At 70.5% G+C, this 56,187-nt stretch carries 49 protein-coding genes (2 of these 49 only partly in view); 25 read left to right on the top strand and 24 right to left on the bottom strand.

Going from position 1 to position 56,187, the window contains the following annotated elements:
• The 9 genes from ACEN9J_RS30675 to ACEN9J_RS30635 all read left to right on the top strand — a co-directional run.
• Positions 1–769, top strand: partial view of an SDR family oxidoreductase gene (locus ACEN9J_RS30675; protein ID WP_261212518.1) — the 3' portion only. Its footprint begins 23 nt before the window's first position; 769 of the gene's 792 nt are visible here — the last part of the coding sequence; the start codon falls outside the window, past its left edge; it ends in the stop codon at positions 767–769.
• A gap of 49 nt (positions 770–818) precedes the next feature.
• Positions 819–2,084 (top strand): branched-chain amino acid ABC transporter substrate-binding protein, encoded by a 1,266-nt coding sequence (locus ACEN9J_RS30670; protein WP_413762896.1) that lies wholly within the window; start codon positions 819–821, stop codon positions 2,082–2,084.
• 115 nt (positions 2,085–2,199) lie between these two features.
• Positions 2,200–3,141 carry a branched-chain amino acid ABC transporter permease gene (locus ACEN9J_RS30665; protein WP_208509039.1) on the top strand — a complete coding sequence of 314 codons (942 nt, stop codon included), beginning with the start codon at positions 2,200–2,202 and terminating at the stop codon, positions 3,139–3,141.
• A 17-nt stretch (positions 3,142–3,158) separates the two neighbouring features.
• On the top strand, positions 3,159–4,451 hold the full coding sequence (locus ACEN9J_RS30660) for a branched-chain amino acid ABC transporter permease (RefSeq protein ID WP_413762895.1): 1,293 nt from the start codon (positions 3,159–3,161) through the stop codon (positions 4,449–4,451).
• On the top strand, positions 4,448–5,203 hold the full coding sequence (locus ACEN9J_RS30655; protein ID WP_413762894.1) for an ABC transporter ATP-binding protein: 756 nt from the start codon (positions 4,448–4,450) through the stop codon (positions 5,201–5,203). The genes ACEN9J_RS30660 and ACEN9J_RS30655 overlap by 4 nt, the downstream gene beginning before the upstream one ends.
• Positions 5,200–5,919 carry an ABC transporter ATP-binding protein gene (locus ACEN9J_RS30650; protein ID WP_057594876.1) on the top strand — a complete coding sequence of 240 codons (720 nt, stop codon included), beginning with the start codon at positions 5,200–5,202 and terminating at the stop codon, positions 5,917–5,919. The genes ACEN9J_RS30655 and ACEN9J_RS30650 overlap by 4 nt, the downstream gene beginning before the upstream one ends.
• Before the next feature lie 38 nt (positions 5,920–5,957).
• Entirely contained in the window at positions 5,958–6,899 is a 942-nt protein-coding gene (locus ACEN9J_RS30645) for a 3-keto-5-aminohexanoate cleavage protein (protein WP_208509043.1), read from the top strand.
• A 40-nt stretch (positions 6,900–6,939) separates the two neighbouring features.
• A complete protein-coding gene (locus ACEN9J_RS30640; protein ID WP_057594878.1) occupies positions 6,940–7,842 on the top strand; it encodes an SDR family NAD(P)-dependent oxidoreductase in 903 nt (300 codons plus the stop codon).
• Between the two features lie 137 nt (positions 7,843–7,979).
• On the top strand, positions 7,980–9,758 hold the full coding sequence (locus ACEN9J_RS30635) for a tannase/feruloyl esterase family alpha/beta hydrolase (RefSeq protein WP_413762893.1): 1,779 nt from the start codon (positions 7,980–7,982) through the stop codon (positions 9,756–9,758).
• Between the two features lie 19 nt (positions 9,759–9,777).
• On the opposite strand, the gene ACEN9J_RS30630 is transcribed toward ACEN9J_RS30635, so the two are convergent.
• The 5 genes from ACEN9J_RS30630 to ACEN9J_RS30610 all read right to left on the bottom strand — a co-directional run bounded on the left by ACEN9J_RS30630 (position 9,778) and on the right by ACEN9J_RS30610 (position 14,203).
• On the bottom strand, positions 9,778–10,428 hold the full coding sequence (locus ACEN9J_RS30630; RefSeq protein ID WP_413762892.1) for a DNA-3-methyladenine glycosylase I: 651 nt from the start codon (positions 10,426–10,428) through the stop codon (positions 9,778–9,780).
• A gap of 55 nt (positions 10,429–10,483) precedes the next feature.
• Positions 10,484–11,620: an acetylornithine deacetylase gene (gene argE / locus ACEN9J_RS30625; protein WP_057592809.1), complete on the bottom strand. Its 1,137-nt coding sequence runs from the start codon at positions 11,618–11,620 to the stop codon at positions 10,484–10,486.
• A 7-nt stretch (positions 11,621–11,627) separates the two neighbouring features.
• Positions 11,628–12,353 carry an alanyl-tRNA editing protein gene (locus ACEN9J_RS30620; RefSeq protein ID WP_057592810.1) on the bottom strand — a complete coding sequence of 242 codons (726 nt, stop codon included), beginning with the start codon at positions 12,351–12,353 and terminating at the stop codon, positions 11,628–11,630.
• Positions 12,354–12,377: 24 nt separating this feature from the next.
• The gene (locus ACEN9J_RS30615; protein WP_057592811.1) at positions 12,378–13,274 is read right to left on the bottom strand and encodes a DMT family transporter; all 897 of its coding nucleotides are present in this window, start codon (positions 13,272–13,274) and stop codon (positions 12,378–12,380) included.
• An 89-nt stretch (positions 13,275–13,363) separates the two neighbouring features.
• Positions 13,364–14,203 carry a helix-turn-helix domain-containing protein gene (locus ACEN9J_RS30610; RefSeq protein WP_413762891.1) on the bottom strand — a complete coding sequence of 280 codons (840 nt, stop codon included), beginning with the start codon at positions 14,201–14,203 and terminating at the stop codon, positions 13,364–13,366.
• An 86-nt stretch (positions 14,204–14,289) separates the two neighbouring features.
• Between ACEN9J_RS30610 and ACEN9J_RS30605 the strand changes: the two genes are divergently transcribed.
• Positions 14,290–14,652 (top strand): VOC family protein, encoded by a 363-nt coding sequence (locus tag ACEN9J_RS30605; protein WP_413762890.1) that lies wholly within the window; start codon positions 14,290–14,292, stop codon positions 14,650–14,652.
• Positions 14,653–14,716: 64 nt separating this feature from the next.
• On the opposite strand, the gene acpA is transcribed toward ACEN9J_RS30605, so the two are convergent.
• Complete coding sequence (acpA, locus tag ACEN9J_RS30600; RefSeq protein WP_413762889.1) at positions 14,717–16,939, bottom strand: acid phosphatase; 2,223 nt, start codon at positions 16,937–16,939, stop codon at positions 14,717–14,719.
• A 227-nt stretch (positions 16,940–17,166) separates the two neighbouring features.
• Here acpA and ACEN9J_RS30595 point away from each other — a divergent pair, with 227 nt between their 5' ends.
• The 3 genes from ACEN9J_RS30595 to ACEN9J_RS30585 all read left to right on the top strand — a co-directional run bounded on the left by ACEN9J_RS30595 (position 17,167) and on the right by ACEN9J_RS30585 (position 20,247).
• Entirely contained in the window at positions 17,167–18,516 is a 1,350-nt protein-coding gene (locus ACEN9J_RS30595) for a cytochrome-c peroxidase (protein ID WP_413762888.1), read from the top strand.
• 163 nt (positions 18,517–18,679) lie between these two features.
• Positions 18,680–19,390, top strand: coding sequence for a hypothetical protein (locus ACEN9J_RS30590; RefSeq protein WP_413762887.1), 711 nt, complete (start codon positions 18,680–18,682; stop codon positions 19,388–19,390).
• The gene (locus ACEN9J_RS30585) at positions 19,387–20,247 is read left to right on the top strand and encodes a hypothetical protein (RefSeq protein WP_413762886.1); all 861 of its coding nucleotides are present in this window, start codon (positions 19,387–19,389) and stop codon (positions 20,245–20,247) included. Before ACEN9J_RS30590 ends, ACEN9J_RS30585 begins: the two co-directional genes overlap by 4 nt.
• On the opposite strand, the gene ACEN9J_RS30580 is transcribed toward ACEN9J_RS30585, so the two are convergent.
• From ACEN9J_RS30580 to ACEN9J_RS30555, 6 genes are all read right to left on the bottom strand, one after another.
• Positions 20,244–22,445 (bottom strand): TonB-dependent receptor, encoded by a 2,202-nt coding sequence (locus ACEN9J_RS30580; RefSeq protein WP_413762885.1) that lies wholly within the window; start codon positions 22,443–22,445, stop codon positions 20,244–20,246. The two genes, ACEN9J_RS30585 and ACEN9J_RS30580, sit on opposite strands and share 4 nt — an antisense overlap.
• Positions 22,446–22,489: 44 nt before the next feature.
• Entirely contained in the window at positions 22,490–23,980 is a 1,491-nt protein-coding gene (locus ACEN9J_RS30575) for an ABC transporter permease subunit (protein ID WP_413762884.1), read from the bottom strand.
• A 16-nt stretch (positions 23,981–23,996) separates the two neighbouring features.
• On the bottom strand, positions 23,997–25,397 hold the full coding sequence (locus ACEN9J_RS30570) for an ABC transporter permease subunit (RefSeq protein ID WP_413762883.1): 1,401 nt from the start codon (positions 25,395–25,397) through the stop codon (positions 23,997–23,999).
• Positions 25,398–25,399: 2 nt separating this feature from the next.
• Positions 25,400–26,107 carry an ABC transporter ATP-binding protein gene (locus tag ACEN9J_RS30565; protein WP_261212490.1) on the bottom strand — a complete coding sequence of 236 codons (708 nt, stop codon included), beginning with the start codon at positions 26,105–26,107 and terminating at the stop codon, positions 25,400–25,402.
• Positions 26,108–26,274: 167 nt separating this feature from the next.
• Positions 26,275–26,424, bottom strand: a complete 150-nt coding sequence (gene ykgO, locus ACEN9J_RS30560) for a type B 50S ribosomal protein L36 (protein WP_057592821.1) — start codon at positions 26,422–26,424, stop codon at positions 26,275–26,277.
• 99 nt (positions 26,425–26,523) lie between these two features.
• Entirely contained in the window at positions 26,524–26,985 is a 462-nt protein-coding gene (locus ACEN9J_RS30555; RefSeq protein WP_057592822.1) for a Fur family transcriptional regulator, read from the bottom strand.
• Between the two features lie 181 nt (positions 26,986–27,166).
• Between ACEN9J_RS30555 and ACEN9J_RS30550 the strand changes: the two genes are divergently transcribed.
• Entirely contained in the window at positions 27,167–27,742 is a 576-nt protein-coding gene (locus ACEN9J_RS30550; RefSeq protein WP_203202007.1) for a PadR family transcriptional regulator, read from the top strand.
• Positions 27,743–27,755: 13 nt separating this feature from the next.
• Entirely contained in the window at positions 27,756–28,583 is an 828-nt protein-coding gene (locus ACEN9J_RS30545) for a siderophore-interacting protein (protein WP_413762882.1), read from the top strand.
• Positions 28,584–28,605: 22 nt separating this feature from the next.
• On the opposite strand, the gene ACEN9J_RS30540 is transcribed toward ACEN9J_RS30545, so the two are convergent.
• From ACEN9J_RS30540 to corA, 3 genes are read right to left on the bottom strand one after another with little or no spacing between them, the layout of a single operon-like run.
• Positions 28,606–30,135: a DHA2 family efflux MFS transporter permease subunit gene (locus ACEN9J_RS30540; protein WP_413762881.1), complete on the bottom strand. Its 1,530-nt coding sequence runs from the start codon at positions 30,133–30,135 to the stop codon at positions 28,606–28,608.
• Positions 30,132–30,608: a MarR family winged helix-turn-helix transcriptional regulator gene (locus ACEN9J_RS30535; protein WP_413762880.1), complete on the bottom strand. Its 477-nt coding sequence runs from the start codon at positions 30,606–30,608 to the stop codon at positions 30,132–30,134. Before ACEN9J_RS30535 ends, ACEN9J_RS30540 begins: the two co-directional genes overlap by 4 nt.
• 51 nt (positions 30,609–30,659) lie before the next feature.
• Positions 30,660–31,637 carry a magnesium/cobalt transporter CorA gene (gene corA / locus ACEN9J_RS30530; RefSeq protein WP_413762879.1) on the bottom strand — a complete coding sequence of 326 codons (978 nt, stop codon included), beginning with the start codon at positions 31,635–31,637 and terminating at the stop codon, positions 30,660–30,662.
• A gap of 541 nt (positions 31,638–32,178) precedes the next feature.
• Between corA and mutS the strand changes: the two genes are divergently transcribed.
• Genes mutS through ACEN9J_RS30515 form a run of 3 tightly spaced genes read left to right on the top strand, consistent with a single transcriptional unit; the run spans position 32,179 to position 36,453 of the window.
• Positions 32,179–34,776, top strand: coding sequence for a DNA mismatch repair protein MutS (gene mutS / locus ACEN9J_RS30525; protein WP_057592828.1), 2,598 nt, complete (start codon positions 32,179–32,181; stop codon positions 34,774–34,776).
• Positions 34,777–34,804: 28 nt separating this feature from the next.
• Positions 34,805–35,644 carry a proteasome-type protease gene (locus ACEN9J_RS30520; protein WP_057592829.1) on the top strand — a complete coding sequence of 280 codons (840 nt, stop codon included), beginning with the start codon at positions 34,805–34,807 and terminating at the stop codon, positions 35,642–35,644.
• A 5-nt stretch (positions 35,645–35,649) separates the two neighbouring features.
• Positions 35,650–36,453: an alpha/beta fold hydrolase gene (locus tag ACEN9J_RS30515; protein WP_057592830.1), complete on the top strand. Its 804-nt coding sequence runs from the start codon at positions 35,650–35,652 to the stop codon at positions 36,451–36,453.
• 7 nt (positions 36,454–36,460) lie between these two features.
• Here the strand turns inward: ACEN9J_RS30515 and ACEN9J_RS30510 are convergent, their stop codons facing one another.
• The gene (locus tag ACEN9J_RS30510; protein WP_413762878.1) at positions 36,461–37,456 is read right to left on the bottom strand and encodes a GlxA family transcriptional regulator; all 996 of its coding nucleotides are present in this window, start codon (positions 37,454–37,456) and stop codon (positions 36,461–36,463) included.
• 156 nt (positions 37,457–37,612) lie between these two features.
• Here ACEN9J_RS30510 and ACEN9J_RS30505 point away from each other — a divergent pair, with 156 nt between their 5' ends.
• Together ACEN9J_RS30505 and ACEN9J_RS30500 are read left to right on the top strand one after the other, a co-directional pair.
• Positions 37,613–38,296, top strand: a complete 684-nt coding sequence (locus ACEN9J_RS30505; protein WP_413762877.1) for a DJ-1/PfpI family protein — start codon at positions 37,613–37,615, stop codon at positions 38,294–38,296.
• Between the two features lie 16 nt (positions 38,297–38,312).
• A complete protein-coding gene (locus tag ACEN9J_RS30500) occupies positions 38,313–39,281 on the top strand; it encodes a tripartite tricarboxylate transporter substrate-binding protein (RefSeq protein WP_413762876.1) in 969 nt (322 codons plus the stop codon).
• A gap of 1 nt (position 39,282) precedes the next feature.
• On the opposite strand, the gene ACEN9J_RS30495 is transcribed toward ACEN9J_RS30500, so the two are convergent.
• Positions 39,283–39,798 carry an MOSC domain-containing protein gene (locus ACEN9J_RS30495; protein ID WP_057592834.1) on the bottom strand — a complete coding sequence of 172 codons (516 nt, stop codon included), beginning with the start codon at positions 39,796–39,798 and terminating at the stop codon, positions 39,283–39,285.
• Between the two features lie 99 nt (positions 39,799–39,897).
• On the opposite strand from ACEN9J_RS30495, the gene ACEN9J_RS30490 reads away from it, so the two are divergent.
• Positions 39,898–40,635, top strand: a complete 738-nt coding sequence (locus ACEN9J_RS30490; RefSeq protein ID WP_413762875.1) for a response regulator transcription factor — start codon at positions 39,898–39,900, stop codon at positions 40,633–40,635.
• Positions 40,545–42,467 carry an ATP-binding protein gene (locus ACEN9J_RS30485; RefSeq protein ID WP_413762874.1) on the top strand — a complete coding sequence of 641 codons (1,923 nt, stop codon included), beginning with the start codon at positions 40,545–40,547 and terminating at the stop codon, positions 42,465–42,467. The genes ACEN9J_RS30490 and ACEN9J_RS30485 overlap by 91 nt, the downstream gene beginning before the upstream one ends.
• A 17-nt stretch (positions 42,468–42,484) precedes the next feature.
• Here the strand turns inward: ACEN9J_RS30485 and ACEN9J_RS30480 are convergent, their stop codons facing one another.
• Entirely contained in the window at positions 42,485–43,312 is an 828-nt protein-coding gene (locus ACEN9J_RS30480) for an undecaprenyl-diphosphate phosphatase (protein WP_057592836.1), read from the bottom strand.
• 205 nt (positions 43,313–43,517) lie between these two features.
• On the opposite strand from ACEN9J_RS30480, the gene ACEN9J_RS30475 reads away from it, so the two are divergent.
• The gene (locus ACEN9J_RS30475) at positions 43,518–44,426 is read left to right on the top strand and encodes a hypothetical protein (RefSeq protein WP_057592837.1); all 909 of its coding nucleotides are present in this window, start codon (positions 43,518–43,520) and stop codon (positions 44,424–44,426) included.
• Here ACEN9J_RS30475 and ACEN9J_RS30470 read toward each other — a convergent pair.
• The 3 genes from ACEN9J_RS30470 to ACEN9J_RS30460 are packed head-to-tail and all read right to left on the bottom strand — an operon-like array spanning position 44,418 to position 47,386.
• Positions 44,418–45,080, bottom strand: a complete 663-nt coding sequence (locus ACEN9J_RS30470) for an aspartate/glutamate racemase family protein (RefSeq protein ID WP_413762873.1) — start codon at positions 45,078–45,080, stop codon at positions 44,418–44,420. The two genes, ACEN9J_RS30475 and ACEN9J_RS30470, sit on opposite strands and share 9 nt — an antisense overlap.
• A 16-nt stretch (positions 45,081–45,096) precedes the next feature.
• Entirely contained in the window at positions 45,097–45,996 is a 900-nt protein-coding gene (locus ACEN9J_RS30465; protein WP_413762872.1) for an amino acid ABC transporter substrate-binding protein, read from the bottom strand.
• Between the two features lie 55 nt (positions 45,997–46,051).
• Entirely contained in the window at positions 46,052–47,386 is a 1,335-nt protein-coding gene (locus ACEN9J_RS30460; RefSeq protein WP_413762871.1) for an aspartate aminotransferase family protein, read from the bottom strand.
• A 173-nt stretch (positions 47,387–47,559) separates the two neighbouring features.
• On the opposite strand from ACEN9J_RS30460, the gene ACEN9J_RS30455 reads away from it, so the two are divergent.
• The gene (locus tag ACEN9J_RS30455; RefSeq protein ID WP_057592841.1) at positions 47,560–48,426 is read left to right on the top strand and encodes a MurR/RpiR family transcriptional regulator; all 867 of its coding nucleotides are present in this window, start codon (positions 47,560–47,562) and stop codon (positions 48,424–48,426) included.
• Positions 48,427–48,512: 86 nt separating this feature from the next.
• Positions 48,513–48,878 (top strand): SPW repeat protein, encoded by a 366-nt coding sequence (locus tag ACEN9J_RS30450; RefSeq protein WP_057592842.1) that lies wholly within the window; start codon positions 48,513–48,515, stop codon positions 48,876–48,878.
• A 128-nt stretch (positions 48,879–49,006) separates the two neighbouring features.
• On the opposite strand, the gene ACEN9J_RS30445 is transcribed toward ACEN9J_RS30450, so the two are convergent.
• From ACEN9J_RS30445 to ACEN9J_RS30435, 3 genes are all read right to left on the bottom strand, one after another.
• A complete protein-coding gene (locus ACEN9J_RS30445; protein WP_413762870.1) occupies positions 49,007–50,467 on the bottom strand; it encodes an efflux transporter outer membrane subunit in 1,461 nt (486 codons plus the stop codon).
• 44 nt (positions 50,468–50,511) lie between these two features.
• Positions 50,512–53,826, bottom strand: a complete 3,315-nt coding sequence (locus tag ACEN9J_RS30440) for an efflux RND transporter permease subunit (protein WP_261212460.1) — start codon at positions 53,824–53,826, stop codon at positions 50,512–50,514.
• A gap of 685 nt (positions 53,827–54,511) precedes the next feature.
• Positions 54,512–56,187, bottom strand: partial view of an efflux RND transporter permease subunit gene (locus tag ACEN9J_RS30435; RefSeq protein ID WP_413762869.1) — the 3' portion only. 1,453 nt of this gene lie beyond the right edge of the window; the window shows 1,676 of its 3,129 coding nt (coding positions 1,454–3,129); the start codon falls outside the window, past its right edge — the gene reads right to left on this strand; it ends in the stop codon at positions 54,512–54,514.

Genomic DNA, 56,187 nt, shown 5'->3' with positions numbered 1-56,187 from the left:
GCCCGCGCCTGGCCTGCGGGTGCTGATCAGCGCGGGCGCGTCCGGCATCGGCGCGGCCATCGCGCTGGCCTTTCGCGAGACCGGCGCGCGCGTGCATGTCTGCGACATCGACCGCCTCGCGCTCGACCGCATGGCGCGCGAGGCGCCCGAGATCACCTCGAGCATGGCCGACGCCTCGGTGCCCGAGGACGTGGCGCGCGTGTTCGACGACGTGGAGGGCGCGCTCGGCGGGCTCGACGTGCTGATCAACAACGTCGGCATCGCGGGCCCCACCGGCGCGCTGCAGGACCTGCAGCGCGGCGACTGGGAGCGCACGGTGGCGGTCAACCTCAACAGCCAGTTCTATTTCGCGCAGCGCGCGATCCCGCTGCTCAGGCGCTCGCAGGCCAACCCCTGCCTGATCGCGATGAGCTCGGTCGCGGGCCGGCTCGGCTATCCATTCCGCACGCCCTACGCATCGACCAAGTGGGCCATCGTCGGCCTCATGAAGTCGCTGGCCATCGAGCTCGGCCCGCACGGCGTGCGCGTCAACGCGATCCTGCCCGGCACGGTCGAGGGCGAGCGCATGAACAGCGTGATCGGCGCGCGCGCCGCCACCGCGGGCGTGTCGGTCGAGGCCATGCGCGCCGAGTACCTGCAGAAGATCTCGCTGCGCCGCATGGTGACGCTCGACGACGTGGCGGCGATGGCGCTGTTCCTCTGCTCGCCCGCGGCCCGCAACCTCACGGGCCAGGCGATCAGCGTCGACGGGAACATGGAATACCTCTGAACGCCGACGAGCGGCCCACCCCTTTTTTTCAAGAAGCATGGAGACATCAATGCGCAGATCCGCCCCCTTCCCCTTCTCGTTCAACGCCGCCGCGTCGGCCCTGGCCTGTTCGCTGGCGCTGCTGTCGGCCGGTGCCTCGGCCGCGCCCGTGAAGATCGGCGTGCTCGAGACGCTGTCGGGCCCGCAGGCCTCCTCGGGCCAGGCCTACCGCACGGCCGTGCGCTTCGCCATCGACCAAATCAACGCGGCCGGCGGCTGGAACGGCGAACCGGTGCAGCTGCTCGAGTACGACAACCAGGGCGGCCCTGCGGGCGCGGCCGACAAGCTCAAGGCGGCCGCGGCCGACGGCGTGCAGTTGATCGTGCAGGGCGCCTCCTCGGCCATCGGCGGCCAGATCACCGAGGACATCCGCAAGTACAACCTGCGCAATCCCGGCAAGGAGATGATCTACATCAACGTGGGCGCCGAGGCGCTGGAGCTCACGGGCGAGAAGTGCAACTTCCACCACTTCCGTTTCAGCGGCGACGCGCAGATCCGCACCAAGGCGCTGGTCAGCGCGATGAAGCAGGCCAACGCGCTCGGCACCCGCGTCTATTCGATCAACCAGAACTACTCCTGGGGCCAGGACATGGAGCGCGCCATCGTCGACAACGCATCGGCCGGCGGCTACCAGGTGGTGGAGAAAACCCTGCACGACGTCAACAAGGTGCAGGACTTCGCGCCCTACGTGGCGAAGATCAGCGCCGCCAAGGCCGACTCGGTGCTCACCGGCAACTGGTCGAACGACCTGCTGCTGCTGATGAAGGCCTCGAAGTCGGCCGGCCTCAAGGTGCGCTTCGGCACGGTGTTCCTCGACCAGCCCGGCAACATCGCGAACGCGGGCGATCTCGCGGTCGGCCATTTCGTGGCCCACACCTTCAACGCCGAGGCCGCCGGTGCCGAGGGCGAGCGCTTCGTGGCCGACTACAAGGCCAGGACCGGCCACGCGCCGGCCTTCATCGAGCCGCAGACCGTGTTCGGCATGGCGATGGTGGCCGATGCGCTCAAGCGCACCAAGCCCGAGAACGGCGCGCTCAACGTCAACGCGCTGGCCCGCGCGATCGAGACCGCGAAGATCAAGACCCCGATGGGCGAGATGAGCATGCGCGCCGCAGACCACCAGGCGCTGCTGCCGATGGTGGTGTCGACCGTGACCAAGGACGCGCGCTACAAGGCCGACGACACCGACATGGGCTTCAAGCCGGTGAAGCGCTTCACGGCCGAGGAAGCCTCGACGCCCGCGCAGTCGAGCTGCGCGATGAAGCGCCCGGGCTGAGCGCCCGCGCGCTCCTCTCCCGGGGCCGCGCCGCGCGGCCCCGTTCCCCGAATCCCCTCCCCGGCGGGACGCGCGCGTCCCGCCGGCGCAGCCTCGGCTGCTCGCAAGGACACCCATGGACCAGCTCATCGTCTCGCTCATGAACGGCATCGTCTACGGACTGCTGCTGTTCATGGTGTCGGCCGGCCTCACGCTCATCTTCGGAATGATGGGCGTGCTCAATTTCGCGCATGCCTCGTTCTACATGCTCGGCGCCTACTTCGCCTACACGCTGCAGGGCACCATCGGCTTCTGGGCCGCGGTCATCGCCGCGCCGATCCTGGTCGGCCTCATCGGCGTGGTGGTCGAGCGCTTCTTCCTGCGCCGCGTGCACCACCACGGCCATGCGCACGAACTGCTGCTGACCTTCGGCCTGTCGTTCATCATCGCCGAGACCATCAAGCTGTTCTTCGGCAACTTCCCGGTCGACTACCGCATCCCGCCCACGCTCGACGTGCCGGCCTTCGCCATCGGCGGCGCGCAGTACCCGGCCTACCGCCTGCTGATGGGCGGCATCGCGATCGCGATGTTCGTGGCCATCTACCTGCTGCTCACGCGCACCCGCGTCGGCATCGTGGTGCGCTCGGCGATCTACAAGCCGCGCATGGCCGAGGCGCTGGGCCACAACGTGCCGCTGGTGTTCATGGGCGTGTTCGGCGTCGGTGCCGGCCTCGCGGGCCTGGCGGGTGCGGTGGCCGGTGCCTTCTACACCACCAACCCCAACATGGCGCTCGAGCTCGGCGTGATGGTGTTCGTGGTGGTGGTGGTCGGCGGCCTGGGCTCGCTGGGCGGCGCGATGCTGGCCTCGCTGCTGATCGGCGTCATCACCTCGCTGGCCGTGGGCATCGACCGCAGCCTGGCCGACCTGTTCGCGCTGGTCGGCGCGGGCGACTGGGCGCGCGGCGTCGGCGGGCTGATGACGCTCAAGCTCTCGAGCCTGTCGGCCACCATTCCGTTCGCGCTGATGCTCTTGATCCTGCTGGTGCGGCCGAGCGGGCTGATGGGCGAGAAGAACTGAGCGGGAGGGCCGAGACGATGAAGACCACCCTCTCCCTGCTCGCCGCCGGCGTCGCGCTGCTGCTGGCCCTGCCCTTCCTGCTGTCGCAGGGGCTGCTCAACGCGGCCATCCAGATGCTGATCGCCGCGCTGTTCGCGAGCGCCTACAACCTGCTGTGCGGCCAGGCCGGCATGCTGTCCTTCGGCCATGCGGCCTACTTCGGCGTCGGCGCCTTCGGCACCGTGCATGCGATGAACGCGCTCGGCGGCGCCGGCCTGCTGCCCACGCCGCTGATGCCGCTGGCCGGCGCGGTCTGCGGCCTGGCCATCGGCGGCATCGCGGGCTGGTTCGCCACCCAGCGCAGCGGCACCTACTTCGCGATGATCACGCTGGCCATCGCCGAGCTGATCCATTCGCTGGCGCCGCACCTCAAGGGCCTGTTCGGCGGCGAGGCCGGCGTGTCGACCATGCGCATGCCGGCCTGGGGCTTCGGCTTCGGCACGACCACCGAGGTCTACTACCTCACGCTGGGCTGGGTGCTGCTGTCGCTGGCGCTGCTGTACCTCTACACCCGCACGCCGCTGGGCCGGCTGACCTGCGGCCTGCGCGAGAACAGCCACCGGCTGCGCTTCCTGGGCTACAACGTGCACGGCCTCGGCGTGCTGGTGTTCGCGGTCTCGGCCATGTTCTCGGGCATCGCGGGCGGGCTGCAGGTGGTGTCGAACGAATCGGCCAACTACGTGGTGTTCGATCCCGCACTGTCGGCCGCGGTGGTGCTCAACACCTACATCGGCGGCGTGCAGGTGTTCCTGGGCCCGGCGCTGGGCGCCGCGCTCATGACCTTCTTCGGCTACGCCGTGTCGGACCTCACGCGCTCGTGGCTGCTCTACCAGGGCATCCTGTTCGTGCTGGTGATGATGTTCATGCCCGCCGGCCTCGCGGGGCTGGTGGGCACCACCGCGCGGCTGCGCCAGCGCTTCGGCCTGGCCCGGTTGCTGCCGGTGGCGGCGTTGGCTATCGGCGCGGCGCTGCTGCTGAGCTTCGGTGGCGCCTTCGCGATCGAGATGCTGCAGCGCGCCTTCTCGCAGGACTACCGCTCGCTCGCCAACCTGCAACCGGGTGGCGGCTGGCCGCCGATCCAGTTCCTGGGCCGCGCCTGGCTGCCGCTGTCGTTCGCGACCTGGGCCGTGCCGCTCGCGCTGCTCGCGGTCGGCGGGCTGCTCGCGCGCTTCGCACGGCAACGGCTGCGAACCCTGGCCCAGCGCGAAGCCGACGCTCCCCTCGCGGCGCAGGCCGCGCCCCTCGCCGAGCGCACCGGAGGCGCCGCATGAACGACCCGATCCTGAGCATCCGCGGCCTGCGCAAGTCCTTCGGCCCCACCGAGATCATGCGCGGCGTCGACCTCGACCTGCTGGGCGCCGAGCGCCATGCGCTGATCGGCCCCAACGGCGCGGGCAAGTCCACGCTGTTCCACCTGATCTCGGGCCAGCTCGCGCCGACGGCCGGCAGCATCCAGTTCGACGGCCAGTCGATCGCCGGGCGCACGCCGCAGGCCATCAACCGGCTCGGGCTCGCGCGCTCCTTCCAGATCACCAACATCTTTCCCAGGCTCACCGTGTTCGAGAACATCCGCCTCGCGGTCATGCGCCGCCATGGGCTGCAGTACGTCTTCTGGCGCTTCATCGACCGCGACCGCGCCATCCGCGAGGAGACCGAACGGCTGCTCGAACTCGTGCGCCTGAACGCGCGCGCCGCGACGATCGCGGGCGAGATGGCCTATTCGGAACAGCGCTCGCTCGAGATCGCGATGACGCTGGCGTCCGACCCGAAGGTGATCCTGCTCGACGAGCCGATGGCCGGCATGTCGACCGAGGAAACCCACTACACGGCCGAACTGATCCGCGAGGTCACGAAGGGCCGCGCGCTGATGATCGTGGAGCACGACATGGACGTGGTGTTCTCGCTGAGCGACCGCATCAGCGTGCTGGTCTACGGCCAGGTGATCGCCACCGGCACGCCGCAGGAGATCCGCGCCAATGCCAGCGTGAAAGAGGCCTATCTCGGCGAGGAGGTGGCGGCATGAGCACGACCGATACGCTGCTGAGCGTCGAGGACCTCCACGTCCATTACGGCAAGAGCCACGTGCTGCACGGCGTCGACCTGCGCGTGGGGCGCAACGAGGTCATCAGCCTGCTCGGGCGCAACGGCTCGGGCCGCTCCACCACCATGAAGGCCATCATGGGCCTGGTGCCGCCTTCCGCGGGCAGCATCCGGCTGCGCGAGCGCGAGCTGGCCGGCGCGCGGCCCTATGCCGTGTGCCGCGCCGGCATCGGCTACGTGCCCGAGGAGCGCGAGGTGTTCGCCAACCTCACGGTCGACGAGAACCTGCGCATGGGCGAGCAGCGCGCCGTGCCCGGCGCGCACCGCTGGACCGTCGAGCAGATGTTCGACTACTTCCCGCGCCTCAAGGAGCGCCGCAACACCAAGGCCGGCAGCATGTCGGGCGGCGAGCAGCAGATGCTGACCATGTGCCGCTCGCTGCTGGGCAATCCGCTGCTGATGCTGATCGACGAGCCCACCGAGGGCCTGGCGCCCAGGATCGTGGCGCAGGTCGGCGAATGCATCGTCGACATGCACCGCAAGGGGCTGTCGGTGGTGCTGGTCGAGCAGAAGCTCGCCATTGCGCTCAAGGTCTCGACCCGGGTCTGCGTGATGGGCCACGGCCGCATCGTGTTCGAGGGCACGCCGCAGGCGCTCAAGGCCGACCAGCAACTCGTCTCGGAGTGGCTCGCGGTCTGACGCGGCGCCACCCCTCCTTCATCCCTTCCACACATCCCATGGCAAGCACCCAAGACAAGGTCATCATCTCCTGCGCGGTCACCGGCTCGGTCCATACGCCGAGCATGTCCGAGCACCTGCCGCTCACGCCCGACCAGATCGCCGAGCAGGCGATAGAGGCCGCCGAGGCCGGCGCGGCGATCCTCCACCTGCATGCGCGCGATCCCGTCGATGGCCGGCCTTCGGCCGACCCGAAGGTCTTCGACCAGTTCGTGCCGCGCATCAAGGCCGCCACCGATGCGGTCATCAACATCACCACCGGCGGCAGCACGCGCATGACGCTGGCCGAGCGGCTGGCCTATCCGCTGCAGGCCAAGCCCGAGATGTGCTCGCTCAACATGGGCTCGATGAACTTCTCGATCCACACGGCGGCGCGGCGCATCGCCGAATGGAAGCACGACTGGGAGCAGCCCTACGTCGAAGGCATGGAGGACCTGATCTTTCGCAACACCTTCCGCGACATCAAGCACATCCTGCAGGTGCTCGGCGAGGACTGCGGCACGCGCTTCGAGTTCGAGTGCTACGACGTCGGCCATCTCTACAACCTCGCGCACTTCGTCGACGAGGGCCTCGTCAAGGGTCCGCTGTTCATCCAGAGCATCTACGGCATCCTCGGCGGCCTCGGGCCCGATCCCGAGAACCTCGTGACCATGCGCGCCACGGCCGACCGTCTGTTCGGCCGCGACGGCTACCGCTTCTCGATCCTCGGCGCGGGCCGCCACCAGATGCCGCTGCTCACCATGGGCGCCGTGATGGGCGGCAACGTGCGCGTGGGCCTCGAGGACAGCCTCTACCTCGCCCGGGGCCAGCTCGCGAAGTCCTGCGCCGAGCAGGTGCGCAAGATCCGCCGGATCCTCGAGGAGCTCTCGCTCGAGATCGCGAGCCCCGACGAGGCGCGCGCGATGCTGGGCCTGAAGGGCCGGGACGCGGTCGCGTTCTGAGCCCCGCTCCCCCTTTTTTCTTCATTCATCGGGAACAGCAATGAACAAGACACTGGAAGGCCGCGTGGCCATCGTCACCGGCGCGGGCAGCGGCCTGGGCCGCGCCCATGCGCTGGCGCTCGCGCGCCATGGCGCGCGCGTGGTGGTCAACGACGTGGCCGGCGCGCACGAAGGATCGCCGGGCCGCGCCGTGGCCGACGAGATCGTGCGCGCGGGCGGCAGCGCCATCGCGGACGGCGGCGACGTCACCGACTTCGCGGCCATGGAAGCGATGGCCGCGCGCGCCGTGGCCGAATGGGGCCGCATCGACATCCTCGTCAACAACGCCGGCGTGCTGCGCGACAGGAGCTTCTCGAAGATGACGCTCGAGGACTTCCGCCGCGTGATGGACGTGCACCTGATGGGCAGCGTGCATGCGGTGAAAGCCGTGTGGGAGACCATGCGCGCGCAGCGCTATGGCCGCATCGTGATGACCACCTCCTCCTCGGGCCTGTACGGCAACTTCGGCCAGTCGAACTACAGCGCGGCCAAGATGGCGCTGGTCGGCCTGATGCAGACCCTCGCGCTCGAGGGCGAGCGGCAGGACATCCGCGTGAACTGCCTCGCGCCCACCGCCGCCACCGCCATGACCGAGGGCGTGCTGCCGCCCGAGGCGCTGGCCCGGCTGCAGCCCGACTACGTGAGCCCCGGGCTGGTCGCGCTGGTGGGCGAGGACGCGCCCACGCGCACCATCCTGCTCGCGGGCGCGGGCAGCTTCGAGAGCGCCCACCTCACGATGACGCGCGGCATCTTCATCGACGGCAGCGACTACACCGCGGCCGAGGTCGCGGCGCGCATGGACGAGATCCGCGACCGCGCCGACGAGCGCGTGCCGGGCACGGGCTTCGAGCAGTACCAGTGGGAGCTCTCGAAGGCCGGCTTCGAGGTGCCGCTGCCGCACTGAGGGCGCCTGCTCAGGGTTTACGCGGCATGGGCCGCGCACACAGGAACGCGGCCTGCTGTGTCCGGCCCGCACATTGGATTCGGGACCCGCGCGCGCGAGACTGTGCCGCGTCCCAACACCAACGACATCGGAGACCCATGACATCCAGCCATCGCGACATCGTCCTGGCCGTCGCCGCCTGCATCGCCGTCAGCGCCACGCTCGTGGGCTGCGGCGGAGGCGGTGGCGGCAACGGCTTTCTGCTGCCCATCTCGGGCAGCCAGCCGCCCGCGCCCCCACCACCGCCGCCCCCGCCACCCGCTCCGCCACCATCGAGCGCCGCGCTGAGCTGCGAGCAGTTGCCGGGCTTGAGCGTGCCGGCCGCGGCCATCGGCCTGCCGACCTCGGGCGCCACCGTCACGGCCACCAAGACCGTGCCGGCCGCCGGCGCCGGCGTGGCCGCGCTGCCCGAGTACTGCGAGGTGTCGGGCAAGATCTCGCCGGTCGACGCCAGCGCGCCCGACATCCGCTTCACCGTGGCCCTGCCCACGAGCTGGAACCGCAAGGTCGTGATGTTCGGTGGCGGCGGCTTCAACGGCAGCATTCCCAGCGTCAAGGGCAACGTGCCCAACGGTCCGGTCGACCAGCCCGTGCCGCTGGCCCGCGGCTATGCCACCTTCGCGAGCGACTCGGGCCACCAGGCCAATGCGCTCGGCTCGCAGGACGGCCGCTTCGGCCTCAACGACGAGGCCGTGCGCAACTTCGGCGGCGATGCGCTCAAGAAGACGCACGATGCCGCGCTCGCGATCGTCCAGGCACGCTACGCGGCCAGCCCCTCGAAGTCGTACTTCGCGGGCGGCTCCACCGGCGGGCGCGAGGCCGTCACCGCCATCCAGCGCTGGCCGGCCGACTGGGACGGCGCCATCGCCTGGTACCCGGCCTGGAACGATGCCGCCGCGCTGCTCGGCGGCCACCGCATGAGCCGCGCGCTGGCGCAGCCCGGCGCCTATCCCAATGCCGCCAAGCGCGAGCTGCTCTACAACGCCGCCATGGAGGCCTGCGACGCGCTCGACGGCGTGGCCGACGGCCTGATCAGCAACCAGACGCTGTGCAACGCGCGCTTCGATCCTGCCACCGCCATGCTCAAGGGCGCGCCCGTGCGCTGCGCGGGCGGCGCCGACACCGGCAACAGCTGCCTGTCGGATGCGCAGATCGCGGCCATGAAGAGCATCAACACCGCGACCAACTTCCGCTTCGCGCTCGCCAGCGGCGAGACCCAGTACCCGGGCTACAACATCTGGGGCGCCGATCCCGGCATCAGCACCTGGACCTCGCCACTCGAGCCCACCGTGACCTTCCTGGCCTTCGGCAGCGCGCAGCCCACGCGGCCGATGCCGGCCAACGCGCCCTACATCAGCGTGCTGACCGACCAGTGGATCAAGTACTCGGTGACGCGCGACGCGAATTTCGATTCGCTCTCGCTCGACCCCGAGGACCCGGGCCCGTGGGCCAGCCGCATCAGCGCGCTGAGCACCCAGCTCGACGCCAGCACCGACATCTCGGCCTTCAAGGCGCGCGGCGGCAAGCTGCTGCTCGCGCACGGCCTGGCCGACGTGCTGGTGAGCACGCGCGCCACCGAGCAGTACTACCAGCGCCTGCAGTCGCGCTGGGGCCCGTCGGAGGTCGACGGCTTCGTGCGCTACTACGAGGTCGCGGGCCTGGGCCATGCGGTCAGCAGCGTGTTCAACGCCACCTGGGATTCGCTGACCGCGCTCGAGGGCTGGGTCGAGAAGGGCACGGCACCAAGCAACCAGGTCACGACCGATACCGCCGGCGTGCCGGGGCGCACGCGGCCGCTGTGCGACTACCCGAAGTGGCCACAGTACAAAGGGTCGGGGGATGTGAATCTGGCGGGGTCGTTCCAGTGCGTGAATTGAGGCGCTGACAGGCGGCGGCTCAGCGCGGGCGCACGAAGCGCTCGCGCGCCGCCTCCACCGCCGCGCGGCAGGTACAGCCCTCGATGTGGTCGTTGACCAGCCCCATCGCCTGCATGAGCGCATAGAGCGTGGTCGGACCGACATAGGTCCAGCCGCGCTGCTTCAATTCCTTCGACATGCGCTGCGACGCCGGCGTGGTCGGGTTGGCGCGGTAGTAGGCGATATCGACCACGGCCGGCCGGTCCTTCGGCCCGGGCTCGAAGCGCCAGAACCAGGCCCCCAGCGAGCCCGCCTCGGCGATCAGTTCCTGCGCGCGCTTCGCGTTGTTGATCGCCGAGACGATCTTCGCGCGGTTGCGCACGATGCCTGCATCGGCCATCAGCCGCTCGATGTCCTTCTCGCCGAAGGCCGCCACCTTGTCGATCTCGAAGTTGGCGAAGGCGGCGCGGAAGGCCTCGCGCTTGCGCAGGATGGTGATCCAGGCCATGCCCGACTGGAAGCCCTCGAGGCAGATCTTCTCGAACAGCGCGCGGTCGTCGCCCACCGGGCGGCCCCACTCGTTGGCGTGGTAGTCGGGCATCTGCGGGTGCCAGGCGCAGTGGCGCCGGCCGTCGGCGGACTGGATCAGGCCGTCGTCGTCGGCGGGAGAGGCATCGGGTGCAAGGTCCATGGGGGTGGCATTGTCGCGAAGTGCGCTCGCGCGTGCCTCGCCGGTTCCGGTCTTTCTATTCGCGCCGGCTCGCGCGCAACCGCTCGGCCACATCGCGCATCGCCCACGCCCCCACCGAGGCCATGAAGCCATCGGCCGCGCGCAACTGATCCGCCGCGATCCACTCGTCGGGCTGATGCGCCTGCGCGATGAAACCCGGCCCGCACACCACCGTCGGGATGCCGGCCTGCTGGAAGAAGCCCGCCTCGGTGCCGAAGGGCAATTCGGCCTCGGGCCACAGCGCGCCGAGCGCGCGCGCGATCGCGACCGCCGGCTCGCTGCCCCGGGCCGACAGCGCGGGCACGCCCGCGACCTGCTCGGCCTCGACCTTCACGCCCGCGGGCAGGGCCGCGAGGATGCGGCGCACCGCGGCGCGCACGCGCTCGGCCGCGGCTTCGTCCTCGGGGCGGAATTCCCACAGCACCTCGCAGCAACCGGGCACGATGTTGATCGCGCTGCCACCGTCGATGCGCCCGACATTGAGCGTGGCCACCTGCCCTTGCCGATCGAGGCTGCGGCGCAGCCGCGCGAGGCGCGTGACCAGATGCGCCGCGGGTTCGATCGCGCTGGCGCCGAGCGAGGGATCGCTCGAATGCGCGGCCAGCCCGCTGAACAGCGCGCGATGGCCGAAGAAGCCGCGGTGCCGCACGCCGATGCGCATGCCGGTGGGCTCTCCGACGATCGCGAGCGCGGGCGCCTGCACGCGCGCCTCGAGGCTGTCGACGAGGCGCGGCACGCCGAGGCAGCCGATCTCCTCGTCGTACGAGAACGCGAGATGGATCGGGCGCTGCAGCCTGCCGCGTTGCCATGCGGGCACGGCCGACAGGCAGGCCGCGATGAAGCCCTTCATGTCCGCCGCGCCACGGCCATGGAAGCGGCCCTCGCGCTCGACCAGTGCGAAGGGCTCGGAGCGCCACGACTGCCCCGCCACCGGCACCACGTCGCTGTGCCCCGAGAGCACCATGCCGCCCGCCGCATCGGGGCCGACGCGCGCGAGCAGGTTGGCCTTGCACCCGTCGTCGCTGCGCACGAGGTGCACATCCGCGCCGTGCGCCGCGAGGTAGTCGGCCACCCAGTCGATCAGGTCGAGGTTGGAGCGCTGCGAGGTGGTGTCGAAGGCGACCAGCGCGCGCAGGATCTCGACCGTGGTCATGCCGGCCCTATGCGGCCAGGCCGATGCGGATGCGGCGGTTGTGCTGCCCCTTGTTCTCGATCTTGAGGATGCGCAGCGGCGCCGACTGCGAGGTCTTCGTCAGGTGCGTGCCACCGCAGGCCTGCCGGTCGAGGCCCGCGATCTCGACGATGCGCGTCATGCCGTCGTCCTGGCGCGGCGGCGCGACCGAGCGGCTGCGCAGCAGGCCGGGCTCGCGTGCGAGCTCGTTCGCATCGAGGTAGAGGACGTTGACCGGCAGGCCGTCGCCGATCAGCGTGTTGAGTTCGGGTTCGAGCGCGCGCAACGCGTTGTTGTCGGCCGCGGGCAGGTCGAAGTCGATGCGCGCCGTGCCGTCGGCGGCCATCTGCACGCCGGTCACCAGCGAGCCCTCGAAGCGCTGGTAGACCAGCGCGTTGAGGATGTGCAGGCCCGTGTGCAACTGGCTCATCAGGAAGCGGAAGTCGGGGTCGACGTTCGCGAGGACGCGCTCCCCGGATTCGGGCGCGGCCTCGCCTTCGGCCAGGCAATGCCAGGCATTGGCGCCTTCGGTCTCGATGCGGTCGACGCGCAACGCGCGCCCCTTCCACTGCAGCGTGCCGCGGTCGCTCAACTGACCGCCACCGCCGGGATAGAAATACGAGCGATCGAGCAGCACGGCGTCGGGACGACGCGCGATGACGCCGGCTTCGAAGCGCAGGCAATCGGGTTCGAGGTGGCAGAGATAGGGTGACATCGGATCTTCGGTTCGACAGAGGGACTAGGAAAATCGCCGCGCGGTCACGATGCCGATCAGGATGATCGCGCCGCCCGCGAATTCGGTGAGGCTCAGGTACTCGTGGAACAGCCAGCCACCGAGCACCGTCGCGATCACGGGCTGCACCAGCAGCGTGATCGAGGACAGCGCAGCCGGCAGCTTGGCCAGCGCATAGGCAATCAGGCCCTGCCCGCCCACGTGCGACACCAGCGCCAGCGCGAGCAGCATCAGCACGCCGTGCATCGTGTGCGGCACCAGCGATTCGCCGCGCAGCAGCGCCACCGGCAGCAGCACGACCAGCGTGCCGAGGCTGCTCCAGGCCATCACGCTCATGGTGCGGTAGTTGGAGCGCACGAGGCTGACCGCGAGCAGGTAGCTGCCGTAGAACACGGCCGACAGCAGGCCCAGCAGGTTGCCCGCCATGCGGCCCGAGCCGAAGTCGAGCCGGTGGCCGATCAGGAGAAAGGCGCCGGCCAGCGCGCACAGCATGCCGGCGAGGAAGCCGCGCTTGAACTTCTTGCCGAGGAAGAGCCGCGCCCCGAGCACCACGAAGATCGGCGCCAGGTTCGCGAGCAGGTTGGCATTGGCCAGCGTGGTCAGGGTCATCGACCAGTGGTAGAGCGCGAGGTTGCCCGAGAAGATGAAGCCGACCAGCACCAGCCGGACCGGAAACGCCGGTGCGGTCCGGGGCGCGGGTTCGGCGCGCGCGGCCAGTGCGTCGAGCAGGAAGAAGACCGGAATCGCGAGCGCCACGCGATAGACCGCGCTGGCCGTGGGCTGCAGCTCGCTGTGGCGCAGGAACACGCCGCCCAGCGCCAGCGCGGCCGCGCCGAGCAGCAGCGCCGCGAAGGAGAGGAACTGGCCGCGGGCGGCGGCGGGAAGCGCGAGGGTCGTGGTCATGGTGCGTACGGTGGCGAAAAAGCCGAAGCCGTGGCACGCATCCTGGCCGGCGAACGCGCCGGCGTATTGGCGAAAATTGCGGGAAGCGCTCAGCCCTTGCGGGCGCGCACGTACTGCAGCGGCGTCATGCCGAAGGTGCGCTTGAAGTGCCGCGTGAGCGCGCTCTGGTCGTAGAAGCCGCTCGCGACCGCCGCGTCGGTCAGCGGCCGGCCCGCCGCGAGGTGGTGGATGGCGGCCCGGATCCGCAGCTGCGTGAGGTAGGCATGGGGCGTGAGACCGATGGTGCGGTTGAAGGCGCCGATCAGCTGGAACGGCGTGAGGTCGGCAACGGCGGCCATCCGCTCGAGGTTCAGGTTCTCCGCATAGGCGTCGTGCAGCAGCTCCAGCACTGGCGCGAGCACGCACGCGCCTGCGGGCGCCGGCAACGCGCACCGCCCCGCCTGGGCATGGCGCTCGAACAGCGTTCCGAAGCTCTGCACGAACAGTTCCTGCCGGCGCAGCGAATCGACGGACCGAAGGTCGCCATCGAAGGCCTGGTGCAGCGCGAGAAAGCTGTCGACGAGCTGCGGGTCGTCGATGGCGTTCGACGCGAAATAACGGGCCTGGACCTGACCCAGCGATGTCATCAGGTGCCGGATACCCGCATCGGCCAGATAGAAGGAGCGATAGCGCCAGCGCTCGCTGCCGGCCATGCGCCCCGAATGCGGCTCGGCCGGATTGAAGACCAGCAGCGAGCGCGGCTGCGCGATGCCGGTGCGGCCGCGGCTCGTGAACTCCGAGCCGCCGGCCTCGGTGACGGCGATCACGAAGGAGTAGTGCACATGCGGCGCGTACTCGTGGGTCCTGAAGTCCGCGTGCAGCAGGTCCATGCCCGGCAGATCGGGGGCATGCCAGTAGCGCGAGGTGTTCAGGGGATCGAGCTTGGCCATCTGCGTGGGATTCGATCACCTCCGGCGAAGAAAGTCGATACGCCGCCCTTCAGCATCTCCTCAGCCCGGTCTTCTAGCATCGGGCGATGCTCTCCCCCATCGCTCCCCGCATCGGCGCCGTCTTCATCCCCGTCAGCGACATCCACGCCGCGCGCGACTGGTACTGCCGGCTGCTGGGCCTGCAGCCCGATGGCGAGGTGCTGTTCGGCCACATCTACGTGCTGCCGATGAACGGAGGAAGCGGCCTGGTGCTCGACAGCAAGGACTACGCGGGCCCGAACGACCGCAAGCCGCTGTTCCACTTCGCGACGCGCGACATCGTCGCGGCGCGAGACTTTCTCGCGCGCATCGGGGCGGCGCACGAGCAGATCGCCGACGGCGTGTTCGTGCGCTTCGAGGACCCCGATGGCAACCTGCTGATGGTGGCCGACGTGCCGCTGGCCGGCTGAAACCCCGATCCACCGGCTCGAGGCTTCAAGCCGGACGACGCGATGGCGCGTCGTCTCGCGCCGCTCAGGACTTCTTCGAGAAGTCCAGCGCGCTCGTCAGGTCGCCCATCGCCGGCAGGCCGTTCTTCACCAGCGCCTTGTCGCGCTCGACCAGCCCCGGCAGCACCGGCAGCGACCAGCGGTGCGTGATGAAGCGCAGGGTCGAAGCCGTGTCGTACTGCGTCTTGTCGACGAAGCCCTTCTTCGCGAAGTCCGACACGATGAGCGCGGGGATGCGGGTGCCCGGCCCCCAGCGGTCGGCCTTGGGCACGCGCGCATGGTCGTAGAAGCCGCCGTTCTCGTCGTAGGTCACGACCACCAGCATGTGCTTCCACTGCGGGCTGGCCTTGAGCTTGGCGATGACGTCGGCGATGTGGGCGTCGCCGTCGGCCACGCTGGCGTAGCCGGCGTGCTGGTTCAGGTTGCCCTGCGGCTTGTAGAAGCTCACGGCCGGCAGCGTGCCGTTGGCGGCGTCCTTCAGGAAATCGGCGTCGAAGTCCTTGAGGTGGGCGGCGCGTGCCTCGGGATGCTGCACCGGATCGAAGGCGGCGTAGTAGTTGAAGGGCTGGTGGTGGAACTGGAAGTTCGGCGTCTGCGCGGCCGGCGGCACGGCGGCCGGGAACTTGCGGTCGCCCTCGGCGATGGCGGTGGTGCTGGCCCACGCGCCGCCGTACCAGGCCCAGCTCAGGCCCTTGGCCGTGAGCAGGTCGCCGATGGTGGCCTGCGTCTGCGGCGGCAGGGTGTTGGCCTTGGTCGGGTCGGCGTAGTGATGGGTCGCGTCGTTCGCCGCCGGTGCGTTGCTGCTCGGCTGGTACGGCGGCTGCATGGTGTTGACCGCGTAGAAGTTGCCGGCGGCGTCCTTCGGCGTCAGCGTGTTGTCGTTCTTGTAGGTGGGCGCACCGTTGAGCACCGAGCTCGGCGCATTGTCGGCCGGCGTGAGACGCACGAAGTTGCCGTTGGCGTCGGTGTCGATGGCCGAGATGGTGGCCTTGGCCGGCGAGCTGTCGGCATCGGCATTCGGGTACAGCGGCGCGCAGGCGCACACCAGGTACTGGTGGTTCAGGAACGAGCCGCCGAAGGCGCCCATGAAGAAGTTGTCGGCCAGCGTGTACTGCTTCGCCACCTGCCAGAGCTGCATCCTGCTGCCGTCGTAGTAGCCCATGCTGAGGCCGCCGGCATCCGAGTAGGCGGTGAACTTGTCGTTCTTGCCGCCGTTGATCTGCATCTGGTTGTTGTAGAAGCGGTGCACCAGGTCGCGCGTGATGATGGTCTGAGGCACCACCGTTCCGGTGTTGTAGAAGCCCTTCGGGTCGTCGATCTGGAACATGCGGTTGGGCATGCCCACGGTCAGCGCCTGCGCGATCACGGTGGTCTGGCCGCTCGCGGTCACGCCGCCCCACACCGGCGGCAGGTTCGGCAGCGTCGCGCCGTCGAAGTCCTTCTGCGGCTCGGCCGTGCTGGCCGACGACGTCGGGTTCACGCCCGGAATGCCGTTGGCGCCCGGGAACAGGCCATAGAGGTTGTCGAAGCCGCGGTTCTCGGCATAGATCACGACCACGTTGGTGATGTCGTCGAGCGCGAAGCGGTTGCGCAGTGCCGCGACGAGGTCACCGCCGCTGCCGGCCTCGGCCACGGCCTCTGCGATGCGCTCGATCGACTGGTCGATCTCGGTCTGCAGCGCGGTCTTGACCTTGGCGTCGCCGACCTTGTTGTGGTCGGCCAGCAGCTGGCTCTCGCTCACGCCCAGGCGCGTGGCCAGCGCGGTGCGCGCGGCGCCGAGGTTGCCACCGTTGGCATCCATCAGCGCGGCGAGCTCGGTGCTGATCGCGTTGATCACGCCGTTGGCGCCGGCCGGCGCGCGGAACACCAGCGCCCGGGTCACGGCGCTCTCGACGCCGGTGTCGGGATCGAAGCGCTTGCTGCCGGTGCCGATCTCGGCCACCACGGCGCCCTGCCCCGCGAGCGTGAAGGCGCCGTTGGCATCGGTGGTGGCGCTGGCTTCGCCCGCGTCGCAACGGCCGTTGTTGTTGGCGTCGATGCAGACCTTGGCGTTGCGGTAGTAGCTGCCCGTGACCACGCCCGCGGTGGTGGCGCCGCCGAAGAAGGGCAGGAAGCCACCGCCGTCCGACCCGCCGCCGCAGGCAACGACCAGCGCCGCCGCCGCGATGGCCGTGGGCCAGGGTTTGAAGTGGCTGGCGAAGGTGCGCGCCGAGGCGAGCGCACCGCTGCTGCGAGTGGAGGCGGTCATCATGTGTGCTGTTATGAGGTGTGGATGAACCGGGGCGGAAGCCCGGCCGCGCGATGCTCTCGGGGGCAGATGACAGCGGCGTTGCAAGCAAAGCTTTCGTTTGGCTTCCTAATTCAGGGCTAAGAAATCTCCATCCGGCATGTCATGGTTCTGACATGGGGCGCTCCTAGCCTCGTTCCACGGCCTGGCCCGGCTCTCTCCCCCGCCCCCGTTTCCACCTGTTCCCGATGCCCCGTCTTCCTCGCCGTCCGGCGCTGCATGCCGCGGCCGCCCTGCTTTTTGCGCTGCTCGGCGGTTGCGAGCGGGCGCCCACGGCGAGCACATTGCCTCCCGCCGCGCCGGCGCCCACGGCCGCCACCGAGCCCGCGCACCCGGCCTACCTCGGCGCCACCTACGCGGTGGTGCCGGGCCGCGCACAACCCACGCCCGCGCAGCTCGGCGAACTGGGCCGGCGCATCTTCTTCGACGGCAGCCTCTCGGCCTCGGGCCAGGCCTCGTGCGCGAGCTGCCACGACCCGAAGCACGCCTGGGGACCACCCAATGCCCTGTCGGTGCAACTGGCCGGCCCCGACGGCCGCACCGAAGGTCCGCGCGCCGTGCCTTCGCTGCGCTACCTGCAGACGCTGATCGCCTTCACCGAGCACCACCACGACAACGACGGCGACGACAGCATCGACGCCGGCCCCACCGGTGGCCACATGTGGGACGGCCGCGCGGGCTCGGCCCACGAGCAGGCCGCGCTGCCGCTGCTGTCGCCGGCCGAGATGGCCAATGCCTCGGTCGAGGAAGTGGCGCGCAAGCTCGAACGCGCGCCCTATGCGGGCGAGCTGCGCGCGGCCTTCGGCGACGCGCTGTTCGGCGATCCGCAGGCGACACTGCGCGCGGCCGGCCTCGCGCTCGAGGTGTTCCAGCAATCGCCCCAAGACTTCTATCCCTTCACCAGCAAATACGACGCCGTGCTGCGCGGCGAGACGAAGCTCGACGCGGCCGAGGCGCGCGGCCTCGCCCTCTTCAACGCCGAGGACAAGGGCAACTGCGCCTCCTGCCACATCAGCGAGCGCACGCCCGACGGCGCCTTCCCGCTGTTCAGCGACTTCGGCCAGATCGCGCTGGGCGTGCCGCGCAACCGCAAGCTCGCGGCCAATGCCGACCCCGACTATCACGACATGGGCGTGTGCGGCCCGATCCGCACCGACATGAAGGACCATCCCGAGTACTGCGGCCTGTTCCGCACGCCCTCGCTGCGCAACGTGGCGGTGCGCCAGAGCTTCTTCCACAACGGCGTGTTCCATTCGCTCGAGGAAGTGATCCGCTTCTATGCGCAGCGCGACACGGCGCCGCGGCGCTGGTATGCGCGCGGCAAGGACGGCCAGGTGCACCCCTTCGACGACCTGCCCGCGCAGTACCACGCCAACGTCAACACCGACCCGCCCTTCGGCCAGAAGCCCGGCGGCAAGCCGGCGCTGAGCGAGGCCGAGATCCGCGACGTGGCGGCCTTCCTGCGCACGCTGACCGACGCCGACCAGCACAACGCGCCCGATCCCGCTGCGCTGCGCACGGCCGCGCGCCAGCCCTGAACGTCGGCATCCGCCTACACGCGCTGCCGCTTCGCCCGACAACGGGCCGCGATGCGGCGGCGCATCATTCCGGGGGTCGGATCGCCCGCCGCACGCGCGCCGACATCGCGAGCGCGCCAGGCCGGCCGCCCGGATTCCTCCCGACGGCGCCTTGCGTGACGACATGCCCGATCTCCTTTCGAACGGCGATGCGCAGCTGGCATCGCCCATGCCACCGCCCGTCGCGGGCTGCGACGAACAGGCCGCAGCCCCCTCGATGGACCGGCTCATGGACGCCGCCATGCATGGCGTGCGCAACTCGCTGTCCGCGATCCGCCTCGGCGTGGACCTGCTCGCGCGGCGCGGCGACCTGAACGAAGCCGACGCGGTGCTCGAGCACATCGACAGCGCCGCCGTGCGCGCCCACGAGCAGGCCGAGGAGCTCGCGGACTTCTGCCGGCTCGCGGCCGGGCGGAGCATCGCCACGGTCGCGAAGCGCTTCCCGCTGCATCACGTGGTCCGGCAGGCGCTCGAGGCGCGGCATTCGGCGCAGCCCGGCGGGGTCGAGCACGACCGCCTCGGCCATGGGGACTGCCTCGGCGACCCGGTGCGCGTCGCGCAGTTCGTGCGTCTCGCGCTGGAGGAGCTCGCGCCGCGCGCCGCGTCGCGTTGCATCGTGATCAGCGAGATCGACGGCCCGCGCTTTCGCATCGCCGTGCATGCGGGCGACCCGAAGGCGCACGAGGCCGCCGACACGCCAGGCCAGCGACTGGCGCGCGCGCACCGCCAGGCGCTGCTGCGTGCCATCGCGCATGCGCACGGGGGCGAGCTGCGCTTGGCATCCGGCCCGCCGCACGGATGGTCGGTCGAAGGACGCTTCGCCGGCGCGGGATGAGCGGCGCCAGCATCTGGATCGTCACGCCGCCGGGCTATGTCCACAGCGGCGCCTTCGAGGAGTTCGCGCTCGCGCTGAGCGAAGGCCTGCGCGAGCTCGGCGTGGCCGCGCCGATCGTGCACCGCCGCCCCGAGGGCGAGACGCTCGTGCTCGGCGCCAACCTGCTGCCCTCGGTGCCCGACAGCCCGCCGCGCGGCGCGATCCTGTTCAACCTCGAGCAGCTGTCGCCCGGCTCGCCCTGGTGGTCCGAGCGCTACCTCGACCTGCTGCGCCGCCACCCGGTGTGGGACTACAGCGCGCGCAACGTGGCGCTGCTGCGCTCGATGGGCATCGCGGCCACGCTGTGCGAGGTGGGCCACGCCGACGCGCTGCGGCGCATCGTGCCGCGCGAGACGCGGGACATCGACGTGCTGTTCTACGGCTCGGTCAACGACCGGCGGCGCGCGGCGCTGCTGGCCCTCGAGGACGCGGGGCTGCGCGTGGTCGCGCTGTTCGGCGTCTACGGCGCCGCGCGCGACGACTACATCGCGCGCAGCCGCATCGTGCTGAACCTGCACTACTACGAGGGCCGGCTGTTCGAGGTGGTGCGCGTGTCCTACCTGCTGGCCAACGGCTGCTGCGTGGTGTCGGAGACGGGCGACGATCCCGAGGCGGAACGCGCGTACGAGGGCGCCGTGGCCTTCACCTCGTACGACGGCATCGTGCCCACCTGCCTCGCGCTGCTGCGCGACGATGCGCGGCGGCGCGCGCTCGGCGCCAACGGGCTGGTGCTGATGCAATCGCGGCGGCAGGCCGATGCCCTGCGGGCCGCGATCGGCCGGATGCCGGGCGGCTTCGCTGGCCTGGGCGCGGGCTAGAAATCGAAGCGCGCCGACACCTCGAAACTGCGCCCCGGCGCCAGCAGCACCTGGCTCACCGCGCGCCCGCCCCAGGTGGCGTAGAGCCGGTCGGTGAGGTTGCGCACGCGGAAGGTCAGCAGGGCGGGCTTCAGGCGGTAGCTGACGGCCGCGTCGACGGTGGTGTAGCCCTCGATGCGGATCTGGTTCGCGGTGTCGGTGAAGACGTGGCCGGCGCGGTTGAGCGAGAGGAACCACTCGAAGTTCGAGTCGTCGGGCCGCCAGGTGGCGAACAGGTTGGCCACGTGGCGCGGCACGTTGGGCGGGGTGTTGCCCACGCGCGAGACGCCGCCGGCCTCCACCAGGGTGTCGAAGCGCGCGTCGAGCGCGGCGAGGTTGCCCGCCAGCGTGAGCTGGCGCGTGGGCCGCCACACGGCCGAGAGCTCGACGCCGCGCGAGGACTGGCGTCCGTTGTTGACGGTGTCGCCGGGCTTGTTGGGATCGCGCGAGAGCACGTTGTCGAGCTCGATCTTGTAGAGCGCGGCGGTCCACTCGAGCCGCGCCTCGGGCAGGCTCTGCTTGAAGCCGACCTCGGCCTGCTTGCCGCGCGACATCGGGAAGTTGGCATTCGACTGCGACAGCAGGAAGAACGAGCCCACGGGCACGGTGGCGTTGGTGTACTGCGCATAGACGCTGGATTGCGGCGACAGGTCGTAGACCGCGCCGAGCCGGCCCGAGTCGGTGCGGTAGCTGGTGTCGAAGCGGCTGTAGCCGCCGGCGTTGAGGTCGGCGATGCCGCGCTGCACCTTGGTGCGGTCATGGCGCCAGCCGCCCACCAGCGTGAGGCCGGGCAGCGGCTTGAGCGCATCCTCGACGAACACCGAACTCACGTCGACGCGCGAGGTGGTGTCGGTGCGGTTGCCGGCGCCGGTGGCGCTCAGGCGCGGATCGTCGCTGTAGAAGCCGGTGAAGGGCGCGAGCGCCGGCACGCGCAGCGCGGCGGCGGTCGAGGCCTGGCCGTCGGAGAAGCGGCGCTGGCTGTCGAAGCGGGTGCCGCTGAGTTCGCCGCCGACCACGAAGCGGTTATCCATGCCGCCGAAGGTGCCGTGGTGGGTGGCATCGAAGCGCTCGAGCCAGAAGTCCTGGTCGTGCGTGATCCGGGTCTGGTCGCGCGCGATGCTCGCGGGCGCGACGAACACGGCGCTCTCGGAGTTGCGGAACAGGCGCTGCGACTTGTTGGCCGCCACCGTGTTGCGCCACGACCAGTTGTCGCCGAGGCGGCCGCTCAGGCGCGCGCTGAGCCAGTAGGTCTCGGAGGTGTTCTCGTTGTCGAGCACGTTGTAGTTGATGCGCGCGATGCGCCGGTCGATCACGCGGCCGTCGGGCGTGCGCACCACGCCCGTGGGCTCGGTCGCGAACCAGGCCGGCACCAGCGGCGTGCCCCAGTAGGCCTTGTTGTCGTCCTTCAGGTAGTCGAAGCTCAGGTCGAGCTTGACCGAGCCGCCGAGGTCGAAGGCCAGGCCGCTGGTGAAGTGGTCCATGCGCTCGCCGCTGCCCGGCACATTGCCGGCGCGGCTGTCGTTGTGGCTGTAGTCGAGCCGATAGGCACCCGACTCGCCGACCGGCCCGCCGAAGCCCACGCCCAGGCGGGTCGACCCGAAGCTGCCGTAGCCGACCGAGAGCTCGCGGTTCGGGTTGTTGCGGTCGGGCCGCTTGGTCACGAAGTTGACGACGCCGCCGATCGCGCCCTCGCCGTCGAGCACCGAGGCCGGGCCCTTGAGCACTTCGATGCGGTCGTAGTTCCAGGTGTCCTGCACGCGGTTGGTGACGCCCGCGCCCGAGGTGCGCACGCCGTCGTACAGGTAGAGCAGGCTGGTGAAGCCGCGCGTCGACAGCGTGGTGGGCGACGACGGCGGCCCGCCGCCCGCGAGGCCGGTGACGCCGCGCAGCGCCTCGCTGAAGGTGCGCGCGCCGCGCTGCTGGATCAGCTCCTGCGACAGCACCTCGACCGAGGCCGGCGTCTCGCGCACCGTGAGGCCCAGGCGCGAGGCGGTGCCGCTGCTGCCCTCGAGGTGCAGGCCTTCGGCGTCGCGGTTGCCCTCGACCGTGATCGCGCCCAGTTCCTGTTGCGCTTGTTGCGTCGGTTGTTCCTGTGCCTGCGCGCCCGCCATGGACAGCGCGGCGATGGCCGCGGCCACGCCCGACATCGTGTGTTTCATCTGAAATTCCCTCCGGAGATTGATCGTTCTTTTTGCGTGCGTGCTCAGGCCACCGAGAAGCGGCGCAGCCGCCAGCCCGCGAGGCCGAACAGCAGCAGGCTCGGCAGCAGCAGTTGCAGCACGGCCGCGAGCGCGCGGTCGCGCAGCGCGCGCGGCGACTCCTCGCGCCATGCAAAAGCGGGGATACGGTCGAAGTCGGCCGGCATCAGCGCGCTGCGTTCCTCGATGCGCGGAAAGAAGAAGTGCTTCCACGCCAGGTGGAAGCCCACCGTCTGCGCCACGAACTGCGCATGGCGCCGCGCGCCGGTGCCGGCCAGCCCGGTCATGCCCTCGTAGGCCACGGCCGCGGGCGACAGCGCGCCGAAGCGCTCGAGCAGCCGCTGCTGGCCCGCGTGCTGGCGCTCGAAGCGTTCGAGCTCGGGCGCGATCGCCTCGTCGATCTCGCGCTCGATGCGGTAGTTGGCGAGGCCGCGCGCGCTGATCTCGATCTTGCCGTCGCGCGGCAGCAGCAGCGCGCCCTGGCCGACGTGCTTGTAGTCCGTGCTCAGCAGCTCGGCATGGCGCTTCATGGCCGCGGCCGTGAGCGTGCGCGTCTGGGTCGCGAGCTCGGTGCGCGAGGGCGCGGGGCTGGCCTGCGTGACCGCGAGGTTGAGCAGCACCGGCGCCACCAGCACCAGCAGCACCCACGCGATCATCAGCACCATGGCGTTGGTGGCCGAGGGCGCGCCGAAGGCATTGACCGCCACCACCAGCGCGAACCAGAACAGCGCATAGGCGCCCACCAGCAGCGCCCACCAGAAGGTGACCGTGCCCGCGCCCGGCGCGGAGGGCGCGAAGCCCGCCTGCCGCGCCAGCAACAGCACGCCCACGGGCAGCAGCACCGCCGGCACCAGCAGCGCGGCCGCGCGCACCGCGAGCTTGCCGGCCAGCAGCGTGCGCAGGCGCAGCGGTTGCGACAGCAGCAGGCGCAGGGTGCCGTTCTCGCGCTCGGCCGACAGCAGGTTGTAGCCCAGCACGAAGATCAGGAGCGGCAGCAGGTAGACCAGCACGAAGGCCAGATCGAACTGGCCGCTCAGCAGGTACCAGGGGTTCTCGATGTCGCTCGGGTTCATGAAGGCCACGCGGCTCTGGTGCGTGACGCGGAACTGGCTCGGGAACAGGTCGCTGCGCCCGAGCGCGACCGGCCCGAGCGGCGCGCTCGGCAGGATCGCGTGCTGCGCGCCGTAGCTGCTGGCCATGCGCGAGGGATCGGCCGGGTTCTCGAACGGCGTGGGCTGGGCCCGGCCAGCGAGGATGGCCTCGAGCTGCGCGCGCTGCGCCGCGCGGGTGTCGCGGTCGGCCTGGGCCACGGCCGCCTGCGCGCGGTCGCGCTGCGCGGTCTGCGCGAGGCCGTTGCCGAGCGCGTAGCCGACCAGCAGCAGGAACAGCAGGGCCACGGCCCAGACGCTGCGGTCGGCCAGCAGCAGGCGCAGCTCCTGGCGCATGACGGCACGCAGCCTGAAACCCTGGAACGGTTGGACGATGAAGGCGGACATGACGGGTTTCCTCGATTCAGGCCAGCGCGCGCTGGCGGCGTACCGCGACGGCCGCGAAGGCCGCGGCCAGCAGCAGGCCGGCGCACAGCACGGCCAGGCTGCGCAGCTGGTGGCGCAGCGCCCAGCCCACGCGCGGCGTGCGGTGCACGAACGGCGGCACCTTGGCCCACAGCTCGGGGCCCGACTGGTAGGCGAAGTGACGGTCGCCGAGCGGATCGGCATGCGCGACCAGGTCCTCGCTCATCAGGTCCTGCAGCCGCCGGCGATGCAGCTCGGCCGCGGTGGTGAAGCTGCGGTGGTGCGCGAAGTCGGTGCCGGCCATGCCCATCGAGTAGCTGCGCATCGCGAGCAGGGGCAGCAGCAGGCCGCTCCATTCCTGCAACCGCTGCTGGCGCTCCCAGGTGTCCCAGAGGCGGCCGTAGTGGCGGTCGTAGACGGGGTACGAGGCCTGGTCGTCGAGCCGCAGCGCGATGCCCCACTGGCGCAGCGGCACGTCGCGGCCCCAGCGCTCGGTGGTGCCGAAGGCCTGCAGCCAGGTGCGGTCGGAGACCTGCTTGAGCTCGGCCTGCAGCGCCTGGTTGAACTCGAGCCGGGTCGGGCTCGGATAGGCCGCGCGCGCCGCCTCGGACAGCACGCGCGGCGCCATCACGGCCTGCGCCACCCACAGCGCGAGCAGCACGGTGATGGCCGCGCGCGAGGTGGCGCACAGCGCCGACACGCCGAGCACCACGAACACGAAGGCGCCGAGGTAGACCGCATAGCCCAGGCTCCAGGCCGAAAGGCGCAGCAGCGCATCGGCGCGTTCGCCGGGCGCGGCGCCCAGGCCCACCGCGAGCGCGGCGACCAGGGCGGCCGGCACCAGCAGCACCGCGAGCGAGGCCGCGAGCGCGAGCGCCTTGCCCGCCAGCAGCCTGAGCGGCGAGACGCCCAGGCTCAGGGTCTGGCGCAGGATGCCCTGCTCGCGCTCGCCCGCGAAGGCGTTGAAGCCCAGCACGATCACCAGCAGCGGCCCGAGCACCTGCAGGATCCAGCCGACCGAGAGGTTGCCGAAGCGCTGCAGGCCGGTGGCGTCCTGCGCGGGATTGAACTTGACCTCGCTCTGGCGGTGCGCCTGCAGCCACACGGTGCTGCCGATGTAGGGGTTGATGCCCGCGTCGACCATGGCCAGCGGCGCCTCGGGCTTGAAGGCATGCATGCCCTGGTGCGCGGCGTCGTGCGGATGGCGCCGGTCCTGCGCCAGCCAGTCGCGGTAGTCGAGCGCCTGCGCGGCCTGCTGCTCGGCGCGCGCCTCGCGCTGGTGCGCCCAGCCCACGCCGAGCGCGGTGAACAGCAGCACCAGCACCAGGCCGCCGGCCCACAGCAGGCGGCCGTCGCGCAGCCGTTCGGTGAATTCGCGGTTCGCGATCCAGCGCCACATGCTCAGGCCCTCATGTGCTGCAGGTACAGCGACTGCAGGTCGATGCGCGCGATCTGCTGCGCGCCCTCGAGGCTGTCGACGAGGCGGCCGCTCTTCATGATGCCGACGCGCGTGGCGGTCTGCTGCGCATGGAACAGGTCGTGCGTGGTGGTCAGCACGGCCACGCCCTGGTCGGCGGCGCGCCGCAGCAGCGCGGAGAACTCGCTGGCCGCATGCGGATCGAGGCCCGAGGTGGGCTCGTCGAGCAGCAGCGCCTTGGCCTCCTTGGCCAGCGCGACGGCGATCCAGACCTTCTGCCGCATGCCCTTGGAATAGGCCGACACGCGCTTGTCGGCCGCCGCGTGGTCGAGGCCCACCGCCGTCATGAGCTCGAGCAGCCGTTCGCGCGGCAGCGCGCGGCCCAGCGCGAGGCCGGCGAAGAAGCGCAGGTTCTCCAGTCCCGAGAGCGTGCCGTAGAGCGTGACGTGCTCGGGGATGTACGCCACGTCCTGCTTGGTCGCGAGCGGATGGCGCGTGACGTCGACGCCGTTGATCTCCACCGTGCCCGCGCTGGGCGCGATGAAGTGGAGGAACAGGTTGATGGTGGTGGTCTTGCCCGCGCCGTTGGCGCCGAGCAGGCAGTAGATGTCGCCCGCGCGGATGTCGAGGTCGAGGCGGTCGAGCGCGACATGGCTGCCGTATTGCTTGGTGAGGCCCTGTGCTTTGAGCATGGGAGGGGTCCGGTCGAAGAGAAGGAGCGGGAAAACGGCGCGCGCACGCCCGCATGCATCCGCGGTGGACGCGCGCAGGCTCACGCGCATGCGGGTGCATGCCGTGGCGTTCGAGGGAAAGGGAGTTGGCGGGGCGCCGGCGCGGCCGGTGCCGTGGCTTCAGGCGATCAGCGGGCGCGCTTGTTCTTCGCACCGCCCTGCCGCGCCTTGAAGCGCGGGTTGGACTTGCAGATCACGTAGGTGCGTCCGCGCCGGGTGACCACCTGGCAATCGCGGTGCCGCTTCTTGGCTTCTTTGAGGGAGGACAGGACTTGCATGGCGTCGCGCCGTTGGATGGAAAGCCGCAGTCTAAGTTATTGCGAATTCATTCGCAATAACTTTGTAAAGAAGAATGAGCACCCGCGCGGGCGCCCTGTTCAGTGCGATCGGCCGGCCGGCGCCGCCTTCGCCACGCAGGCCGCGCAGCTGCCGTGCAGGGTCACCTCGTGGCTCGCGACCTGGAAGCCCGGCGGCGCGAGGTCGTCCATCGGGCCCGGGCAGGCGTGCAGCAGGAACACCTGGCCGCACGACAGGCAATGGAAGTAGTGATGGTGGTGGTCGCCCGCGCGGCCCTGCCCCTTCTCGTGTTCGTGGGCGTGGTCGCCGTGCGCGTGTTCCTCCCGGCACGCGACCTCGTAGCGCGCGGGCTCGCCGGGCAGCTCGACCTTGGCGATCTCGCCGTCCGCGAGCAGCGCCGACACCTGGCGGTAGACGGTCGACAGGCTGATCTCGGGCACGAGCTCGCGCGCATGCGCATGGATTTCAGGGGCGGTGAGCACGCGGCTGGCATCGCTGAAGGCCGAGAACACGGCGGCGCGCTGGCGGGTAAGACGTTCCATGGCCTCGATGGTACGGCGCGTCGGAAAGCGCCTCGCGGCACCCGGGGACTGCGTCGGGGGCTATCTAAATTGGCCCCGACGGCGCCCCGGTCTTGCCTCCTGCCTCTCTTGACGCGTCTATTTAGATATATCTAAAATAATTTAGACACAAACAGATATCGATTCAGAAAGAGAGGCTCCCATGCGCCATTTCCACTTCGACCATTGCCACCGCACCCCGCGCGGCGAGCACGAGGACGGCCTCTCGGGTGGCCGGGGCCGCGGCGGGCGCCACGGCTTCGGCGCCGGCCGGGTGTTCGGCCATGGCGGCCTGCGCTTCGTGCTGCTGCAGCTCATCGCCGACAAGCCCTCGCACGGCTACGAACTCATCAAGCTGATCGAGGAACGCCTGGGCGGCAGCTATGCGCCGAGCCCCGGCGTGGTCTATCCCACGCTGACGCTGCTCGAGGAGCTGGGCCACCTCAGCGTCGAGAGCGGCGCCGAGGGCGGCGGCCGCAAGCGCTACACCCTCACCGACAGCGGGCGCGAGTACCTGGCGGCCAACCGCGAGACCGCCGAATCGATGATGGAACGCCTCAACGGCGGCGTCGACGGCGCCGGCGCGCGCGGCGGCCGGCCGCCGCAGGTCACGCGCGCCATCGAGAACCTCAAGCTCGCGATGCGCCTGCGCCTCTCGGGCACGCCCCTCACCGAACAACAAGCCCACGAATTCGCCGCGGTGCTCGACAGCGCCGCACAACAGATCGAACGTCTTTGAAAGTCAACCGCACATGACCGACTTCTCCACCGCCCCCCAACCCGACCGCCTGCCGCGCCGCGTGCGCCACGACCTGCGCTTTCGCCAGCTCACGGTGAAGAGCGTGCAGCGCGTCACACCGCACCTTCTGCGCGTGGTGCTCACCGGCGACGAGCTCGAGGGCTTCCACAGCCCGGGCTTCGACGACCACGCCAAGCTGTTCTTCCCCGACCCGGCCACCGGCCGCCTGACCCTGCCGACCATGGGCCCCGAAGGCCCGGTCTGGCCCGAGGGCCGGCCCACCATGCGCGACTACACGCCGCGCCGCCACGACGCGGCCGCGAAGACGCTGGAGATCGACTTCGCGCTGCACGAGGCCGGCCCCGCCACGCAATGGGCCGAGAACGCCAGGCCCGGCGACCGCATCGGCGTGGGCGGCCCGCGCGGCTCGTTCATCGTGCCGACCGAGTTCGACTGGCACCTGCTGATCGGCGACGACACCGCGCTGCCCGCGATCTCGCGCCGCCTGGCCGAGCTGCCCGCGGGCGCGCGCGTGGTGGTGCTGGCCGAGGTCGACGGCCCCGAGGACGAGATCCCGTTCGAGACCCGGGCCGCGCTCACGCTGGTGTGGGTGCATCGCCGCGGCGTGTCGGCGGGCCTGAGCCCGATGCTGCTCGAGACGCTCAAGAAGCAGGCGCTGCCCGAGGGCGACTACCACGCCTGGGTCGGCTGCGAGACCGGCGTGGCGAAGGCCGTGCGCGCGCACCTGGTGGGCGAGCGCGGCGCCAATCCGAAGTGGATCCGGGCCTCGGGCTACTGGCGCCGCGGCACGGCCGCGACGCACGACGCGATCGAGGACTGATCGGCCTCGCGCGCGGTGCCGCTCAGTGCGGCACTTCCGCCGGCCCCGAGGCCGCCGCGCGCTTCGGGCTGCGGATCAGCAGCAGCAGCGGGATCGCCACCAGCGTGATCACCATCATGATCGCGAAGTCGTCGAGGTAGCCGACCAGCGCGCCCTGCCGCGTGACCTCGGCGTTGAGCATCGCCAGGCCCAGGGGGTTGTCGGGCGACATCATCGAAGGCAGCGTGGCCAGCGCCGGATTGCCGGGCGCCACGGTGGTCGCGATCTGCGCATGGGCGGCGCTCGAGCCCTCGGTGAGCAGCGCCTGCACGATCGAGATGCCCACGCTGCTGCCGATGTTGCGCAGCAGGCTGAAGATCGGCGTGCCCTGGTTGCGCAGCCGCGGCGCCAGGGTGGCGAAGGTGGCGGTCGACAGCGGCACGAAGGTGAAGCCGATGCCCAGGCCCTGGACGAAGCCCGAGACGATGATCAAGGTGCTGTCCATCTGCAGCGTGATGCGCGTCATCTGGTAGAGCGAGAAGGCCGTGAGCCCGAAGCCCAGTGCCATGATGGCGCGCACGTCCACGCGCTGCACCAGCCGCCCCACCACCAGCATCGCGATCATGGTACCGATGCCGCGCGGCGCCGTGACCTGCCCCGTGTAGACCACCGGATAGCCCATCAGGCCCTGCAGGAAGTTCGGCAGCAGCGCCATGGTCGCGTACAGGATCATCCCGACGATGAAGGCGAACAGCAGGCCGGTGACGAAGTTGCGGTCCTTCAGCAGGTCGCGGTCGAAGAAGGAGACGCCGCGCACGGTCCAGGTGTGGACCACGAAGAAGCAGAAGGCCACCAGCGAGGCCGCGGCCTCGAGCCGGATCTCCCACGAGTCGAACCAGTCGAGCTGCTCGCCGCGGTCGAGGAACAGCTGCAGCATGCCGATGGCGAGGCTCAGGGTGACGAAGCCGAAGATGTCGAGCTTCTCGCCCTGCGGCCGGCTCTCGGGCAGGTAGCGCGCGATGCCCCAGAAGGCGAAGGCGCCCACCGGCAGGTTGATGAAGAAGACCCAGCGCCAGTCGAAGTTGTCGGTGAGCCAGCCGCCCAGCAGCGGCCCGAGGATCGGCCCGACCATGATGCCCGCGCCCCAGATCGCCATCGCCTGACCGACCTTCTCGCGCGGGTTGATGTCCAGCAGCACCGCCTGCGACAGCGGCACCAGCGCCGCGCCGAAGATGCCCTGCAGCAGGCGCGCGCCGACGATGCCCACCAGCGAGGTCGCCAGGCCGCACAGCGCCGAGGCGATGGTGAAGCCGATCACCGAGATGATGAACACGCGCCGCCGGCCCCAGTGGCCGCAGAGCCAGCCCGTGAGCGGCAGCGCGATCGCCGAGGCCACGATGTAGGAGGTCAGCACCCAGGTGATCTGGTCCTGCGAGGCCTGCAGGCTGCCCTGCATGTGCGGCAGCGCGACGTTGGCGATCGTGGTGTCGAGCGCCTGCATGATGGTCGCGAGCATGATCGAGACGGTGATCATCCCGCGGTGCGGCACCGCGGTTCCGGGCGCGGCGGTCATTTGCCCTCGCCTTCGGGGCCGTTGCCGCCCGTGATCTCGAGCAGGCTGCCGCGCACCTTGCCGAGCAGCGCCAGCAACTGGGCGCGCTCGCCGGGCACCAGCACCGCCATCACGCGCGCATTGAGCCCGTCGCTGAGATTGAGCGCGGCATCGAGTGCCTTCTCGGCGCTGGGCTGCAGGTGGATCAGCTTCACGCGCCGGTCGGTGGCGCTGGCCTCGCGGCGGATCCAGCCGGCCGCCTCCATGCGGTCGCACAGCCCGCCCACGGCCATCGGCGTGAGCTCCAGCCGCTGCGCCAGCTCGGCCTGCGACAGCGGCGCCTCCTCGCCTTCCATGGCCAGCACGCCGAGCAGCCGGCACTGGGCGCTGCTCAGGCCGATGCGCTCGCGCGCGAGGCGGTCGAAGGCCTCGCCGTAGCGCTTGGCCACGTCCTTCACGATGAAGCCGAAACGCTGGCTGAAGTCCCTTTTCATAAGGGACTTGATTATCTACATGTTTATTAGTTGGGCCTTAGCGGCCTGCTCTCAGAGCCAGCCCGCGCGCCGGAACCGGTAGTAGAGATAGCCGCAGGTGCCCGCGATCAGCGCCAGCGCCGTGGGATAGCCCCAGCGGAATTTCAGCTCGGGCATGAATTCGAAGTTCATGCCCCAGATGCCCGCGAAGGCGGTGCACACGGCGAAGATGCTGGCCCAGGACGCGAGGCGCTTGGTGACCTCGCTCTCCTCGATCGTGACCATCGAGAGGTTGACCTGGATCGCGGTGGCCACCGTGTCGCGCATCGCGTCGATCGAGCCATTGATGCGCCCCAGGTGGTCGCCGACGTCGCGGAAGTACTCCTGCGAACCCATGCAGATCTGCGGCACCCGCCCGCCGTGCAGCTTGCCGGCGGCTTCGGTCAGCGGCGCGACCGCGCGCTTGAGCACCATGCTGCGGCGCTTGAGTTCGTAGAGCTGCTTGATCTTGTCGCGCGCCGCACCGCTTTGCGCAAAGATCTGCTGCTCGATCGATTCGAGCTCGTCCTCGAGCGCGTCGATCACCGGGAAGTAGCGGTCGACCACCGCGTCCATCAGCGCGTAGAGCACGAAGCCGGCGCCGTTCTTCAGCAGTCCGGGCTCGCGTTCGCAGCGCTCGCGCACGCCCAGGAAGCCCTGCCGGCTGCGGTTGCGCACCGACAGCACGTAGTTGCGGCCCACGAACACGTCGACCTCGCCGACATGGATGCACTGCTCGCCGGCCTCCGAGGGTTCGACCAGGTGCATCACCACGAACAGCGAATCGCCGTACTCCTCGACCTTGGGCCGCTGGTGGCCGTGCTGGGCGTCTTCCACCGCCAGCGGATGCAGGCCGAACTCGAGCTGCATCACGGCCAGTTCCTCGGGCGTGGCGTCGCTGAGCGCCACCCAGACGAAGCAGCCGGGCCGCGAGATGTATTCGCTGATGCTCTCGACCGGGATGTCGGCCAGCTTGGCGCCGTTCTCGTAAGCCACGCAATTGATCAGCATCGGCGCTCCAGGGTCGCGGTTGGGTGGTGGGGTGGCGATGGTGCCACGGCGCCGCGGGCCCTTGCCTGACCGGCCCGAGGCGGAGCGCGAAAGTTAAAACATCCCTGCTCGCAAGCGCCCGAAGGGTTTAGTTGCGTGATTTTTTTCTCACTTCTTTCGTCCGCCTACAAGTCTTAGCGCGCAAAGACTGACATGCGTTGCGTGGGCGACACACGAACATCGCGGCGCTGTCACGCAAAAGGGGGCGCCCAACCAACAAAGAAGAGCAGCCGCCCACAGCTATCAGGGAAGAACTCCACCCGCCGCGCGCGGGTGTTTTTTTGCCCGCGCGAATCCCCTTCGCCACCCGCCGCCCACCGGCTTGCGCGTCGGCCACAATACCGGGCGCCCCGCGCCACGGCCTGGCCGGGATCCTCGCGACGATGCGCCCATGCCCGAACCCTCAGACAGCACTTTCTCCAACGCCAGCAATGGCTTACGCGCCCATTCCGTGACAGATACCCCCGCCGCAGCCGCCCCCGATTACGCCGGCCACACGCCGATGATGGCCCAGTACCTCCGGCTCAAGGCGGACCATCCGGACACCCTGCTCTTCTACCGGATGGGCGATTTCTACGAACTCTTCTGGGCCGACGCCGAGAAGGCCGCGCGCCTGCTCGACATCACGCTGACCCAGCGCGGCCAGTCGGCCGGGCAGCCGGTGGTGATGTGCGGCGTGCCCTTCCACTCGGTCGACACCTACCTCGGGCGGCTCATCAAGCTCGGCGAATCGGTGGCGATCTGCGAGCAGGTGGGCGAGGTCGGCGCCGCCAAGGGCCCGGTCGAGCGCAAGGTGGTGCGCGTGGTCACGCCCGGCACGCTGACCGATGCCGAGCTGCTCAACGACAAGGCCGATGCCACGCTGCTGGCGGTGCATGCCGGCACGCGCAATTTCTGCGGCCTGGCCTGGCTCAGCGTGACCGGCGCCGAGCTGCGGCTGGCCGAATGCCCGGCCGACGCGCTCGAGGCCTGGATCGCGCGCATCGCGCCGAGCGAACTGCTCTACGGCGCCGAGGTCACGCCGGCCTTCGAGCAGCGGCTCAAGGCGGCACGCAGCGCCACGCCCTTCACGCTGTCGGTGCGGCCGGCCTGGCAGTTCGACGGCGGCCTGGGCGAGCGCAAGCTCAGCGAGCAGATGGGCAGCCAGAGCCTGGCGGCCTGGAATGCCGAATCGCTGACCAACGCCCATGCCGCGGCGGCCGCGCTGCTGGGCTATGCCGAGCACACGCAGGGCCGCGCGCTGTCGCACCTGCAGCGGCTCACGGTCGAGCGCGACGGCGACCTGATCGAGCTGCCGCCCACCACGCGGCGCAACCTCGAGCTGGTGCAGACGCTGCGCGGCGAGGACTCGCCCACGCTGTTCTCGCTGCTCGACACCTGCATGACCGGCATGGGCAGCCGCCTGCTCAAGCGCTGGCTGCTGGCGCCGCGGCGCGAGCGCGGCGACGCGCAGGCGCGGCTCGAGGCCATCGGCGCGCTGCAGGCCACCGTGCTCGGCGGCGCCGGCGCGCCCTGGCGCACGCTGCGCGAGCAGCTCAAGAACACCAGCGACGTGGAACGCATCGCGGCGCGCATCGCGCTGCGCCAGGTGCGCCCGCGCGAACTGCTGGCGCTGCGGCTGGCGCTGGCCAAGGCCGAGCAGCTCGCGCCCGCCCTGCCCGGTGCGGCCGCGCTGCTGGCGCAGATCGCCGAACGCCTGGCGCCGCCGCCGGGCTGCGCCGAGCTGCTGGCGAGCGCGATCAAGCCCGACCCGGCCGCGCTGGTGCGCGACGGCGGCGTGATCGCCACCGGCCACGACGCCGAGCTCGACGAGCTGCGCGAGATCAGCGAGAACTGCGACGACTTCCTGCTCAAGCTCGAGGTCAGCGAACGCGAGCGCACCGGCATCAGCAACCTGCGCGTGCAGTTCAACCGGGTGCACGGCTTCTACATCGAGGTCACGCAGAGCGCGCTGTCGAAGGTGCCCGACAACTACCGCCGGCGCCAGACGCTGAAGAACGCCGAGCGCTTCATCACGCCCGAGCTCAAGGCCTTCGAGGACAAGGCGCTGAGCGCGCAGGACCGCGCGCTGGCGCGCGAGAAGTGGCTCTACGAGCAGCTGCTCGACGCGCTGCAGGCCTCGGTGCCCGCGCTCACGCGCCTGGCCACGGCGCTCGCCACGCTCGACGCGCTGTGCGCGCTGGCCGAGCGCTCGCACACGCTGCACTGGCGCGCGCCGAGCTTCGTCTCGCACCCGTGCATCGAGATCCAGCAGGGCCGCCATCCGGTGGTCGAGGCGCGGCTGGCCGAGAAATCCTCGGGCGGCTTCATCGCCAACGACACCCAGCTCGGCCCGCAGCAGCGCATGCAGGTCATCACCGGCCCCAACATGGGCGGCAAGTCGACCTACATGCGGCAGGTGGCGATCATCGTGCTGCTGGCCTCCATCGGCTCGCACGTGCCGGCCGCGGCCTGCCGCCTGGGGCCGATCGACGCCATCCACACCCGCATCGGCGCGGCCGACGACCTGGCCAACGCGCAGTCGACCTTCATGCTCGAGATGACCGAGGCCGCGCAGATCCTGCACGGCGCCACCGCGCAGTCGCTGGTGCTGATGGACGAGATCGGCCGCGGCACCAGCACCTTCGACGGGCTGGCGCTGGCCGCCGGCATCGCGGCCCAGCTGCACGACCGGGCCAAGGCCTTCACGCTGTTCGCCACCCACTACTTCGAGCTCACGGAGTTCCCGGCCACGCACCATGGCGCGGTCAACATGCACGTGAGCGCCACCGAGGCCGGCCGCGACATCGTGTTCCTGCACGAGATGCAGCCCGGCCCGGCCAGCAAGAGCTACGGGATCCAGGTCGCGCGGCTGGCGGGCATGCCCGCGGCGGTGGTCAACCATGCGCGCCAGGCGCTGGAAGCGCTCGAGTCGCAGCATGCGCAGACGCGGGCCCAGGTCGACCTGTTCGCCCCGCCCCCGGCCTCCGAGACCCCCCTGATCAGCGCCGTAGAATCCGCGCTGTCCGCGCTCGACCCCGACGCGATGACCCCGCGCGAAGCCCTCGACGCGCTCTACGCCTTACAGAAACTGAATGCACGCGACCGCGGAGCCCCATGAGCAGGCACTGCTCTTGCGAGACGAAAAAATGACTTATTGCGTAGGCATCAAACTCAACGCCGGCCTGGTGTTCCTGTCCGATTCGCGCACCAACGCGGGCGTGGACCACATCAGCACCTTCCGCAAGATGATCGTCTACGAGCAGCCCGGCGACCGCGTCATGGTGCTGCTGTCCTCGGGCAACCTCAGCATCTCGCAGTCGGTGCGCGAGATCCTGCAGATCGAGGAGCTGCGCGAGACGCAGGAGAACGGCGAGCCCGGCACGCCGACCACGATCTGGAACGCCAAGAGCATGTTCGATGCCGCGCGCGTGCTCGGCTCGGCCGTGCGCCACGTCTACGACCGCGATGCCGAGGCGCTCAAGCATGCGGGCCTGGACTTCAACGTCTCGTTCATCTTCGGCGGCCAGGTCAAGGGCGAGGGCATGCGCCTGTTCCTGGTCTACGCGGCCGGCAACTTCATCGAGGCCACGACCGAGACGCCGTACTTCCAGATCGGCGAATCGAAGTACGGCAAGCCGGTACTCGACCGCGTGCTCACGCCCGAGACACCGCTCGACGAGGCCGCCAAGTGCGCGCTGGTGTCGATGGACTCGACCATGAAGTCCAACCTCTCGGTCGGCCTGCCGCTGGACCTCGTGGTCTACGAGGCCAACAAGCTCGAGACCGACCGCGTGATCTGCATCGACGCCGACAACCCCTACTACCGCATGGTGCACAACAGCTGGGGCCAGAAGCTGCGCGAGGTGTTCGACAGCATCGAGGACCCGGTGTGGGACGACAGCGCCACCGAGCATCCGCTGAAGATGCCGGCGACGCGGCACGGCGCGCTGCGCAAGATCTCCACGCCCGACGAAAAGCTCATCTGAACCCCGTGCCGCCGATCGTCTTCTCGCACGGCAACAGCTTTCCCGCGAGCACCTACCGCGTCGTCCTCGACAGCCTGCGCAACCGCGGCTTCGAGGTCGATGCCATCGAGAAATTCGGGCACGACCCGAAGTACCCCGTCACCGACAACTGGCCGCACCTGGTCGAGCAGCTGGCCGACTTCGCGCGGCCGCGCGCCGAACGCGCGGGCGGGCCGGTGTTCCTGGTCGGCCATTCGCTCGGCGGCTTCCTGAGCCTGATGTGCGCCGCGCGGCATCCCGAGCTGGCGCGCGGCGTGGTGCTGGTCGACTCGCCGATCCTCGGCGGCTGGCGCGCCAACACGCTCAACATGGTGAAGCGCACGCCGCTCATGAAGAGCATCTCGCCGGGCGCGATCAGCCGCCGGCGCCGCAACAGCTGGGAGCACCGCGAGGCGGTGTTCGAGCATTTCCGCAGCAAGAAGGCCTTCGCGAAGTGGGACGAGCAGGTGCTGCACGACTACATCGACCACGGTACGTTCGATAGCGAGGACACGCGCGCGCTGAGCTTCGACCGCGACGTGGAGACCGCCATCTACAACACGCTGCCGCACAACCTCGGCGCGCTGCTGCGCAGCCATCCGCTCAAGTGCAAGGCGGCCTTCATCGGCGGGCGCCAGTCGGCCGAGATGAAGCGCGTGGGCATGGCGATGACGCAGCAGGTGACCAAGGGCCGCATCGCGATGCTCGACGGCACGCACCTGTTCCCGATGGAGAAGCCGCTGGCCACGGCGGCCGCTATCGAGGCGGCGCTGCGCAACCTGATGGGCTGACAGGGCCTCAGCGGAAGCGCGCCCGGTAATCGAGCGGCGGCACCCCGAAGCGCCGCTGGAACGCGCGCCGCATGATCTCCTCCGAACCGAAGCCGCAGCGCTGCGCCACCGCCTTGATGCTGGCGCCCGACGACTCGAGCAGCCGCGTCGCGCGGTCCAGCCGCATGCGTTCGACCGCATGCGCGGGCGTGACGCCGGTGCGCTGCAGGTAGAAGCGCGCGAAGGTGCGCGGCGCCATCGCCATGCGGTCGGCCAGCCGCGCCACGTCGAGCGTCTCGTGCAGGTGCTCGTCGATCCAGCCATGCAGCGACTCGATGCGCGGGTCCTCGGCCTCCTGCGCGAGCAGCGCGCTGCTGAACTGCGACTGCCCGCCCGGGCGCTTGTAGAACACCACCAGCTTCTTCGCCACGCCGATGGCGATCGCGCGGCCGAGATCGGCCTCGACCATGCCCAGCGCCATGTCGATGCCGGCCGTGACGCCGGCCGAGGTCCAGCGGCGGCCGTCGCGGAAGTAGATCGCGTCGCGCTGCACCTCGATGCGCGGAAAGGCGGTGCTCAGCGCGTCGCAGGCGCCCCAGTGGGTGGCGGCGCGGCAGCCGTCGAGCAGGCCCGCGCGGCCCAGCACGAAGGCGCCGGTGCAGACCGAGGCGACGCGGTCGAAGCGCGCGCCATGGCGGCGCAGCCAGGCCTCGGCGGCTTCGGTGCCGCCACCGCCGAGCTGCGTCGAAGGGTTCCAGGCGGCCGGGCCGCCGGGCGCGACCACGGTGCTGGTACCCGCCTCGGCATGGCGCACGCGCGCGGGCCAGGCCTCGGCCTGCACCGCGAGCCCGCTCGAACTCGCCACCGGCCCCGCCTGCGCGGCCAGCACGCGCGTGCGGTAGACCGGCGCGCGGTCCGCGAGCCGCAACTCGTCGTTGGCGGTGGCGAACACCTGCAGCGGACCCGACACGTCGAGCAGCTGGAAGCGCTCGAACACCACGAACCAGACGGGCAGGATCGACATGGAGACGTTGCCTTCGCGAAGGAGAAAGACGCAGCAGAACCGAAGCCGGCGGGCTGCGCCAGGGCTGGCAGGAATGATGGGGCAATTGTCTCGAATGCCAGCCCGCCGCTTCCTAGACTGGGCCGATCCCCAACCTGGACCACCTGGAGTCTCCCCATGAAGATCGGCATGCTCGTCTTTCCCGACATCACCGCGACCGACTACGTCGCGCCCGCGGACCTGCTGGTGCGCATTCCCGGCGCCAGCCTCTCGCTGGTGTGGAAGCACACCGACCCGATCCGCACCGAGCTCGGCTGGGAGTTCCGTGCCACGCAGGCGATGGCCGACTGCCCGCAGTTCGACATGCTCGTGGTGCCCGGCGGCCCCGGCGTCGCGGCGCTGTTCGAGGACCGCGAGACGGTCGACTTCCTCGCGCGCCAGGGCCGCGGCGCGCGCTGGGTGGTCGGCATCTGCACCGGCCCGCTGCTGCTGGGCGTGGCCGGCCTGCTCGAGGGCTACGAGGCCACCTGCCACTGGGCCTCGCACGAACTGCTGGCGATGGTCGGTGCGACGCCGCGCGACCAGCGCGTGGTGGTCGACCGCAACCGCATCACCGGCGCCGGCGTGACCTCGGGCATCGACTGCGCGCTGCGCGCGATCGGGCAGGCCACCGACGACGACACGGCGCGCGCGATCCAGCTGTTCGCCGAATACGACCCGCAGCCGCCGTTCGACAGCGGCGCGCCGGCCAAGGCGCCGGCCCACATCGTCGAGGCGGCGCGCGCGCGCGTGGCCGGCGTGGTGGCCGAGCGGCGCGCGATCCTGGCGCGCATCGGGCGCACGGCCCCGGTGGCCGCCTGAAGCGAGGGAGGACGACATGACCACGCCCCTGCCCCGCCGCTCGGCACTGGCCCTCGGCGCCGGCCTGCTGGCCGCGCCCTTCCTGCGTGCGCGGGCCGAAGGCAACCCGGTCCGCATCCTCGTCGGCTACGCGGCCGGCGGCCCGGCCGACATCGCCGCGCGCATCGTGGCCGAGAAGCTCGCACTGCAGCTGCAGCAGCCGGTGGTGGTCGACAACCGGCCCGGCGCCGGCGGCCAGCTCGCGGCGATCGCGCTCAAGGCCGCGCCGGCCGACGGCTCGGTGCTGATGCTGACCAACACCCACACGGTGGCGACGGTGCCGCTGACGGTGAAGAACCCGGGCTTCTCGACCACGCGCGACTTCCGGCCCGTGGGCAGCGTCGCCACCTTCGAGCTGGCGCTCGCGACGAATCCCGCGACCACCAACGCCTCGAACCTCGCGGCCTTCGGGCGCTGGCTGGCCACGCACCGCGGCGACGCCGCCATCGGCGTGCCGGCCGCGGCCAGCGCGCCCGAGTTCATGGCGAGCCGGATCGCGCGCCACTTCCAGGTCGAGAGCCTGCCCGTGCCCTACAAGGGCTCGGCGCCGATGCTGCCCGACCTGCTCGGCGGCACGCTGCACGGCGCGATCACCAGCGTGTCGGACTTCCTGCCCTACCACCGCAGCGGCCGGTTGCGCATCCTCGCGTCGACGCGGCGCACGCCGCTGCTGCCCGAGGTGCCGTCGTTCGAGGAGGCCGGCCTGCCCGGCATGGAGCTCACCGAGCTGCTGGGCCTCTACGCGGGCGCCGGCGTGCCCGAGGCCACGGTGGCGCGCTACAACGCCGCGCTGGCGCAGGTGCTCGCGCAGCCCGAGGTGGTGGAGAAGTTCAAGGGCCTCGACATGACGACCGTGCCCGGCACGCCGGCCGACCAGGGCGAGCGGCTCGCGAAGATCGACCGCATGCTCGGGCAGCTCGTGAAGGATTCGGGCTTCAGGCTCTGAGTCAGACCTCGGCGGGCTCGCAGCGCACCGCGTCGCCCGCGCGCAAGGGGCCGCCCGCGAGCACGCGCGCGGTCAGCCCGCCATGGCCGCGCATCGCGTTGTAGCCGCCCGGGCCCAGCAGCTCCTCCATGCGCGAGCAGGGCTCGCACGGGCCCGTGATCTCGAGCCGCACCGTGTCGCCGAGCCGCAGCACCAGCGGCTGGTCGCGGAACAGCGAGCGCGCGGCGATCAGGTTCAGGCCCGACACCACGAGGTTGCGCCGCAGCAGCGCGGCGTCGACGGCCGCATGGCCGGCCAGCGCGGCGATCGCGCTCAGGTGCTCGGCCTGGATCAGCGTGACCTGGCGCTTGCCGCCGGGCCGGGCCGCGCTCGCGCGGTCGCCTTCCAGTCCCAGGCCCGCGAGCGCCCGCGCGCCCTCGACGGCCTGCACCGGCTGGCGCCGCGCGGGCCGCAGGTAGACGGCCTCGAGGCGGCCGGCGCGCGGAAACTGGCGCATGAGTTCGCGAAGATCGGGCATGCGCGCGATTGTCTGTGGCTCCCGGCGGACGCCAGGAAAACCACGACGGCGATACAAATTGCAATAACTGGCGACAATCCAGGGAAAACGCCCGCCGCCATGTCCACGCCTCTTCCGGAAACCCCAGAACCCGTGTCGCTGACCCCCGCGCTGGTGGTCGAGGACGATCCGGCCATGCAGCAGCGGCTGGCCCACGTGCTCGGCACGCTGGGCTGCACCGCGCCGCAGATCGCCTGGGCCGACAGCGTGGCCTCGGCGCAAGCGCTGCTGGCCGGGCGCAGCTTCGGCGTGGCGCTGGTCGACATCGGGTTGCCCGACGGCAGCGGCGTCGACCTGATCGGCTGGCTGCGCGCGCACCATCCGCGGCTGCCGGCCGTGGTGATCTCGGCCTACCGCACCGAGGAAACCATCTTCGCGGCGCTGCGCGCGGGCGCCATCGGCTACCTGCTGAAGGAACGCGACGACCTCGAGCTCGGCATCGCGCTGCGCAGCATCGCGCAGGGCGGCGCGCCGATCGATCCCGCGATCGCACGACGCATCCTGGGCTGGCTCACGCTCCAGCCGAGCGCGCTGCCGGTCCCGGCCATGACCGCCGACACCCAGCCGGGCGAGCTGCTGCCCGCCTCGGCGGGGGCCTCGTCTGCGCTGCTGAGCCGGCGCGAGCACCGCATCCTCGAACTGGTGTCGCAAGGCCTCAGCAACCGCGACATGGCCGAAATGCTCTCGATCTCCCGATTGACCGTGGAATGCCACACCAAGAACATCTACCGCAAGCTGGCCGTCGGATCGCGCACCGAGGCGGTCTACCAGGCGCGGCTGCACGGGCTGCTGCGCTGAGCTTCCTGCGCCGCCTGGCCGCGGCGCTGGCGCTGCTGCTGTGCGCGCACGGCGCACTGGCCCAGGACTTCCCCGCGCTGCGCATCGAGGCCGTGCGCGCCGCCGGCTGGAACGACACCCGTCCGCCCGAGGACGGCTGGGAGCCGGTCGCCGCCCTGCCCGACAACTGGGCCGACCGCTGGAGCGGCTTCGACGGCGTGGCCTGGTACCGGCTGCGCTGGGAACAGCCCGCCGAGCCGCGCGAAACCGGCCTGCTGCTGCACTACCTCAACATGGCCGGCGCCGTGTACCTCAACGGCACGCCGATCTCGCGCGACGCCAGCCTGGTCGAGCCGCTCACGCGGGCCTGGAACACGCCGCGCTACTGGCTGCTGGCACCGCCGCTGCTGCGCACGGGCACCAACACCTTGCTGGTGCGCGTCTCCGGGCTCGCGGTCTACCAGGCCGGGCTCGGGCCCGTCGTGGTCGGACCGCCGGCCGTGCTGCAGGCCACCTACGAACGCGAGCGCGTGGTGCGGCGCGACCTGCAGGTGCTGGGCCTCGCGGTCAGCGCGGCGGTGTCGGCCTTCTTCGCGGCGCTGTGGCTGCTGCGGCGGCGCGAGACCGCCTACGGCTGGTTCGCGCTGATGTCCATGCTGTGGCTGCTGTTCGGCTACAACCAGATTGCCACCAGCCCCTGGCCCTTCGCCACCACCTCGGCCTGGCAGGCGCTCAACACCTCGCTGCTGCTGGTCTTCAGCACCGCCTACGCGGTGTTCGCGCTGCGCTTCTGCGAGCGCCGCATGCCGCTGCTCGAGGGCGCCTCGCTGCTGGCGGCGGCGATCGGCGTGCTCGACCTGTGGCTGGCCGCGCCCGCGGCGCTGCCGCTGCACCGCGCGGTGTGGACGCTGGTGGGCGGGCTCACGATCATCGTGGTCAACAGCGCCGCCATCGTCCACGCCTGGCGCCACCGCGGCAGCCCGATGCGTTCGCTCGCGCCCTTCATGGCGGTGTCGGGACTCACGGGCGCGCACGACCTGCTGGTGTTCACCCAGGTGATCGACAGCAACACCTACTACACGACCATGTCGTCCTACGCGCTGCTGCTGGGCATGGCGCTGACGCAGGCCGGGCGCTTCGTGCAGAGCCTGCGCCGGATCGAGAACTTCAACACCGAGCTGATCCAGGAGGTGAACGCCGCCAAGGACGAGCTCGCGGCCACGCTGTCGCAGCGCCATGCGCTGGAGCTCGCGCACGCGCGCATCGGCGAGCGCGTGAACCTCGCGAGCGACCTGCACGACGGCCTGGGCGGCATGCTGGTGGGCAGCATCGCGACGCTGGAGCGCGCGCCCGAGCACCTGAGCGCGCCGCAGCTGCTGGCCATGCTCAAGCGGCTGCGCGACGACCTGCGGCTGATCATCGACACCAACGGCCGCGATGACGGCGCGCACGCGCTCGCGGACCTGGTCGCGCCGCTGCGGCACCGGCTCACGCAACTGCTCGAGGCCAACGGCATCGAATGCCGCTGGCGAGTGGAAGGCCTGCAGGCGCTGACGCTCGCGCCCTCGCAGAACCTCGACCTGCTGCGCTTCCTGCAGGAGGCGCTGACCAACGTGCTGCGCCACAGCGGCGCGCGGCGGGTCGACGTGTCGCTGGTGGAAGAGAACGGCCAGCTGCGGCTGGAGGTGCGCGACGACGGCCGCGGCTTCGAGCCCGAGGCGCCGCCGCGGCCCGAGGGCACCGGCCTGCGCAGCCTGCGCACGCGGGCGCGGCGGCTGGGCGGGGCCTTCGAGATCGCCTCGGCGCCGGGCGCCACCCGCGTCGGGCTGCGGATGCCGGTCGGCGCCGTCTGAGACGACAGGCTAGGGCCTCACTCGGCCCAGACGATCCAGCCCTGCCAGGCGGTGACGAGGATCAGGATGCCGAAGGCGATGCGATACCAGGCGAAGGGAACGAAGCTGTGCGAGCTGATGTAGCGCAGCAGCCAGCGCACGCACAGCCAGGCACTGAGGAACGAGAACAGCAGGCCGACGGCGAACAACGGGATGTCGGCCACCGACAGCAGCGAGCGCACCTTGTAGAGGCTGTAGACGCCGGCGCCGATCAGCGTCGGGATCGCGAGGAAGAACGAGAAGTCGGTGGCCGCCTGGCGCGACAGCCCCAGCAGCATGCCGCCGATGATGGTGGAGCCGCTGCGGCTGGTGCCCGGCACCATCGCGAAGCACTGCACCAGGCCGACCTTGAGGGCGTCCCAGGGCGTCATGTCGTCGACGTTCTCGACCCGCACCGAGCCCGGCGGCCGCTTCTCGGCCCACAGGATGATGAAGCCGCCGATGATGAAGGTGCTGGCCACCACGGCCGGCGTGAACAGGTGTTCCTTGATCACCTTGCCGAACAGCAGGCCCAGCACCACCGCGGGTAGGAAGCCGATCAGCACGTTGAGCGCGAAGCGCTGCGCCTTGGCCTGGCGCGGCAGCGCCACCACGGTCGAGCGGATCTTCTGCCAATAGACCATGATCACCGCGAAGATCGCGCCGGTCTGGATCGCGATCTCGAACACCTTGCCGCGCTCGTCGTCGAAGCCGCCGAGCAGCGAGCCCGCAAGAATCAGGTGGCCGGTCGACGAGATCGGCAGAAATTCGGTCAGCCCCTCCACGATGCCCATGACGGCGGCCTTGACCAGCAGAACGATATCCAACGCGTACTCCTTGAAAGAGCGGCAATTATCGCGAGGGAGCCGGTCAGGTCCGGTTCAGGCTCCGCGGGCCGCCGCCGTGGCCCGTTCACCCATCTTCGTATCGTTCTATGACATACCTAGTTTGGGGGATGGCGCCGACCGCCGGGCGCGGTCACAGTCCCATCGCGCCGGCGTCCCGCGCCGGCGGCCAACCGAAGGACATTGCATGCTCGCCCCCGCGCCCGAGCGCGAAAAAGACGCCCACGAACTGCTGCTGTGCCTCGAGGAGCATGCGTCGACCGCCGACGATTACGCCGCGCATGCGCGCCACGGTGCGCGCCGCCGCGAGACCGACCGGCAGGCCGCCCTGTCCCGCGCCACCCGCGCCACGGGTGCCTCGACCGGCGAACTGGAACGGCTCGCGCGCTGCCTGGGCGAGATCGACCGCCGCGGCCGCGGCGCCACGCTGGTCGCCGAAGGCCAGGTCGCGGCCGACCGGATGTCGCAGCGCATGCAGCCGCTGGACCTGGAAGACGGGCACATGGCCTGGCAGACGGCCGGTGCGGCCGAATACATCGAGCGCGGCCTGACGCAGGCGCTCGACCCCGCCCACGACCGCAAGTGGTATGTGCGCTGGCAGCTCTGGAGCTTCCTGCTCGGCGGCGCCGACGCCGCCCCCGCGCTCGCGCTGCAGGGCCTGGCGCTGCGGCCCTGCGCGCCGCGCGACCCGCAGGCCGACCTCACGGCGCGCGCGCGCCGCATCCTCGAGAGCTGGCGCCGCACCTCGGGCCCCTGCTTCTGGAGCGCGATGGAGGACTGCGTGCGGCAGCAGGGCTTCTCGCTCGAAACCCAGGCCTACCTGATGCACGCGGTGGCGACGCTGTTCGACGGCGATGCGATGAAGCTCTCGAATGCCGAGTGCGAACGCCTCAACGAACTGCTGGTCGAGACCTACTGCGATGCGCTGGGCACCAGCGGCACCATGCCTTCGGCCGAGATCTACCGCCGCCTGGCCGAGGGGCTGCAGGCCGCGGACCGCGCGACCGGACGCCCGCGCACGCTCGGGCGCAGCGACGCGGCGCAGCTCGCCGCCACCGCGATCTACACGCTGCTGCGCGGCGACCGTTCAGCCTGAGGTGCGCCGGCGCAGCGCGCGCACCGCGCTGTCGACCGTGGTCAGCACCGGCAGCCCCGAGGCGCTCTCGCAGGCCGCGCGTGCGCGCGCCATGCTGAACTGCGCGAGCGCGATGTGGCGGCAGCCCTGCGCGCGCAAGGCCTCTGCCTGCTTGGCGATCAACGCATCGTGCCGCGCCGCGTCGCCCGCATTCAGCGCCTCGAGCGCCCCTTCGGCGAGTGCCGGCACCAGCGCGACGCCGGTCGGAAATTCGGGCGGCATCGAGGCCAGCGTGGGCGCGAAGGTGGCGATCAGCCCAAGCCGCGCGCCGGGGCCGGCCTCGCGCAGCGCCTGCACCGCCTCTTCCACCATCGCCTCGTTGGGCTTGAGCACCGGCAGCGGCGCATGCTGCCGCGCCGCCGCCTCGATGCAGGAACCGAAGGCCGAACAGGTGAAGAGAATGCCCTCGGCGCCGGTGTCGACCGCGTACTGCGCGAGCCGCTGGAAGCGCTCGTGCATGGCCGCGTCGAGCCCGCGCCCGCCGCGCGCGAGATCGGCCGACAGGCTGTCGTCGAGCAGGTTCATGCGCAGCGCCTGCGGCCAGTCGCGCGCGAAGGCGTCGTTGATGGGTGCAACCGAATGCGCGAGCGCGTGGATCAGGGCGATGCGGGTCATGGGAACGCGATGCGGCTCAGATGCCCTTCGACGAGGGATTGGCGAAGGCGTCCTTCGTCTCGGCGTTGAGCGGGTAGTTGATGTTGATGCCCTTGGGCGGAATGGGCGAGGTGAACCACTTGCCGTAGAGCGTCTCCATCTCGCCGGACTTCATCATGCCCGAGACCACGCGGTCGACGATGGCCTTGAAGGCCGGATCGTCCTTGCGGAACATCAGCGACTGGTTCTCGGTGCGCAGGCTCTCGCCGGTGATCACGAAATCCTTCGGGTTGCGCGCGTTCGCGAGCTGGCCGGCCAGCAGGATGTCGTCGAGCACGAAGGCCTGCGCGCGGCCGCTCTCCACCAGCAGGAAGGAGTCGCTGTGGTCCTTGCCGCCGAGGCTCGTGACCTCGAGGTTGCGGCCCTTGTCGGCTTCGCGCAGCAGCCGGAACGAGGTGGTGCCGGTGGTGGTCACCACGGTCTTGCCCTGCAGGTCGGCGATGCTCTTGATGCCCGAATCGGCCTTCACGAGCATGCGCACGTTGTAGCGGAAGATGTCCGGGGAGAAGGCCACCAGCTTCTGGCGCTCGACCAGGTTGGTGGTGGAGCCGCACTCGATGTCGACCGTGCCGTTCTGCACCAGCGGGATGCGGTTGGCCGAGGTCACGGCCTGGTAGCGGATCTCGATCGCCGGCATTTTGAGTTCGCTCTTCAGCGCTTCCACGATGCGCTTGCAGATCTCGATGCTGTAGCCGATCGGCTTGAGGTTGGCGTCGAGGTACGAGAAGCCGAACGAGGATTCGCGGTAGCCGAAGGTGATGGCGCCGCTGGCCTTGATCTTGGCGAGGGTGTCGCTCTCCTGCGCGCTCGCGCAGAGCGCCGGCAGCACGAGGGCGGCAGCGAGCAGGAAGGAAAACGGCAGGCGTGGCTTGGGCATGGAGGTGCTCCTCGAGGCGGTGGGTGAAAGAAAAAGGGAAGGAAGAAGCGCGGACTCAGCCCGCGGCGCGGCGCGTGACCGCGTCGATGGCATCCGCGAGCCGCGCGACGATCTCGCGCAGTTCGTCGCGCGTGGCGACGAAGGGCGGCGCGAGCAGCACGTGGTCGCCCTGGCGGCCGTCGACCGTGCCGCCGAAGGGATAGCACAGCAGCCCGCGCGCCATCGCCTCCTTCTTGACGGCCGCATGCAGCTTGAGCGCGGGATCGAAGGGCGTCTTGCCCGCGCGCTCGGCCACCAGCTCGAGGCCCCAGAAGAAGCCGCGGCCACGGATGTCGCCCACGTGCGGATGCGCGCCGAGCGCCTCGGCCAGCATCGCGCCGAAGGCCGTGCCGTCCTCGCGCACCTTCGCGACCAGGCCTTCGCGCCGTATCGTCTGCTGCACCGCGAGCGCGGCCGCGCAGGCCATCGGATGGCCGAGGTAGGTGTGGCCATGCTGGAAGAAGCCGCTGCCGTGCGACATGGCATCGACCACCTTGCGCTGCGCGAGCACCGCGCCCACCGGCTGGTAGCCGCCGCCCAGGCCCTTGGCAATGGTCATCAGGTCGGGCACCACGCCCTCCTGCTCGCAGGCATGCAAGCTGCCGGTGCGGCCCATGCCGCACATCACCTCGTCGAGGATCAGCAGCACGCCGTACCTGTCGCAGACCGCGCGCACCACCTGGAAGTAGCCGGGCACCGGCACCAGCACGCCCGCGGTGGCGCCGCCCACGGTCTCGGCGACGAAGGCGATCACGCGGTCGGCGCCCTGCGCGAGGATCGCGGCCTCGAGCTCGTTCGCGAGCCGCTGGCCGTACTGCGCGGGGCTCTCGTCGGCGCGCTGCTCGCGGTAGGGATAACAGGGCGACACATGCGTGGCCGGCACCAGGATCGGCGCGAAGGGCTCGCGCCGCCAGGCATTGCCGCCGACCGCGAGCGCGCCCAGCGTGTTGCCGTGGTAGCTCTGGCGCCGCGCGATGAAGTGGGTGCGCTGCGGCTGGCCGATCTCGACGAAGTACTGGCGCGCCATCTTGAGCGCCGCCTCCACCGCTTCGGAGCCGCCGCTCACGAGGTAGGCATGGCTCATGCCTTCGGGCGCCGCGCCGATCAGCTCGTCGGCCAGGCGCTCGGCCACCTCGCTGGTGAAGAAGCTGGTGTGGGCATAGGCCAGCCGGTCGATCTGCGCATGCATCGCGGCCAGCACCTCGGGATGCGCGTGGCCCAGCGAGGACACGGCCGCGCCGCCCGAGGCATCGAGGTATTCGCGGCCCTCGGCGTCGCGGATGTAGAGGCCATGCGAGCCCGTGGCGACGGGCGGGGTCTGGCGGAGATGGCGATGGAAGACGTGCGTCATGGCGTGAGGACAGGCGGATGGAGACTGGAACTAACGTTTCGGCCCAATTATTTCTTGGAACATTTGTTCCGTCAACTGCTCCACTCGCTTCACCCGTTCCAGCCCCGGCCCGGAACGCCGGGCGCGCCTCCGGTACATTCGTTCCAACGCCAGAGACAACGAGGAACGCCGCCATGGGCGCCAGAGACCAGATCCGCCAGCGCTTCGACGACCTGAGCCCCGCGCTGCAGCAGGTGGCGCGCTACGTGCTCGACCATCCGAACGAGGTGGTCACGGGCTCGATGCGCAACATCGGCACGCGCGCGCAGAGCACGCCCGCCACGCTGGTGCGCTTCGCCCAGACGCTGGGCTTCGACGGCTGGCCGCAGCTCAAGGCCGCCTTCGCCGCCGACATGGGCCTGGGCGCCGAGGCCTACGGCGCGCGCGCCCAGCAGCTCGTGGGCCGCGCGCGCGACCGCGGCCTGACCGGCGAGATGTTCGAGGTGCAGCGGCGCAACCTCGAGACCACGCAGCAGCAGAGCGAAGCGGCGCTGCAGAAGGTCTGCGCGCTGATGGAGAAGGCGCCCGCGGTGCACGCGGCCGGCTTTCGCGCCTGCTACCCGATCGCCTTCTCCTTCGTCTACGTGTACCGGCTCTTTCGCGGCAGCGTGCACCTGGTCGACGGCCAGGGCGGCACGCTCGAGATGCAGCAGCGCGCCTTCGGGCGCGGCGACGTGGTGCTGATCGCGAGCTTCGCGCCCTACTCGCGCGAGGCGCTGCAGGTGGCCGAGGCCGCCAAGGCCGCGGGCGCCCGCATCGTGGCGCTGACCGACAGCCTCGGCTCGCCGATTTCGCTGCGCGCCGACGAGACCCTGCTGTTCACCATCCACAGCCCCTCGTTCTTTCCCTCGGTGGCCGCGGGCGTGGCCGTGGCCGAGGCGCTGGTCGAGCTGCTCGCGAGCCGCGCGGGCAAGGCCGTGATCCGGCGCATCGACCAGGCCGAGGCGCAGCTGTTCGAGTCGGGAGCCTACCTGGTGCCGCCGGTGGCGCGCGGCGGCTGAGCGCGCGGAACCACCGGCAAAGCCACGCAGTCCAACCCCGGTCGCGGTCGCGCGTCCTGCTGTCGCCGCGACAGGAGGTAAAGACCATGAAGCAAGTGAAGCATTGGCAAGACCCGGTCAACGTCGTCCTCGGCGTCTGGCTGGTCGTCTCGCCCTGGGTCCTGGGTTTCCAGGGCCATGCGCTCGCCATGTGGGGCGCGATCGTCACCGGGCTCGTGCTCGGTGCCGTGGCACTGGGCGCGACCTTCGTGCCGAAGGCCTGGGAAGAGTGGACCGAGGCCGCGCTCGCGGTCTGGCTCGCGGTGTCGCCGTGGGTGCTGGGCTTCGGCACGCTCGAGGTGGCGCTGGTCAACGCGGTGTTCGTGGCCGCGGCGATCCTGGTGCTGGCGCTGTGGGTGCTGGTGACCGACAAGGACTATCTCGGCGGCATGACGGACCGCCCGGCCCATTGAACCGCTGAAGGTCCGGCTTCGAACGCCGCCGGCCGCGAGAACACGCGCGGCGCGGCGGCGACTTCAGGGGCGCGCGCGCAGCCGCGTGCGTCCGCCACCCCTTCCCGGCCCGTGCCCCACCGGCGCGCTCAGCGCGTGGCGGGCTGCGTGCCGGCGTCGGCCATCCACTCGGCGTGCCAGCCGCCCCCGAGCGCCTGGATCAGCGCGATCGCCGAGGTCTGGCGGTTGACCTGCAGCTGCACCAGCGTGCGGCGCGCATTGAGCGCGGCCACCTGCGCGGTCACGACGTCGGTGTAGTTGACCTGCGCCGCGCGGTAGCGGTTGAGCAGCTGCTGCTCGGTCTTGTCGGCCGCGGCCGAGGCCTCGCGCCGCAGCCCTTCCTGCTGCGCCAGCGTGGCGCCCGCGCTGAGCTGGTCCTCCACCGCCTGGAAGGCCGCGAGCACGGTCTGGCGGTAGCGCGCCACCGCCGCCTCGTGGCTGGCCTTGGCCGAGTCGACGTTGGCCTCGATGGCACCCGCGTCGAACACCACCTGCGCCACCGACAGCCCGAGCGCCCACAGGGTGTTCGAGGCATTGAACAGGTCCTTGACCTTGCTCGCATTGCTCGAGACCGAGGCGTTGAGGCTGAAGTTCGGGAAGTAGGCCGCGCGCGCGATGCCGATCTGCGCATTGGCCGCGGCCACCGAGCGCTCGGCCGCCGCGATGTCGGGGCGGCGCTGCAGCAGCGTCGAGGGCACGCCGCTCGGCACGCCCGGCACGCTCGGCGTCCACTGCGCGGCCGCCAGGCTGAAGTCGGCCGGCGCCGCGCCCACGAGCACCGCGATCGCATGCTCGTAGGTGGCGCGCGTGCGCTGCAGGCCGACGCGCTCGGCGCGCGCGTTCACGAGCTGGGTCTGCGCCTGCAGCACGTCGGTCTGCGCGGCGATGCCGGCCTGGTAGCGGTTGTTGGTGATCTCGTAGGCGCGCTGGTAGCCCTCGATGGTCTCGTCGAGCAGCACCATCTCGGCATCGGCCTCGCGCAGCGAGAAGTAGTTGGTCGCGACCGCGCCCACCGCCGACAGCCGCGCGGCCGCGAGGTCGGCCTCGCTGGCCTGCGCATTGGCCTGCGCGCTGCTGACCCCCGCGCGCAGCCGGCCCCAGACGTCGGGCGACCAGTCGGCCGCGAGCGAGGCGGAGAAATTGTTCGAGGCATTGCTGTCGCCGCCGATGTTCCCGCTGCGCTTGCCGCTGCCGCTCAGCGAGACCGAGGGGAACAGCGCCGCGCGCTCGCCGCGTACCAGCGCCTGCGCCTGCGCATAGTTGGCGACCGCGGCCGCGATGTTCTGGTTCGACACCTGCACCCGGCCCGCGAGCTCGTCGAGCAACGGATCGCCGAAGAGCTTCCACCATTCGCCGCGCTCGAGCGTGTCGGCCGGCGCGGCCGGCAGCCAGCCCTCGGCGGTCTTCTGCTCCTTCCAGCCCGCGGGCGACACGGCGACGGGCACCTGGTAGGTCGGCCCGACGGCGCAGCCCGCGAGCAGCGCGGCGAGCGTCGCGGCCAGCGCGATGCGCTTCGGGAAGAAAGGGGTCTGGAACAGGGAGGCGGGCATTCTTCGGATGGCGCGTGCGGGCCGTGGTGTCTTTGTCGTTGCGGTCATGGCTGGACCTCCATCGTGCGGCTCAGGTGGCTCTCGTCGGCGCCGCGGCGGCGCAGCTTGTCGAGCAGCAGGTAGACCACCGGCGTGGTGAGCAGGGTCAGCACCTGGCTGGCGATCAGCCCGCCGATGATCGCCACGCCCAGCGGCCGGCGCAGCTCGGCGCCCTCGCCGAAGCCGATCGCCAGCGGCAGCGCGCCGAGCGCGGCCGCCAGGGTGGTCATGAGGATCGGGCGGAAGCGCAGCAGGCAGGCCTCGCGCACCGCTTCCAGCGGGCTCAGGCCGCGCGAGCGCTCGGCCTCGAGCGCGAAGTCGATGATCAGGATGGCGTTCTTCTTCACGATGCCGATCAGGAGGAACACGCCGATCAGCGCGATGATGGAGAACTCCATGCGGAACATCAGCAGCGCCAGCACCGCGCCCACGCCGGCCGAGGGCAGCGTCGACAGCACGGTGATCGGGTGCACCAGGCTCTCGTAGAGGATGCCCAGCACGATGTAGATGACCACCAGCGCGGCCAGGATCAGCATCGCCTGCTGGCCCTGCGACTGCTGCGCCGCGAGCGCCGTGCCCGCGAACGCGCCGCGCACGTTGATCGGCATCGCGATGTTGGCCTCGGCCTTGGCGATCGCCTCGCGCGCGTCGCCGAGGTTGGCGCCCTCGGCCAGGTTGAACGAGATCGTGGTGGCCAGTTCGCCGTCCTCGTGGCTCACCGAGGTCGCGACCGAGCGCTCGATGAACTTCGCCACCGAGGACAGCGGCACCAGCGCGGTCGGCGTGTTGCTCAGCACGTTGCCGGTGGAGGCGTTGCGCGAGCCCGCGTTGGCCGACACCGGCACCGAGGGCGTGGTGCTCGAGGCGGTCGAGGCGGTGCCGGTCTTCGAGGCCGTGGCCGTGTTGGTGGTGGCCACCGAGGTCGACTGGTTGGTCGTGCCGTTGGCCGCCACCTGCGTGGTCACGGTCTGGCCCGCCACCACCGAGGTGCGCGTGGCCGGCACGTAGATGTCGCGCAGCGCGTTCGGGCTGCGCGTGTAGCGCGGCGCCCATTCCATCACCACGTGGTACTGGTTGAGCTCGGTGTAGATGGTCGCCACCTGGCGCTGGCCGAAGGCGTTGTAGAGCGCGTTGTCCACCGCCTGAGAGGTCAGGCCGAGCCGGCGCGCGCTGTCGGGGTCGACCTCGGCCACCGTTTCCACGCCGTTCTGGTCCTGGTCGGTGTCGATGTCCGTGAGGTTCGGCTGCAGCCGCAGCTCGTCGGCCAGCTTGCCGGCCCAGGTGCGCAGGTCGGCCAGGTTGTCGCTCTTGAGCGTGTACTGGTAGGTGGAGTTGCTCGAGCGCCCGCCCGAGCGCACGTCCTGCACCGTGTTGAGGAACACGCGCAGGCCGGTCACCTGGTTGAGCTGCGGCCGCAGCCGCGCGATCACGGCCATCCCGCTCTCCGTGCGCTGGTCCACGGGCTTGAGGTTGACGAACATGAAGCCGCCGCCCGCGCGCGAGCCGCCGATGAAGCCCGTGACCGTGTCGACCGCCGGGTCGCGCCGGATGATGTCGACCACCTCGCGCAGCTTGGCCGCGAGCGCCTGCGAGGAGATGCTCTGGTCGGCGCGCAGGCCGCCGTTGAGCTGGCCGCTGTCCTGCTGCGGGAAGAAGCCCTTGGGCGCCGCGCTGAACAGGTAGACGTTGAGCCCGATCACCGCCAGCAGGATCAGCGTCACCAGCGCCTTGCTGTCGAGCGCCCAGTCGAGGCTGACCTCGTAGCGCTTGAGCACCCATTCGTAGCTGCGCTCCGACCAGCGCGCGAGCCGGCCGCGCGGCTTGCTCTTCTCGGCCTCGCCGCCGCGCTTGAGCAGCCAGGCGCACATCATCGGCGTGGTGGTCAGCGAGATGACCAGCGAGATCATCACCGCCGCCGACAGCGTGACCGCGAACTCGCGGAACAGCCGCCCGACCTGGCCGCCCATGAACAGCAGCGGGATGAACACCGCCACCAGCGACACGCTGATCGACAGCACCGTGAAGCCCACCTCCTTGGCGCCGAGCAGCGCGGCCTTCATGCGCGTCATGCCGGCCTCGATGTGGCGGCTGGTGTTCTCGAGCACCACGATCGCGTCGTCGACCACGAAGCCCGTGGCCACCGTGAGCGCCATCAGGCTCAGGTTGTTGAGGCTGAAGCCCAGCAGGTACATCACGCCGAAGGTGCCGAGCAGCGCGACCACCGTGGCCACGGCGGGCACCACCGTGGCGCGCGCGCTGCGCAGGAACAGGCTGACCACCAGCACCACCAGCAGCACCGAGGCCACCAGCGTGAACTCGACCTCGTGCAGCGAGGCACGGATCGAGCTGGTGCTGTCGGAGGCCACGCGCAGCTCGACGTCGGGCGGCAGCTGAGACTGCAGTTCGGGCAGCAGCGCGCGCACGCCGTCGACCGTCTCGATGATGTTGGCCGAGGGCTGGCGCGTGATCAGCACGATCACCGCCGGCTCGCCGTTGAACAGACCCAGCGTGCGCGTGTCCTCGACGCCGTCGTAGACCTCGGCCACATCGGCCAGCCGCACCGCCGCGCCGTTGCGCCAGGCCACCAGCATGGTGGCGTAGTCGCTCGCGCGCAGCGCCGGCGTCTGGGTATAGACCTGCAGCTTGCGCCCTTCGCCCTGCACCATGCCCTTGGGCCGGTTGGCGTTCGAGGCCTGGATCGCGGCGCGCACGTCCTCGGTGCTGATGCCGTAGCGGTTGAGCGCGAACGGCAGCAGCTCGATGCGCACGGCCGGCAGCGACCCGCCGCCGATCTCCACGTCGCCCACGCCGTCGACCTGCGACAGCCGCTGGCTCACGATGTTCGACACGGCGTCGTAGATCTGGCCCGGGGTCTTGGTCTTGGAGGTCAGCGCCAGGATGATGACCGGCGACGAGGCCGGGTTGGCCTTGCGGTAGGTCGGGTTGCTGCGCAGGGTGGCGGGCAGGTCGACGCGGCTCGCGTTGATCGCGGCCTGCACCTCGCGCGCGGCGCCGTCGATGTTGCGGCTGAGGTCGAACTGCAGGGTGACGCGGGTGGAGCCGACCGAGCTGGTCGAGGTCATCTCGTTGACGCCGGCGATGGTGCCCAGGTGGCGTTCGAGGGGCGTGGCAACGCTCGTGGCCATGGTCTCGGGGCTGGCGCCCGGGATGGAGGCGCGGACCGAGATGACGGGGTAGTCGACTTGCGGTAGGGGGGAGACCGGGAGGACGAAGAAGGCTGCGATGCCTGCCAGGGCCACGCCTATGGTCAGGAGGACTGTGCCTATGGGGCGGCGGACGAAGGGGCGGGAGAGGTTCATCTCTTGCCTCCTGCGTTCATGGTGTGCAACGGTCTTGCTTTTTGCTGGGGCCGTTGGCCGGGTCTCGCCCCGGCGGGCGACTTACTTTCTTTGTCTCGCCAAAGAAAGTAAGCAAAGAAAGGCGACCCCACTGTCTGCGACCCTGCGCTTCGCTCCGGGCAACCTGCGGTGCTCGCGTTTCGCGGGGTCTCGCAGAACTCGCTTCGCTCAAACAACTGCGAGCCCTGATCCGCGAAACGCTGCGCTCCTCGGCGCAGCCAGAGGGGATGAGAGTCAACGCGCCATGGCGCGTACTTGTATGGGGTGTAGGGATGGGCAGGCCCTGGGCCTTTCACTCCGGCCGAGCGAAGCGAAGGCCTGTTCGGCATGCTGGGCCGAGCGCAGCGATGGCCCGAACCACTCCCCTCTGGCTGTGCCGAGGAGCGCAGGGGAAAGCGGGATAAGGGCCGCAGCTGTCTGAGCGCAACGAAGTGGAGCGAGCTCTGCGGACCCCCGCTTTCCCCGAGCACCGCAGGTTGCCCGTAGCGAAGCGCAGGGTCGCAGACAGTGGGGTCGCCTTTTCTTTGGTTACTTTCTTTTGGCGAGACAAAAGAAAGTGACTCGCCCGCCGGGGCGAATTCCCGGCCAACAGCCCCCGCAGGAGAAGCAGCACAAGAACACAAAGCAGCCGAACGAGAGAGGAAACTCAAACCGCCTCCTCCTCAACCACCCCCGACCGCCGCGCCCCACCCAACCGATCAAACGCCAAATAAATAACAGGCGTAGTGAACAAAGTCAGCAACTGACTAACGATCAACCCCCCAAAAATAGCCAACCCCAAAGGACGCCGCAACTCAGCGCCATCCCCAAAGCTGAACATCAAAGGCACGGCAGCAAACAAGGCAGCCAGCGTAGTCATCAAGATTGGCCGAAACCGCAGCAACGCCGCCTGATGAATCGCTTCCCGGGGAGACTTGCCCTCCGTGCGCTCCGCATCGATCGCGAAGTCGATCATCATGATCGCGTTCTTCTTCACGATCCCGATCAGCAGGATGATCCCGATGATCCCGATCACCCCCAGGTCGTTGCCCGTCACCATCAACGCCAGCAGCGCTCCCACCCCAGCGGATGGCAGGGTCGACAGAATCGTCAGCGGATGCACGTAGCTCTCGTACAGCACCCCCAGCACGATGTACACGCACACCACCGCCGCCAGGATCAGCCACAGCTGGTTCGACAGCGACTTCTCGTAAGCCCCGGAGGCACCGAGAAAGGTCATCGTGATGCTCTTCGGCAACCCGATCTCCTTCGCCGTCGCGCGGATCGTGTCGACCGCCGACCCCAGCGCCACCCCCGGCGCGGTATCGAAGTTCAGCGTGCTCGCCGGGTACTGCGCCACGTGCGTGATCTGCAGCGGCGCCTGCTGCTCGCTGATGTCCGCGATGGCCGACAGCGGCGTCGCGCTGCCCGAGCCGGCGATCAGGCTCAGCTGCCCCAGCGTCTGCGGCGTGTTCACCATGCCGGGCTGCGCCTCGAGGATCACGCGGTACTGGTTGGTCTCGGTGAAGATGGTCGAGACGATGCGCTGGCCGAAGGCGCTGTAGAGCGCGTCGTCGACCGTGCTCGCGGAGATCGACAGCCGCGCCGCGGTGTCGCGGTTCACGTTGACGAAGGCCGCCAGCCCCTGCGCGCCCGCATCGCTGCTGACGTTGCGCACCTTGTCGCCATGCTCGGCCTGCAGCTTCGCCACCAGCTGCTGCATCCAGCCGGTGATGGCGGCGCTGTCCACGCCCTCGAGCGAGGCGCGGTACTGCGTGGGGCCGGTCTCGGCGTCGATGGTCAGGTCCTGCGTGGGCTGCAGGTAGAGCGTCACGCCGGCCACGCCGCGCACGCGCTCGCGCAGGCGGTCCATCACCGCCTGCTGGTTGTCGTGGCCGCGGCGCAGGTTGATCAGCATGCTGCCGGTGTGCAGCATGGTGTTGTTGGCGGCGTCGACGCCGACGAAGGAGCTGAGGTTCTCGACGTCGGGGTCGGCCAGCACCGCGCGCGCGGCCTGCTGCTGCAGCTGCGACATGCGGTCGAACGAGACGTCCTGCGCGGCCTCGATGCGCGCCTGCAGCTGGCCCGTGTCCTGGGTCGGGAACAGGCCCTTTGGAATCGACAGGTAGAGCGCCACCGTCAGCAGCAGCGTGAGCAGCGCGACCAGCAGCGTGAGCGCCTGGTGGTCGATGACCCAATGCAGCGAGCGGTCGTAGCGCGTCATCACGCCGTCGAAGAAGCGCTGCGCGCGCGCGGCGATGCCGTGGTTGGCGGGGTCCTTCTTCGCTTCGTGCCTGAGCCAGCGCGCCGACATCATCGGCACCAGCGTGAGCGACACCACGG

This window comes from Variovorax sp. Varisp41 (genome assembly GCF_047325085.1).
GTDB lineage: Bacteria > Pseudomonadota > Gammaproteobacteria > Burkholderiales > Burkholderiaceae_C > Variovorax.
The sequence above is the reverse complement of the archived record's forward strand: the minus strand, read 5'-3'. Positions and strand labels throughout refer to the sequence as shown.

Coding starts and splice junctions, on each gene's coding strand:
- ACEN9J_RS30445 (WP_413762870.1), bottom strand. CDS start 50,467: ATGCCCGCCTCCCTGTTCCAGACCCCTTTCTTCCCGAAGCGCATCGCG.
- ACEN9J_RS30640 (WP_057594878.1), top strand. CDS start 6,940: ATGAACAAGACACTGGAAGGCCGCGTGGCCATCGTCACCGGCGCGGGC.
- ACEN9J_RS30575 (WP_413762884.1), bottom strand. CDS start 23,980: ATGTCCGCCTTCATCGTCCAACCGTTCCAGGGTTTCAGGCTGCGTGCC.
- ACEN9J_RS30550 (WP_203202007.1), top strand. CDS start 27,167: ATGCGCCATTTCCACTTCGACCATTGCCACCGCACCCCGCGCGGCGAG.
- ACEN9J_RS30500 (WP_413762876.1), top strand. CDS start 38,313: ATGACCACGCCCCTGCCCCGCCGCTCGGCACTGGCCCTCGGCGCCGGC.
- ACEN9J_RS30520 (WP_057592829.1), top strand. CDS start 34,805: ATGACTTATTGCGTAGGCATCAAACTCAACGCCGGCCTGGTGTTCCTG.
- ACEN9J_RS30485 (WP_413762874.1), top strand. CDS start 40,545: ATGCCACACCAAGAACATCTACCGCAAGCTGGCCGTCGGATCGCGCAC.
- ACEN9J_RS30460 (WP_413762871.1), bottom strand. CDS start 47,386: ATGACGCACGTCTTCCATCGCCATCTCCGCCAGACCCCGCCCGTCGCC.
- ACEN9J_RS30455 (WP_057592841.1), top strand. CDS start 47,560: ATGGGCGCCAGAGACCAGATCCGCCAGCGCTTCGACGACCTGAGCCCC.
- ACEN9J_RS30665 (WP_208509039.1), top strand. CDS start 2,200: ATGGACCAGCTCATCGTCTCGCTCATGAACGGCATCGTCTACGGACTG.
- argE (WP_057592809.1), bottom strand. CDS start 11,620: ATGACCACGGTCGAGATCCTGCGCGCGCTGGTCGCCTTCGACACCACC.
- ACEN9J_RS30535 (WP_413762880.1), bottom strand. CDS start 30,608: ATGAAAAGGGACTTCAGCCAGCGTTTCGGCTTCATCGTGAAGGACGTG.
- ykgO (WP_057592821.1), bottom strand. CDS start 26,424: ATGCAAGTCCTGTCCTCCCTCAAAGAAGCCAAGAAGCGGCACCGCGAT.
- ACEN9J_RS30555 (WP_057592822.1), bottom strand. CDS start 26,985: ATGGAACGTCTTACCCGCCAGCGCGCCGCCGTGTTCTCGGCCTTCAGC.
- ACEN9J_RS30650 (WP_057594876.1), top strand. CDS start 5,200: ATGAGCACGACCGATACGCTGCTGAGCGTCGAGGACCTCCACGTCCAT.
- ACEN9J_RS30635 (WP_413762893.1), top strand. CDS start 7,980: ATGACATCCAGCCATCGCGACATCGTCCTGGCCGTCGCCGCCTGCATC.
- ACEN9J_RS30660 (WP_413762895.1), top strand. CDS start 3,159: ATGAAGACCACCCTCTCCCTGCTCGCCGCCGGCGTCGCGCTGCTGCTG.
- ACEN9J_RS30620 (WP_057592810.1), bottom strand. CDS start 12,353: ATGTCACCCTATCTCTGCCACCTCGAACCCGATTGCCTGCGCTTCGAA.
- ACEN9J_RS30510 (WP_413762878.1), bottom strand. CDS start 37,456: ATGTCGATCCTGCCCGTCTGGTTCGTGGTGTTCGAGCGCTTCCAGCTG.
- ACEN9J_RS30475 (WP_057592837.1), top strand. CDS start 43,518: ATGCTCGCCCCCGCGCCCGAGCGCGAAAAAGACGCCCACGAACTGCTG.
- ACEN9J_RS30565 (WP_261212490.1), bottom strand. CDS start 26,107: ATGCTCAAAGCACAGGGCCTCACCAAGCAATACGGCAGCCATGTCGCG.
- ACEN9J_RS30590 (WP_413762887.1), top strand. CDS start 18,680: ATGCCCGATCTCCTTTCGAACGGCGATGCGCAGCTGGCATCGCCCATG.
- acpA (WP_413762889.1), bottom strand. CDS start 16,939: ATGACCGCCTCCACTCGCAGCAGCGGTGCGCTCGCCTCGGCGCGCACC.
- ACEN9J_RS30545 (WP_413762882.1), top strand. CDS start 27,756: ATGACCGACTTCTCCACCGCCCCCCAACCCGACCGCCTGCCGCGCCGC.
- ACEN9J_RS30615 (WP_057592811.1), bottom strand. CDS start 13,274: ATGACCACGACCCTCGCGCTTCCCGCCGCCGCCCGCGGCCAGTTCCTC.
- ACEN9J_RS30605 (WP_413762890.1), top strand. CDS start 14,290: ATGCTCTCCCCCATCGCTCCCCGCATCGGCGCCGTCTTCATCCCCGTC.
- ACEN9J_RS30645 (WP_208509043.1), top strand. CDS start 5,958: ATGGCAAGCACCCAAGACAAGGTCATCATCTCCTGCGCGGTCACCGGC.
- ACEN9J_RS30505 (WP_413762877.1), top strand. CDS start 37,613: ATGAAGATCGGCATGCTCGTCTTTCCCGACATCACCGCGACCGACTAC.
- ACEN9J_RS30450 (WP_057592842.1), top strand. CDS start 48,513: ATGAAGCAAGTGAAGCATTGGCAAGACCCGGTCAACGTCGTCCTCGGC.
- ACEN9J_RS30630 (WP_413762892.1), bottom strand. CDS start 10,428: ATGGACCTTGCACCCGATGCCTCTCCCGCCGACGACGACGGCCTGATC.
- ACEN9J_RS30670 (WP_413762896.1), top strand. CDS start 819: ATGCGCAGATCCGCCCCCTTCCCCTTCTCGTTCAACGCCGCCGCGTCG.
- ACEN9J_RS30440 (WP_261212460.1), bottom strand. CDS start 53,826: ATGAACCTCTCCCGCCCCTTCGTCCGCCGCCCCATAGGCACAGTCCTC.
- ACEN9J_RS30570 (WP_413762883.1), bottom strand. CDS start 25,397: ATGTGGCGCTGGATCGCGAACCGCGAATTCACCGAACGGCTGCGCGAC.
- mutS (WP_057592828.1), top strand. CDS start 32,179: ATGATGGCCCAGTACCTCCGGCTCAAGGCGGACCATCCGGACACCCTG.
- ACEN9J_RS30465 (WP_413762872.1), bottom strand. CDS start 45,996: ATGCCCAAGCCACGCCTGCCGTTTTCCTTCCTGCTCGCTGCCGCCCTC.
- corA (WP_413762879.1), bottom strand. CDS start 31,637: ATGCTGATCAATTGCGTGGCTTACGAGAACGGCGCCAAGCTGGCCGAC.
- ACEN9J_RS30655 (WP_413762894.1), top strand. CDS start 4,448: ATGAACGACCCGATCCTGAGCATCCGCGGCCTGCGCAAGTCCTTCGGC.
- ACEN9J_RS30595 (WP_413762888.1), top strand. CDS start 17,167: ATGCCCCGTCTTCCTCGCCGTCCGGCGCTGCATGCCGCGGCCGCCCTG.
- ACEN9J_RS30470 (WP_413762873.1), bottom strand. CDS start 45,080: ATGACCCGCATCGCCCTGATCCACGCGCTCGCGCATTCGGTTGCACCC.
- ACEN9J_RS30610 (WP_413762891.1), bottom strand. CDS start 14,203: ATGGCCAAGCTCGATCCCCTGAACACCTCGCGCTACTGGCATGCCCCC.
- ACEN9J_RS30540 (WP_413762881.1), bottom strand. CDS start 30,135: ATGACCGCCGCGCCCGGAACCGCGGTGCCGCACCGCGGGATGATCACC.
- ACEN9J_RS30585 (WP_413762886.1), top strand. CDS start 19,387: ATGAGCGGCGCCAGCATCTGGATCGTCACGCCGCCGGGCTATGTCCAC.
- ACEN9J_RS30580 (WP_413762885.1), bottom strand. CDS start 22,445: ATGAAACACACGATGTCGGGCGTGGCCGCGGCCATCGCCGCGCTGTCC.
- ACEN9J_RS30490 (WP_413762875.1), top strand. CDS start 39,898: ATGTCCACGCCTCTTCCGGAAACCCCAGAACCCGTGTCGCTGACCCCC.
- ACEN9J_RS30495 (WP_057592834.1), bottom strand. CDS start 39,798: ATGCCCGATCTTCGCGAACTCATGCGCCAGTTTCCGCGCGCCGGCCGC.